The 55,494-nt window shown below is 58.3% G+C and carries 39 protein-coding genes, 5 tRNA genes and 3 riboswitches; of the genes, 32 read left to right on the forward strand and 12 right to left on the reverse strand.

The genetic code is table 11. From position 1 onward, the window contains the following. Positions 1 to 75: 75 nt before the first annotated feature. From hcp1 to AB5Z09_RS06455, 6 genes are all read left to right on the forward strand, one after another. Positions 76 to 594, forward strand: a complete 519-nt coding sequence (hcp1, locus tag AB5Z09_RS06430; RefSeq protein ID WP_005332563.1) for a type VI secretion system effector Hcp1 — start codon at positions 76 to 78, stop codon at positions 592 to 594. 363 nt (positions 595 to 957) lie between these two features. After that, positions 958 to 3,321, forward strand: coding sequence for a type VI secretion system tip protein TssI/VgrG (gene tssI, locus AB5Z09_RS06435; RefSeq protein ID WP_368194886.1), 2,364 nt, complete (start codon positions 958 to 960; stop codon positions 3,319 to 3,321). 3 nt (positions 3,322 to 3,324) lie between these two features. Then, on the forward strand, positions 3,325 to 4,989 hold the full coding sequence (locus AB5Z09_RS06440; protein ID WP_317114750.1) for a TIGR02594 family protein: 1,665 nt from the start codon (positions 3,325 to 3,327) through the stop codon (positions 4,987 to 4,989). Then, complete coding sequence (locus AB5Z09_RS06445; protein ID WP_368194887.1) at positions 4,986 to 5,489, forward strand: M949_RS01915 family surface polysaccharide biosynthesis protein; 504 nt, start codon at positions 4,986 to 4,988, stop codon at positions 5,487 to 5,489. Before AB5Z09_RS06440 ends, AB5Z09_RS06445 begins: the two co-directional genes overlap by 4 nt. Before the next feature lie 383 nt (positions 5,490 to 5,872). Beyond that, complete coding sequence (locus tag AB5Z09_RS06450; RefSeq protein ID WP_368194906.1) at positions 5,873 to 6,727, forward strand: lysozyme inhibitor LprI family protein; 855 nt, start codon at positions 5,873 to 5,875, stop codon at positions 6,725 to 6,727. Between the two features lie 413 nt (positions 6,728 to 7,140). Further along, positions 7,141 to 8,295, forward strand: a complete 1,155-nt coding sequence (locus tag AB5Z09_RS06455; RefSeq protein WP_368194889.1) for a 3-phenylpropionate MFS transporter — start codon at positions 7,141 to 7,143, stop codon at positions 8,293 to 8,295. 77 nt (positions 8,296 to 8,372) lie between these two features. On the opposite strand, the gene AB5Z09_RS06460 is transcribed toward AB5Z09_RS06455, so the two are convergent. Genes AB5Z09_RS06460 through AB5Z09_RS06470 form a run of 3 tightly spaced genes read right to left on the reverse strand, consistent with a single transcriptional unit; the run spans position 8,373 to position 10,360 of the window. Further along, the gene (locus AB5Z09_RS06460) at positions 8,373 to 9,587 is read right to left on the reverse strand and encodes a hypothetical protein (RefSeq protein WP_368194890.1); all 1,215 of its coding nucleotides are present in this window, start codon (positions 9,585 to 9,587) and stop codon (positions 8,373 to 8,375) included. A 7-nt stretch (positions 9,588 to 9,594) separates the two neighbouring features. Continuing rightward, on the reverse strand, positions 9,595 to 9,804 hold the full coding sequence (locus AB5Z09_RS06465; protein WP_005335250.1) for a helix-turn-helix transcriptional regulator: 210 nt from the start codon (positions 9,802 to 9,804) through the stop codon (positions 9,595 to 9,597). 7 nt (positions 9,805 to 9,811) lie between these two features. Next, positions 9,812 to 10,360, reverse strand: coding sequence for a DUF2975 domain-containing protein (locus AB5Z09_RS06470; protein WP_118854663.1), 549 nt, complete (start codon positions 10,358 to 10,360; stop codon positions 9,812 to 9,814). Between the two features lie 215 nt (positions 10,361 to 10,575). Between AB5Z09_RS06470 and AB5Z09_RS06475 the strand changes: the two genes are divergently transcribed. Next, positions 10,576 to 14,031: a NahK/ErcS family hybrid sensor histidine kinase/response regulator gene (locus tag AB5Z09_RS06475; protein ID WP_368194891.1), complete on the forward strand. Its 3,456-nt coding sequence runs from the start codon at positions 10,576 to 10,578 to the stop codon at positions 14,029 to 14,031. Positions 14,032 to 14,265: 234 nt separating this feature from the next. Further along, a riboswitch (cyclic di-GMP riboswitch) is annotated at positions 14,266 to 14,353 on the forward strand. Between the two features lie 102 nt (positions 14,354 to 14,455). Further along, positions 14,456 to 17,050, forward strand: coding sequence for a glycosyl hydrolase family 18 protein (locus AB5Z09_RS06480; RefSeq protein WP_368194892.1), 2,595 nt, complete (start codon positions 14,456 to 14,458; stop codon positions 17,048 to 17,050). 134 nt (positions 17,051 to 17,184) lie between these two features. Here AB5Z09_RS06480 and AB5Z09_RS06485 read toward each other — a convergent pair whose 3' ends face one another. After that, entirely contained in the window at positions 17,185 to 17,352 is a 168-nt protein-coding gene (locus AB5Z09_RS06485; protein WP_234916379.1) for a hypothetical protein, read from the reverse strand. A gap of 315 nt (positions 17,353 to 17,667) precedes the next feature. Beyond that, positions 17,668 to 17,755: riboswitch (cyclic di-GMP riboswitch) on the forward strand. A gap of 99 nt (positions 17,756 to 17,854) precedes the next feature. Here AB5Z09_RS06485 and AB5Z09_RS06490 point away from each other — a divergent pair. The 8 genes from AB5Z09_RS06490 to AB5Z09_RS06525 all read left to right on the forward strand — a co-directional run bounded on the left by AB5Z09_RS06490 (position 17,855) and on the right by AB5Z09_RS06525 (position 26,861). Continuing rightward, complete coding sequence (locus AB5Z09_RS06490; protein ID WP_368194893.1) at positions 17,855 to 20,467, forward strand: glycosyl hydrolase family 18 protein; 2,613 nt, start codon at positions 17,855 to 17,857, stop codon at positions 20,465 to 20,467. Between the two features lie 73 nt (positions 20,468 to 20,540). After that, positions 20,541 to 23,522, forward strand: coding sequence for a M66 family metalloprotease (locus AB5Z09_RS06495; RefSeq protein WP_368194894.1), 2,982 nt, complete (start codon positions 20,541 to 20,543; stop codon positions 23,520 to 23,522). Between the two features lie 79 nt (positions 23,523 to 23,601). Continuing rightward, positions 23,602 to 25,518 carry a glycoside hydrolase family 19 protein gene (locus tag AB5Z09_RS06500; RefSeq protein ID WP_368194895.1) on the forward strand — a complete coding sequence of 639 codons (1,917 nt, stop codon included), beginning with the start codon at positions 23,602 to 23,604 and terminating at the stop codon, positions 25,516 to 25,518. Between the two features lie 790 nt (positions 25,519 to 26,308). Further along, positions 26,309 to 26,384 (forward strand) — tRNA-Ala (locus AB5Z09_RS06505). Positions 26,385 to 26,412: 28 nt separating this feature from the next. Further along, positions 26,413 to 26,488, forward strand: a tRNA-Ala gene (locus AB5Z09_RS06510). Between the two features lie 63 nt (positions 26,489 to 26,551). Further along, positions 26,552 to 26,627: transfer RNA gene (locus AB5Z09_RS06515), tRNA-Ala, on the forward strand. 48 nt (positions 26,628 to 26,675) lie between these two features. Continuing rightward, positions 26,676 to 26,751, forward strand: a tRNA-Ala gene (locus AB5Z09_RS06520). Between the two features lie 34 nt (positions 26,752 to 26,785). Further along, positions 26,786 to 26,861 (forward strand) — tRNA-Ala (locus AB5Z09_RS06525). 171 nt (positions 26,862 to 27,032) lie between these two features. Here the strand turns inward: AB5Z09_RS06525 and AB5Z09_RS06530 are convergent. Continuing rightward, positions 27,033 to 29,222 (reverse strand): ExeM/NucH family extracellular endonuclease, encoded by a 2,190-nt coding sequence (locus AB5Z09_RS06530; protein WP_368171314.1) that lies wholly within the window; start codon positions 29,220 to 29,222, stop codon positions 27,033 to 27,035. Positions 29,223 to 29,515: 293 nt separating this feature from the next. Then, positions 29,516 to 29,598, forward strand: a riboswitch (cyclic di-GMP riboswitch). 149 nt (positions 29,599 to 29,747) lie between these two features. Between AB5Z09_RS06530 and AB5Z09_RS06535 the strand changes: the two genes are divergently transcribed. Together AB5Z09_RS06535 and AB5Z09_RS06540 are read left to right on the forward strand one after the other, a co-directional pair. Continuing rightward, positions 29,748 to 32,744, forward strand: a complete 2,997-nt coding sequence (locus tag AB5Z09_RS06535) for a glycosyl hydrolase family 18 protein (protein WP_368194907.1) — start codon at positions 29,748 to 29,750, stop codon at positions 32,742 to 32,744. Positions 32,745 to 32,883: 139 nt separating this feature from the next. Then, positions 32,884 to 33,828: a chemotaxis protein CheV gene (locus AB5Z09_RS06540; RefSeq protein ID WP_005335238.1), complete on the forward strand. Its 945-nt coding sequence runs from the start codon at positions 32,884 to 32,886 to the stop codon at positions 33,826 to 33,828. A gap of 182 nt (positions 33,829 to 34,010) precedes the next feature. Here AB5Z09_RS06540 and AB5Z09_RS06545 read toward each other — a convergent pair whose 3' ends face one another. After that, the gene (locus AB5Z09_RS06545; RefSeq protein WP_106842862.1) at positions 34,011 to 34,622 is read right to left on the reverse strand and encodes an arylesterase; all 612 of its coding nucleotides are present in this window, start codon (positions 34,620 to 34,622) and stop codon (positions 34,011 to 34,013) included. 56 nt (positions 34,623 to 34,678) lie between these two features. Between AB5Z09_RS06545 and AB5Z09_RS06550 the strand changes: the two genes are divergently transcribed. Together AB5Z09_RS06550 and AB5Z09_RS06555 are read left to right on the forward strand one after the other, a co-directional pair. After that, positions 34,679 to 35,374, forward strand: coding sequence for an ABC transporter ATP-binding protein (locus AB5Z09_RS06550; RefSeq protein WP_368194896.1), 696 nt, complete (start codon positions 34,679 to 34,681; stop codon positions 35,372 to 35,374). 36 nt (positions 35,375 to 35,410) lie between these two features. After that, the gene (locus AB5Z09_RS06555) at positions 35,411 to 37,858 is read left to right on the forward strand and encodes an ABC transporter permease (RefSeq protein ID WP_368194908.1); all 2,448 of its coding nucleotides are present in this window, start codon (positions 35,411 to 35,413) and stop codon (positions 37,856 to 37,858) included. A gap of 127 nt (positions 37,859 to 37,985) precedes the next feature. On the opposite strand, the gene AB5Z09_RS06560 is transcribed toward AB5Z09_RS06555, so the two are convergent. Next, a complete protein-coding gene (locus AB5Z09_RS06560; RefSeq protein ID WP_368194897.1) occupies positions 37,986 to 38,891 on the reverse strand; it encodes a TIGR01777 family oxidoreductase in 906 nt (301 codons plus the stop codon). A 253-nt stretch (positions 38,892 to 39,144) separates the two neighbouring features. Here AB5Z09_RS06560 and AB5Z09_RS06565 point away from each other — a divergent pair, with 253 nt between their 5' ends. Next, entirely contained in the window at positions 39,145 to 40,674 is a 1,530-nt protein-coding gene (locus AB5Z09_RS06565; protein WP_368194898.1) for an EAL domain-containing protein, read from the forward strand. Between the two features lie 75 nt (positions 40,675 to 40,749). On the opposite strand, the gene AB5Z09_RS06570 is transcribed toward AB5Z09_RS06565, so the two are convergent. Continuing rightward, positions 40,750 to 41,931: a PLP-dependent aminotransferase family protein gene (locus AB5Z09_RS06570; protein ID WP_368194899.1), complete on the reverse strand. Its 1,182-nt coding sequence runs from the start codon at positions 41,929 to 41,931 to the stop codon at positions 40,750 to 40,752. A gap of 349 nt (positions 41,932 to 42,280) precedes the next feature. Here AB5Z09_RS06570 and trmB point away from each other — a divergent pair, with 349 nt between their 5' ends. The 6 genes from trmB to AB5Z09_RS06600 all read left to right on the forward strand — a co-directional run bounded on the left by trmB (position 42,281) and on the right by AB5Z09_RS06600 (position 46,725). Further along, positions 42,281 to 42,994 (forward strand): tRNA (guanosine(46)-N7)-methyltransferase TrmB, encoded by a 714-nt coding sequence (gene trmB / locus AB5Z09_RS06575; protein WP_005335228.1) that lies wholly within the window; start codon positions 42,281 to 42,283, stop codon positions 42,992 to 42,994. A gap of 48 nt (positions 42,995 to 43,042) precedes the next feature. Beyond that, positions 43,043 to 43,375, forward strand: a complete 333-nt coding sequence (locus tag AB5Z09_RS06580; protein WP_139409537.1) for a YggL family protein — start codon at positions 43,043 to 43,045, stop codon at positions 43,373 to 43,375. 122 nt (positions 43,376 to 43,497) lie between these two features. Continuing rightward, entirely contained in the window at positions 43,498 to 44,418 is a 921-nt protein-coding gene (gene glsB / locus AB5Z09_RS06585; RefSeq protein WP_005348151.1) for a glutaminase B, read from the forward strand. 29 nt (positions 44,419 to 44,447) lie between these two features. Next, the gene (locus AB5Z09_RS06590) at positions 44,448 to 45,743 is read left to right on the forward strand and encodes a sulfurtransferase (RefSeq protein WP_368194900.1); all 1,296 of its coding nucleotides are present in this window, start codon (positions 44,448 to 44,450) and stop codon (positions 45,741 to 45,743) included. A gap of 203 nt (positions 45,744 to 45,946) precedes the next feature. Further along, positions 45,947 to 46,156 (forward strand): YgdI/YgdR family lipoprotein, encoded by a 210-nt coding sequence (locus tag AB5Z09_RS06595; protein ID WP_005335219.1) that lies wholly within the window; start codon positions 45,947 to 45,949, stop codon positions 46,154 to 46,156. Between the two features lie 167 nt (positions 46,157 to 46,323). Then, positions 46,324 to 46,725, forward strand: coding sequence for a DUF2541 domain-containing protein (locus tag AB5Z09_RS06600; protein ID WP_368194901.1), 402 nt, complete (start codon positions 46,324 to 46,326; stop codon positions 46,723 to 46,725). Between the two features lie 83 nt (positions 46,726 to 46,808). Here the strand turns inward: AB5Z09_RS06600 and mog are convergent, their stop codons facing one another. Further along, positions 46,809 to 47,339, reverse strand: coding sequence for a molybdopterin adenylyltransferase (gene mog, locus AB5Z09_RS06605; protein ID WP_005354170.1), 531 nt, complete (start codon positions 47,337 to 47,339; stop codon positions 46,809 to 46,811). A gap of 393 nt (positions 47,340 to 47,732) precedes the next feature. On the opposite strand from mog, the gene AB5Z09_RS06610 reads away from it, so the two are divergent. From AB5Z09_RS06610 to folA, 4 genes are all read left to right on the forward strand, one after another. Further along, the gene (locus AB5Z09_RS06610; RefSeq protein WP_005354166.1) at positions 47,733 to 48,068 is read left to right on the forward strand and encodes a DUF3135 domain-containing protein; all 336 of its coding nucleotides are present in this window, start codon (positions 47,733 to 47,735) and stop codon (positions 48,066 to 48,068) included. Between the two features lie 235 nt (positions 48,069 to 48,303). Then, the gene (locus AB5Z09_RS06615) at positions 48,304 to 49,101 is read left to right on the forward strand and encodes a threonine/serine exporter family protein (protein WP_005348133.1); all 798 of its coding nucleotides are present in this window, start codon (positions 48,304 to 48,306) and stop codon (positions 49,099 to 49,101) included. After that, positions 49,098 to 49,565: a threonine/serine exporter family protein gene (locus tag AB5Z09_RS06620; protein WP_026035076.1), complete on the forward strand. Its 468-nt coding sequence runs from the start codon at positions 49,098 to 49,100 to the stop codon at positions 49,563 to 49,565. The genes AB5Z09_RS06615 and AB5Z09_RS06620 overlap by 4 nt, the downstream gene beginning before the upstream one ends. An 18-nt stretch (positions 49,566 to 49,583) precedes the next feature. Then, entirely contained in the window at positions 49,584 to 50,075 is a 492-nt protein-coding gene (folA, locus tag AB5Z09_RS06625; protein WP_368194902.1) for a type 3 dihydrofolate reductase, read from the forward strand. A 79-nt stretch (positions 50,076 to 50,154) separates the two neighbouring features. On the opposite strand, the gene AB5Z09_RS06630 is transcribed toward folA, so the two are convergent. The 3 genes from AB5Z09_RS06630 to AB5Z09_RS06640 are packed head-to-tail and all read right to left on the reverse strand — an operon-like array spanning position 50,155 to position 54,456. Further along, the gene (locus AB5Z09_RS06630; RefSeq protein WP_005335204.1) at positions 50,155 to 50,949 is read right to left on the reverse strand and encodes a phosphoadenylyl-sulfate reductase; all 795 of its coding nucleotides are present in this window, start codon (positions 50,947 to 50,949) and stop codon (positions 50,155 to 50,157) included. Further along, complete coding sequence (cysI, locus tag AB5Z09_RS06635; protein ID WP_368194904.1) at positions 50,939 to 52,663, reverse strand: assimilatory sulfite reductase (NADPH) hemoprotein subunit; 1,725 nt, start codon at positions 52,661 to 52,663, stop codon at positions 50,939 to 50,941. Before cysI ends, AB5Z09_RS06630 begins: the two co-directional genes overlap by 11 nt. After that, a complete protein-coding gene (locus tag AB5Z09_RS06640) occupies positions 52,663 to 54,456 on the reverse strand; it encodes an assimilatory sulfite reductase (NADPH) flavoprotein subunit (RefSeq protein ID WP_368194905.1) in 1,794 nt (597 codons plus the stop codon). Before AB5Z09_RS06640 ends, cysI begins: the two co-directional genes overlap by 1 nt. Before the next feature lie 189 nt (positions 54,457 to 54,645). Here AB5Z09_RS06640 and AB5Z09_RS06645 point away from each other — a divergent pair, with 189 nt between their 5' ends. Continuing rightward, entirely contained in the window at positions 54,646 to 55,452 is an 807-nt protein-coding gene (locus AB5Z09_RS06645) for a PhzF family phenazine biosynthesis protein (protein ID WP_111901264.1), read from the forward strand. Positions 55,453 to 55,494 lie beyond the last annotated feature (42 nt).

Below are 55,494 nucleotides of genomic sequence, written 5' to 3' on the forward strand. Positions count from 1 at the left end.
AAAAAAATGGCATGGACGCTGCTAAAGGTTGGTCGAGTGCTATCTCGTTTAACCAACCTATTTAGGAGCATACCCATGCCAACTCCATGTTATATCAGCATCGAAGGTAAAACCCAGGGCAATATCACCGCAGGTGCCTTCACCTCCGATTCCGTCGGCAACATCTTCGTACAAGGTCACGAAGACGAGATGCTGGTACAAGAGTTCCAGCACGTTGTGACTGTCCCGACCGACCCGCAATCCGGTCAGCCGGCTGGTCAGCGTGTCCACAAGCCGTTCAAGTTCACCGTTGCGCTGAACAAAGCCGTGCCGCTGATGTACAACTCCCTGGCTTCCGGCGAGATGCTGCCTAAAGTGACCCTGAAGTGGTACCGCACCTCCGTTGAAGGCAAGCAGGAGCACTTCTTCTCTACCGTGCTGACCGATGCCACCATCGTTGACATCGACTGCCAGATGCCGCACTGCCAGGACCCGGCGAAGTCTGACTTCACCCAGCTTATCCAGGTCTCCATGGCTTACCGCAAGATTGACTGGGAGCACACCGTTGCCGGTACTTCCGGTGCGGACGACTGGCGCGCGCCCATCGAGGCGTAAGCCTTGCTTCGGTACTTTGGTATTCCTTGTAAGTAGTAATGTGTCTTTGAGCCGGTTGTTCAACCGGCTTCTTGTACTGTGCATTTTCTCCAGCCTGGCCAACGGGTTGGCTGGAGCTTTTCTGTTTTGCCATCCCCCTGCCGGGGTTTGATGCCCTGCCGGTGAGTGCGGAGGGATGGCAAAGCACTAAAGGGTGTCCTGTGATGCAGACCCGAACCGCTCGTAACCTGTTAACCCCCTTATCTTTGGTGGCCCTTGCGGCACCGGAGAGGGCGGTAGCGTGGCTGCGCGGCGAGGGAGTGTATGGGCGCGAGAGTTGGCAAGGGCTCAGGCACAGCTTGGCCGTGACAAGAGGGAAAAGCCATGGCTAATCAAACCGGATTGCAATTTACCGTCAAGGTGGGAGCGTTGCCCGAGAGCACCTTCGTGGTGGCCAGTTTTCAGCTGGATGAGGGGCTGAACCGGCCGTTCAACTTGCAGTTGGAGGTGGCAAGTAGCCAGCCTGATGTTGACTTTGGCGCCGTGCTGGACCAGCCCTGCGAGCTGATGGTGTGGTACAACGGCGAGCTGCAACGCCGCGTATGCGGGGTAGTGAGCGAGTTTGCCCAAGGGGACAGCGGCTTTCGCCGCACCCGTTACAGCCTGCAAGTCAAACCGGCCCTGTGGCGGCTGGGCCTGCGCCAGAACTCCCGCATCTTCCAGGCGCAAAAGCCCGACGAAATCCTCAGTATCCTGCTGCAAGAACACGGCATTACTGACTACGCCTTTGCGCTCAAGAACGAGCACGCCCAGCGCGAATACTGCGTGCAGTATCGGGAGACCGACCTCGATTTCGTGAATCGCCTCGCAGCCGAAGAGGGGCTCTTCTACTTCCACGAGTTTGAAGCAGGCAAGCACCGCATCGTCTTTGCTGACGATGCGGCAGCCCTGACCGCCGGCCCCGAGCTATTTTTCAACCTCGGCAACCGCTCGCTGGAACAAGGTCCCTATGTGCGCCAGTTCCACTACCGCGAGGCGGTGCGCCCCTCGGATGTGGAGCTCAAGGACTACAGCTTCAAGACGCCGGCTTATGGCCTCTCCCATAAAAAGCAGGGGGCAGAGCTCGAGCATCAGCGCGATACCTACCAGCACTTCGACTATCCGGGCCGCTACAAGCAGGACCCGAGCGGCAAGGCGTTTGCACAACACCGGCTCGATGCCCTGCGCAATGACGCGGTAGCGGGCAGCGGCAAATCCAACAGCGCAGCCCTCTTGCCGGGACAAAGCTTCGCGTTGACCGAACACCCGAACGGCAGCCTCAACAGCGATTGGCAAATTGTCCATATCCGCCACACCGGTGAGCAGCCGCAAGCCCTGGAAGAAGAGGGGGGCAGCGGCCCCACCGTCTACCACAACGAATTTGGCGTAGTGAAAGCGAGCACTACCTGGCGTGCCCGCATCGGCAGCCCCGAGGCACCCCACAAGCTCATGGTGGACGGCCCGCAAATCGCGATAGTGGTCGGCCCCGAGGGGGAGGAGATTTACTGCGACGAGCATGGCAGGGTGAAGCTGCAGTTCCCGTGGGACCGCTACGGCAGCTCCAACGACCAGAGCTCCTGCTGGGTGCGGGTGAGTCAGGGCTGGGCCGGTGGCCAGTACGGCATGATGGCCATCCCGCGCATCGGCCATGAGGTTATCGTCTCATTCCTCGAAGGTGACCCCGACCAGCCTATCGTGACGGGTCGCACCTACCACGCCACCAACCGGCCGCCGTATGAGCTGCCAGCCAACAAGACTCGCACCGTGCTGCGCACCGAAACCCACAAGGGCGAGGGCTTCAATGAACTGCGTTTCGAAGACCAGGCTGGGCAGGAAGAGATTTATATCCATGGTCAGAAAGACCTGAATGTTCTCATCGAGAACGATGCCGCTTGGCATATCAAGCACGACGAGCATCGGGATATCGACAACGAGCGGGTCACTCGCATCAGAAAAGTGCCGGGCAAGGATGGCGCTCCGCCCAGCCTCGGCAATGACCACCTGACAGTTGAAGGTGAAAAACGCGACCACATCAAGGCGGACTATTCACTGACGGTGGATACCTCCATGCACCAGAAGCTAGGCCAATCTCTCTTGGTGGAAGCGGGTGAAGAGGTGCATATCAAGGTGGGTGACAAGCTGGTGCTGGAGGCGGGCTCCGAGATCACCCTCAAGGGCGGCGGTAGTTTTGTGAAAGTTGACCCGAGTGGTATCAAGCTGGTCGGCCCCGCCATCAAACTCAATGCCGGCGGCAGCCCAGGAGCTGGCTCTGGCTGGGCAGGAAAAAAACCGATTGATCCTAAAATGCTACAGTCGATATCAGTCTCTAGAGAGACTGTATTTCAAAAAAGCGCCTTACGTTTTGCAGCAGAGCATGCAAATTTTTTTATGAGCGAACAGTTTATGGGGGCGCAATATGTCATTAAGGATGCCCAAGAAAATACGGTTTCATCTGGTCGTATCAGTGAGGATGGCAAACTCCCCTCATATATACATGAGGGCTCCCCGCAAGAAATGACTCTCTATCTTGGAGAATTAACATGGACAAGCCAAGAGTTGCCATGGGGTGACGTTATCGAGGAGAATGAAACAGATGATAGTGATGATGAGTGGAGTGAACTTGATGAGCATTATCTGGCAATGCTGGATGATGATAGTGGTAGTTTACTGACTGCTTGGGATCATGATGAAATTTTTAAAGAGGTTTGAGCGATGAGTCAATGGATTGCTTGCCTGTATGATGGAAAAACAAAAACAGCTCAATATCAGGGGCCTAAAGGTACGTGCCTGCTAAGGAAGGGGGGGACTTTGCCCTGGCGAACGAATAATCCTGGTAATCTCAGGCCCAGAATGGTTAATGGAAAGCCACAACCTAAAAAAGTTAAGAGTCATATTGGATTTGCAAAGACAGATAGTAATGGTTTTTTTCTTATTTTTCCTAGTTATGAAGTCGGGTTTGCAGAGTTAAAGAAAAATTTGCTTCGTATGCATGGTGATAAAACCGTAGAAAATGGAATCAGAGCGTATGCTCCGTCTCATGAGAACAATACATCGAAATATATATTTGATCTAGAAAAACTATCAGGTGTTTCTCGTTCAAAAGTCATAAATAGATTAAGTGCTTCCGAACTCGATGATGTTGCCCATGCTATAGAGGTTATTGAGGGTTATCATAATGAAAAGGATACTCGTAAGGAAGTAACTACAAAACTTAGTAATGTTGTTGTGAGTGATGGCTCCAGACCTATTTCCGGTCAAGCTGTAGTCTTGAAAAGTGGGGGTATTCAGAAAGAATTTATTACAGATGAACGTGGTTTGGTACCTCCTATACCCCATATTGTATTTACATGTTCAATAAACGTATGCGTTCCTAATCCTATTGATGGCTCCATGAAGGAAATTGCTGTTATTGAGCCTAGTGGTCCGGCAAAAAATGTTTTAGCTGTTTTTGATGGTATTGTTGCAAAAGCAAAAACTATGCCTTTAGATCCACCAGTAGGGCAATCATTACCTGAACGTAAAAAATTTCAGTACACAATAAAGTCAGGGGACACCCTATGGCATCTTGCCAAGAAATATAAATCTAATGTGGATGCCATAGTTAAAGCTAACAATATAAAGGATCCTGCTAGAGTCTACCCTGGAACCAAGATATGGATATTGCCAAAAGCTAATAATAGCACTGAACTAATTAGCGCTCAGTCTACAGTGCCCAAAAAAATCCAATCTAAACCGACTGTATCTACAAGCACAGGCGCTGGGAAAAAGCCTAACAAAACGGTAGCAACAGTGGCTGTTGAAACTACGAGGGATAGCAAAGGCAAACCCTTAGCTACGATACCAATGAGTGAGGAAGAGGTGCCTTGGATGGGGATTGCTATTAGAGAGGCAAAAAAATGGCATGGCACCAAAGAAAAAAATATTACTGATAATTATCATGCCTTAACTGGCAATGCATGGATTAAGAGTCTGTCTGGTACTAGTAATGCTTGGTGTGCTTCTTTTGTTAGCTATTGTCTACAAGAAGCAGGCTATGCAAAACCAAAAAACTCTCAGAGGGCGAAGTCTTTTCTTGAAGATACTTCGAGGTTTGTGGAGATAAAAGAGCCTATATATGGCTGTATTGCATATGGTCAATCACATGTGACTTTTTATTATAGTGATGGTGGTAATGGGACTATAATAGGTTTAGGTGGTAATCAAGGGGATACTATTAAGTTTTCGAAATTTAAAGGAATGAGATATGTTGTGCCCGTCTCATATTATGAAAAATATAAAAAAACAAAAATTAATGCGGCGAGGGAATTTGATGTAGATGAGTTAAATAAAGTTATTTCGATAAATGAAAAAACTCAAAGAAATGAGAGTAGAAGATGAATAGATTTATTTTTTATTTTCCTTTGTTATTTGTGGTGTTTTCATTATCTGCTTTTGAGGTTAAGCTAGATGATGAATACTCATTCTTATTTGTAGTGAAGAAAAACAATCTAGATGTAAAGATGACAGCGAAATCTATAGGAAATGGAAAGGTAGATTTTGAGGTTAATGATTATATCTATAATTGTGAGTTAGACTCAGAGTTGTCTTTGATTAAAACATCTTTGGAAAGAAAATTTATAGGTGGAGTTCAAACTACCCTTTTCGCCTATCGTATAGGCTGTTTCGGGGGAATTGATCCTACCCCAATAAAATATTTTGCATTTCAACACGGTGTTAAATATGCTCTCAGAGGTGAAGAAACTATACAAACACCAAATGGAAGTTATGGGGGAGAGAGGGGGCCTATACCTGGACTGAATCTTAAAAAGAATACTATTCTTTATAAATACATGCAAGATAGATGGAAGGACATATCACTACGTAAGTATGAGGAGTAATTGGCTTTGATTCCGGAACCTTGCAGGGGTATAAAAATAAAAACTGCTGATGTGTTAAATGCAGGGTTTCGAATTAATCTTAAAAAGAAGTGTACAGTTCCAGTTATCACCTGACTCCGGCTTCAACCGTTTTTCACTCTACTTTAGTGCGCACCTCTGTTGATATTATTTTAAGGTCGCTTTACAGCTAAGTAACCTCCCTCGATGTCTTTCTCTGTAGAAAAAGCTGTGAGGTATTGAAGTGCCAATCATTTTTATTTAGTGCCAAATCAATATTGGAAATATTTTATTTATTGAGTGTTCTCACTTCTTAAATTTTGTTAGTAGATATTTTTATAATGATTGGGTTTTATATGTTAAAAGGAGATGTTCATTATTGATTGATGAGGCTTGATGCTTTTGTAAATATATTTTCAATATTAATGGTTGAGTTGAATATGAATTTTAAATCCCTTGTTTTAGTCTTAATGTTGGGTTTGTCGAGTGCTGTCAACGCTGGTATTTTTGACTCGAAAGAGGAAAAACAGCCTTTCAAATGTGGTCGTGAGGATGCGGTAAACGCATTAACAGAGGCTCTGCGTGATAATGCCTTGTCGAGGATGTCAGTATCACCAGAAAAACTCGATTTCTTTCAAAGTCAAGTCGAAAAAATTCCCGTTAGCATCTCTGATGTTTCGACTACAAGTGATTCATCACAAGAGTTACGATGTGTAGCGACTGTATCAATGACTGTTCCTGTTGAAGTCAGGGAGTTAGCACAGAAAGCCCCGGACGTGTTCTCTGAGTTTATTAGAGAAAGTCATGGGTTGTATAAAAATGGCAATGTTACGTGGAATGGTGTTTCTTATAAAGCAAGGCTGGCTGATAATGAAAAAGACATTTCTGTCGCTTTAGGGGTGACTTATTATGCCCCAATGTCATTAGCCAAGGCATCATACCTGGCGATCACTAAAGATGATATTGTTAAACGAAATGATCCATCTCGAGTTGCCATCGCCAAGCAGGCTTATGAAGCTGAAGATGCCCGCTTGAATAAAATCTGGAAAGCTATTCCAGCATCTTTTAGAGCATCGATGAAAAATGAACAGATTTCTTGGGTGTGGCAGAAGGAGAATGATTGCGGTAATATTGAATCTGTAAATAATCCGAGCTTGTCAATATCCGGTAAAGTGGAACTGTATGAGTGCCAAACCGAGATGACCAAGGCTAGGATAAAATATTTGAGTGGCCAGAAATAAGTTCCTCTATTTATGCATTACTAAAGTTTTTGGCACTATATAGTGAGTTGATATTACCTGACACCGGCTTAACGCCGGTGTTTTTTTATCGCTACAAATAGTTTTGGTGCAGGATAGCTCGAAGATGTGCTCTATCCAGATGATCTTTTGTTGTGAAGATGGATTTAAGTTTGAATGCGAGATGCAGATCCTGGTGATGAAAAAAGTGATTAGGGGACAAAAAGAAACCCGCCATGGGCGGGTGGAAGGATTGCAACACTAACCAGGAGGAGGTGTTATCAAGTAGACCCCGCTTCTTCGGTAATAGTTCAATTTTATTGAAGTTTTTTCGATTTCTTCGCGGGGTTTCCATCGGGATCTGCGGGGGAGGATAGGTTATCATTCTGCTCCCGTCATCCGGTTGCAGAGGATCTATGCCCGCGTTCTCCTGGTTAGCGCTCTTTTTCGGCGCCTTCTATTTTGTCTACGGCGCTTACTTGCCGTTCTGGTCGCTCTGGCTGGAGGGGGTGGGCGTCAGCGCCGAGATGATTGGTCTCCTGCTGGGGGCGGGGATGGCGATCCGCTTTGCCGGCAACCTGATGGTGATGGGGCAGATCAAGGGGGCGGGTCATCTGCTGCCGGTTACCCGATTGTTATCTCTGCTCAGTCTGCTTGCCTTCCTTGGCTTCTATCTCAGCCATCACCTCTGGTGGTTGGTCGGTCTCACCCTGATCGCCAACTTTATCTACCCGACCCTGATGCCGGTGGGGGAGGCGCTGGCGACCCGCATGGTGGTGCAGGCGCATATCGACTATGGCAAGGTGCGGCTTTGCGGTTCGTTTGCTTTTATCGTTGCCTCGACCCTGGTGGGGGCGCTGGTGGGCAACTTCGGCAGCGACTGGATTTTGCACACCATGGTGGCGGGGCTGGTGCTGATGCTGCTGCTCAGCTGGCTGCCACTTAGTCCCGCGCCACAGGATGTGCAGGGGGAGCGTGCCAAGGCATCCCTGCTGGCAACCCTGCGCAGCGCACCGGTGCGCCGTTTCCTGCTGCTGACCGCTCTGCTGCAGGGGAGCCACGCCGCCTATTATGGTTTCAGCGCCATCTACTGGAAGGCGCAAGGGTATAGCGGCACCATCATCGGCTATCTCTGGGCGCTCGGGGTGGTGGCCGAGATCTGCATGTTCGCCGCCGACAAGCGTTTCCTGCAACGCTTTGGCGCCCAGAGTCTCTTTATCGCCGGTGCCATCGGTTGTGTGGTGCGCTGGGTATTGCTGGGTGCTTCGACCGAGTTGTGGGTGCTGGTACTGGGGCAGTTGCTCCACTCGGTGACGTTCGGTATGAGCCATCTGGGGGCGGTGCGTTTCATGACCCGTCAGCTACCGGCCGAGCAGTTGATCCCGACTCAGGCGCTCTATGCGGCCCTTGGCCTCGGCATGACGGTGGCGGCCCTGATGGCACTTTGCGGCGTGCTGTTCGAGCCTCTCGGCGGCGGCATCTTCTTCCTGATGGTGCTGGTGGTCTTGCCGGTCTTCTTCCTGCGGCTACGCCCCTTTGCGCCGTCTGCGCAGGAGAGGGCTCCAGCCTGATATTTGTCTATTTGATTCATCACCTAACAAAAGGGAGAGCCACGGCTCTCCCTTTTTCGTTACTGCGGTTTGTGGCACTACTGCTGCTCGCCAAGATAGAGGCGGCTGAGACGGCGCCAGGTATCCGAGCCGATGGTGCCGGCAAGCAGCTCATTGGATGCAGCATCAAAGCGGCCATCCGGCAGCCAGCCCAGTTGGGGCAGCAGTTGCGCCAGCGTCACGTCATTGTGTTGCAGCTCCCGCTCCAGCGCTTCCCAGAAGGCGCTCCCCTTGACGTAAAAGAGCGGGTAGTAGGAGCGATCGCCCGCCAGCACCTCGCGAGCCGCCCGATAGAGACCACTCTCGCTATGGGGCAGCTGTTTGCCCCGCTCGGCCAGCTCGTTGACCGCCGTGACCTGATGCAGCCGAAAGCGGCGTAGCGCCTTGATGGCGAGGTACTCGGCGAGGCTCTCGTTGACCCAGGTGGGTTGTGGAGCAGAGTGGCGAGCGCTGAGGATATGCACCGCCTCGTGGGCCGAGGTGCGCAGCAGGCGCAAGGGGGCCTGTGGCGTCGGCTTGCCGGCCTCGGTGGGATAGTTGGCGACAAACACCTGATCCCCGGCTGCTCCGCCGAGGGAGCGGGTCGCCACATCCCGCCCCAGCCACACCAGTTGCCATGGATGAGTGGGCGGATCCACATCGAGCTGGAAGGCCAGATAGTCGATGATCTCATTCAGTTGCTGCTGCAAGGCCGGCAGATCGAGCTGGTTGGCGGTCTCGTCATGGCTCAGCACCAGCCGCGGATCTGGCTTGGTGACGGGCACAGTGTCCAGACCAAACGGCAGGATCAGCGGTGGCTGGTTGACATCCGGCAGCGGTTGGCAGCTGCCATCCGGCAGACAAACCTTTCCTTGGCGACTCCCCATCTGGCGCACAAAGTTACCCCACTCGGTCAATAGCCACTGATTGGGAGCAAACAGCAGCGACTGTTGGGCCGAGGCATCAGCACCCTCTGCCGGAGCCGGTGTGAGCGTGATCTGCCAGCCGATCTCCTTGCAGGAGAAGGGCTGGTTGAGGGCAACCGGCTGGTTGTTTGCAAGGCAGACCAGCGCGGGGGAAACCGGCGCGGCACTGCCCGGCAACTGGCGGGCGGGGAGCAGGGTAAAAGGGGGCTTGCCCTGCATGGTGAGGCGCACTTGCAGCACATTGGCGCTGGCGCCCTGTTCGATAAGGTAGCGGGGGCCGCTCGCGTCATTGCCAGCGCAGGCCCACAGCGGCAGCAGCCACAGAAACAGGGTGATATGACGACTCATAAGGGGGTTAGCGCTCCTGCTCGTAGCCCAGCAGATCGCCGGGCTGGCATTTGAGTTCACGGCAGATGGCCTCCAGAGTGGAGAAGCGTACAGCCTTGGCGTGGCCATTCTTGAGGATCGAGAGGTTGGCCTCGGTGATGTCGATGCGCTGGGCCAGCTCGCGGGCGGTCATTTTGCGCTCGGCCAGCAGGGCATCGAGGCGGATGATAATGGGCATAGGATCCTCACACCGTCAGTTGCTGTTCATCGGCCAGCAGTTTGGCCTCGCGCATGACCAGTGCCAGCGCCAGTACGATCAGTCCCGCCAGCAGTACCCGGAAATCGGAGGTACTCAGCGCTATGGTACCGAGTACTTCCGGGCCTCTCATGGTGAGCACCGTATCCAGCAAGGGGGTCAGGATCAATTCGACCAGGAAGGTTGTACAGAGCAGCAGTCCGATCTGCCGATAGCGGCGGATCTGCTCGAAGGTGAAGAGCAGACCGGCGCGGTAGCCGCGAAACAGCTGACGCAGTTGCCAGAGCATCATCATAAAGACCAGATCCGGCAACAGCTGCACCAGGGTGCCGAGCAGCCGGGTGGAGAAGTGAAGGGGATAGTCGGCAGGATTGATGCCGGGACGGCTCAAGATGGTGTTGAGTTTATCCTGCAGAAAATCGGCGCCACCGAAGGGGGTCCACACCTCCAGCAAGGTGATCAAAGGGGTCGCTAGCAGAGCCAGCAGCAGCAGCCATTCGATCAGCATGCTCGAGCGTTCGAGTTTGTTGGAGATCATCTCATTCCTCACTGTGATGGTTTTATCTGAAAGGTAAAGTTTATCGTTTATCAATATTCACATCGGCAATATTTATTGTTTTACGATATGCAGTCAAGATAAAACTTATTGAAAAACGATAATTTCAATCTGTCCGAAGGGGATGACTTTTGGCCGCAGCCTCTCTAGACTGGCGAGGTTGTATACAAAAACTCAACATGGACAAGGAGTTATCGATGCACCAGGGATGGCTGCTGATCGGATTGTCGCTCACCTATCTGGGGCTGCTGTTTCTGATCGCCTTCGTGGCAGACAAGCACAAACGGCACCGTCTCAAGGGGCAACCGCTGCTCTACAGCCTGTCGCTGGCGGTCTACTGCACCTCCTGGACCTTCTTCGGCACCGTGGGGCAGGCGAGTGAATCCCCCTGGTCGCCGGTGCCCATCTACCTTGGCCCCATGCTGGTCTTTCTGTTTGGCTGGCGGCTGCTGGCCCGCCTTATTCTGGTGGCCAAGCGCGAGCACATCACCTCCATCGCCGACTTTATCGCTGCCCGTTACGGCAAATCCCAGCGGCTTGCCATGGTGATCGCCCTCATCGCCATCATGGGGATCCTCCCCTATCTGGTGTTGCAGCTCAAAGCCATCGTCACGGGGCTGGATCTGCTGATGGTCAACAGCGGCGGCATCAGCCCGACCAGCAATACCAGCGAGCTGGCGCTCGGGGTCACCCTGCTGCTGGCGCTGTTCAGCATCCTGTTCGGTACTCGCCATCTCGATGCCACCGAGCACCACAGGGGGATGGTGGTGGCCATCGCTTTCGAGTCGGTGGTCAAATTGCTGGCCTTTATCGCGGTGGGGGGCTTCGCCCTCTGGCTGATCCTGAGCAAACCGGGCGAGGCTCACGAGCAGGTGACCCGCGACTTCTTTGCACAGGTGGTGGCGGTGAGCCCCGGCAATCTGCTGGAGCTTGCCATCTATACGGTGCTGGCGATGTGCGCCGTCATCTGCCTGCCGCGCCAGTTTCATGTGACTGTGGTGGAGAACAATCAGGGGCAGGACCTGCACTGGGCGCGCTGGATCTTCCCGCTCTACCTGTTCGTGATGGGGCTCTTTATCTGGCCGCTGGCGCTGGCGGGCAAGCAGTGGGTGGGTGCCGATATGGCCTCCGACACCTATGTGATCAGTTTGCCGATGGCCCTCGGGTTCGATGGCATGGCGATGCTGGCGTTTCTCGGCGGCACCTCGGCGGCTACCGGCATGGTAATCGTCTGCACCATCGCACTGGCGATCATGGTGAGCAATGATCTGGTGCTGCCGGTGCTGCTGCGCCGCTTCTGGCGGCAGGGGCGTGACGAGCGGCTGGTACGGCTGCTGTTGCAGGTGCGCCGTGGCGCCATCCTGCTGATCTTGCTGGCGGCCTGGGGGCTCTACCTTTGGCTCGGCGATCTCACCAGCTTGTCGCGCATCGGCTATCTCTCTTTTGGCGCGGTGGCCCAGTTTGCGCCGGCCCTGCTGCTCGGTCTCTACTGGCGTCACGGCAATCGCAAGGGGGTCTATCTTGGGTTGAGCCTCGGTGTTAGCCTCTGGTTCGTCACCCTGCTGGTGGAGAGCGGGCTGCTTGCCGGTTCACCGCTGGCCGAGCTGCTGGCGCCGCCGGACTGGCCTGCGTTTCGCGAGCTGAGTCTCGGAGCGTGGTGCATCTTCCTGAGCCTGCTCTTCAATCTGCTCGGCTATGTGGCAGGCTCGCTGCTCTCCCGTCCGGCGGTGAGCGAGCGGCTGCAGGCGGCCAACTTTGTCGGCAAGCCGAGCCGCGATACCGCTGCCCTCTATCAGGCGCGGGTCTCGGTCAAGGAGCTGGAGATGCTGGCGGCCCGCTTCGTCGGTTCAAGCCGGGTCAAACGCGCTTTTGGTCGCTTCGCCGGTGAGCGGGGCGGCACCCTGGCGCCCCAGATGCAGGCCTCGGCCGAGCTGATTGCCCACACCGAGCGGCTGCTGGCGGGGGTGTTTGGTACCTCGTCGGCGCGGTTGGTGCTCGCCTCGGCCCTGCAGGGGCGCAACATGCAGCTCGAGGAGATTGCCACCATAGTGGACGAGGCCTCCGACGTGTTTCGCTTCAACCGTGGCCTGCTGCAGGGGGCGATCGAGCATATCGGGCAGGGGATCTCGGTGGTGGACAGGGAGCTTCGTCTGGTGGCCTGGAACCGCCGCTACATCGAGCTGTTCCACTATCCGCCGGGGCTTATTCAGGCTGGGCGCCCCATTGAAGAGATCATCCGCTACAACGCCCAGCAGGGGCTCTGTGGCCCCGGTGATATCGAGGATCATGTGGCGCGGCGGGTCGCCTTTATGAAGCGCGGCAGCGCCCATATCTCGGCGCGGGAGCGCCCGGACGGGCGGGTGATCGAGATGCAGGGCAACCCCATGCCCGCCGGTGGTTTTGTCATGACCTTTACCGACATCACGCCGTTTCGCGATGCGGAGCGGGTGCTGCGCGAAGCGAACGAACATCTGGAGGCGCGGGTGGCCGAGCGTACCCGTGAGCTCTCCGAACTCAACCGCCAACTGCTGCTGGTGAACCAGCAGGTGGAGCGGGCCAATCAATCCAAGAGCCGTTTTCTGGCGGCGGTCAGCCACGATCTGACCCAGCCCCTCAATGCGGCCAAGCTGTTTACCTCCTCCCTGCTGGAGATGTTGCCTGATGCTGGCGAGCAGGCCCGCATTGCCCGCCATATCGATGATGCGCTGGGGGCGACCGAGGATCTCATCACCGATCTGCTCGATATCTCGCGGCTCGAAGCGGGCAAGTTCAAGGCCAAGAAGCTCGACTTTGCCCTGCGCGATCTGCTCGACAATCTCAAGGCGGAGTTTGGCGTGCTGGCCCAGGCGGGGGGGATCCACTTCTCGGTGGTGGAGAGCAAGCATGCGGTACACAGCGATGTGCGGCTACTGCGCCGGGTGCTGCAGAACTTCCTCACTAATGCGTTTCGCTACAACCCGGGTGGCCGGGTGCTGCTTGGTTGCCGCCGGATGGGTGAGAAGATCCGCATCGAGGTATGGGACAACGGCCCCGGCATCCCGCAGGACAAGCAGGAGGCTATTTTTGACGAGTTCTCCCGCCTCGATCACTCCCGCACCGCCAAGGAGCAGGGGCTGGGTCTGGGGCTCGCCATCGCCCGTGGCATCTCGCAGGTGCTCGGTCATCAGCTCATATTGCAGAGCTGGCCGGGCAAGGGATCGGTCTTTGCGGTGACCCTCAATCTGGCGACCCGGCCGGTCACGGCCCATCAGCTGGCGGCGCCGGTGGCGCGTGACAGCCAGCTGGAAGGTGTAACCGTGCTCTGTATCGACAACGAGCGGGACATTCTGACCGCCATGAGCACCCTGCTCGGCCGTTGGGGCTGCGAGGTGCGCTGCGCCGTCGATCTGGCCGAAGCCGAGGCGCTGGTGGCTGACGGGTTTGTGCCGAGACTGGTGCTCTCCGACTACCACCTCGACGATGGCAAGACCGGGTTGGAGGCGCTCGCTGCCCTGCAACGGGTGTGTGGCGACGAGCTGGGAGGCATCATCATCAGCGCTGATCGCAAGAGCGAGTTGCAGGCGCAGATCCGCGAGCGGGGGTATGGCTACATCAGCAAACCGGTCAAACCGCTCAAACTGCGGGCCCTGATGAACAGCCTGCTGCTGCGCTAGCCGCATCCGGGGCGGCTAGCCGTGAACCAGCTCACAAAACCGTAGAATGATCCTGTGGCCCGTGGTCATGGATGAATGTCGAAAACAGAGATTTATTGGCGAAGATCTCTTCATCTCCCTGCGCAATCGCCGCCAGTTACAGTATTGGCTTGCCACTGTCGGTGAACGCCGACAGTGGCAGACCGGATTGGCTCACTCTATAGTCGGGATGCGATTTTTTGCATCGCAAATGAAGTAACCGAAGGGCAAACCGATCGCAAGATCGGGACGCAAAGCTTCCGGTCCAGGGATGAGCCGTACTTGAGATAGCGGGGCCACCACAGGTTGTTGTGCACCTTTGCCAAGAGGCCGCACTGCCGTCTGCGTTACCTGTCAGGGCGTAGCCCTTTTCGTTGCCAACATAACGAAATAGGGAAATATAAAAATGCTAAGTCCAAAGCCTACCATGCTGGCCCTTGCGGTCGGTCTGTGCTGCGCCTCGTCCGCTTATGCTGCGGCGCCCGGCAAGCCGACCATCGGATGGGGCCCCACCAAGTTTTCCATCGTTGAAGTCGATCAGGCGGCCACTGCCTACAACAATCTGGTCAAGGTAAAGGATGCCGCCGATGTGGAGGTGAACTGGAACCTCTGGAGCGGCGATCTGGGCCAGAGTGCCAAGGTACTGCTCAATGGTCAGGAGGTGTGGTCCGGCCCCTCGGCCGCAGCGGGCAGCGCCAAATTCAAGGTGAAGAAAGGGGGGCGCTACCAGATGCAGGTGGCGCTGTGCAACGCCGATGGCTGTACCCTCTCTGATACCAAGGAGATCGTGGTCGCCGATACCGATGGTAGCCATCTGGCGCCACTCAAGGCGCCGCTGCAGGAGAACAACAAGCCCTACGCCAACAAGTCCGGCAAGGTTGTGGGGACTTACTATGTGGAGTGGGGGGTCTATGGCCGCAAGTTTACGGTGGACAAGATCCCGGCCCAGAACCTGACCCATATCCTCTATGGTTTCACCCCCATCTGCGGCGGGGATGGCCTCAACGACAGCCTCAAGGAGATCGAAGGGAGCTTCCAGGCGTTGCAACGGGCGTGCGCCGGTCGCGCCGACTTCAAGGTGGCGATGCACGATCCCTGGGCCGCCATCCAGATGCCGCAAGGCAACCTCACTGCCCATGACGAGCCCTACAAGGGCAACTTTGGCGCCCTGATGGCGCTCAAGCAGGCCTATCCGAACCTCAAGATCCTCCCCTCGGTCGGCGGTTGGACCCTCTCCGACCCCTTCTACTTCCTCGGTGACAAAACCAAGCGTGACGTGTTTGTCGGCTCGGTGAAAGAGTTCCTGCAGACCTGGAAGTTCTTCGACGGTGTGGATATCGACTGGGAGTACCCGGGCGGACAGGGCGCCAACCCGAAACTGGGCAGCCCGAGTGATGGTGCCACCTATGTGGCCCTGATGAAGGAGCTGCGGGCCATGCTCGACGAGCTGGAGGCCGAGACCGGTCGCCAGTATGAGCTCACTTCCGCCATTGGTGCGGGGGGCGACAAGATCCAGGATGTGGACTACAAAGCGGCCCAGCCCTACATGGACCACATCTTCATGATGACCTACGACTACAACGGCGCATGGAGCAACACCGAGCTGGGCCACCAGACCAACCTCTATGCAGCGAGCTGGGACCCTGCAACCAAGTACACCACCGACAAGGCGGTCAATCAGCTGCTGGCGCAGGGGGTAGACCCTGGCAAGCTGGTGGTCGGGGCCGCCATGTATGGCCGTGGCTGGACCGGGGTGAGCGGTTATCAGGGCAACAATCCCTTCACCGGCAAGGCGACCGGCAAGGTGAAAGGCACCTGGGAGGACGGGGTGGTGGATTACCGCGACATCGTCAACAACCGGATGGGGGCTGGCTGGGAGAAGGGCTATGACGAGGTGGCCGAGGCGCCCTATCTGTTCAAGGCGGCGACCGGCGATCTCATCACCTATGACAACGAGCGCTCGGTCAAGGCCAAGGGGCAGTATGTGCTGGCCAACAAGCTCGGTGGCCTCTTCTCATGGGAGATCGACGCCGACAACGGCGACATCCTCAATGCCATGCATGAAGGGCTGGGCCACGGCGAGGGGACAACTCCACCAGCCAACAAGCCGCCATTGGCCAATGCAGGCAGTGACCTCAAGGTGACCGGCCCGACTGAGGTGACGCTGGATGGGTCGGCCTCCCACGATCCGGAAAACAGCGCCCTCACCTATAGCTGGAAGCAGATCTCCGGGCCGCAGGCTGCCCTGCTTGATACCACTCAGGCCAAGGCCCGTGTTGTACTCGATGCCGTGTCCGCCGACATCAATCTGGTGTTCGAGCTGACGGTGACCGATGATCAGCAGTTGAGTGCCAAGGATCAGGTGGTGGTGACCAACAAGGCGCCGCAGGCCAATCTGGCGCCGGTGGTGAGTCTACCTGCCATGGCCTCTGTGGAGGCGGGCAAGCAGGTGACCATCAAGGCGACCGCCTCCGATCCGAACGGTGATCCACTCACTTATCAGTGGAGTGTGCCGGCAGGCATCACCGCAACGGGTCAGAGCAGCGCCACCCTGGTGGTGACTGGCCCGAGCGTCACCAGCGACACCGGCTATGACCTGAGCGTCACCGTCTCCGACGGCGGACTGGATGCCAGTGCGGCAACCCGTCTGACGGTTAAACCGGTCAGCAACGGTAGTGGTTGCACGGCGACCGATCCGGATGCGGCCAACTGGCCAGTCTGGAAAGCGGCCAGCACCTATAACAGCGGCGACAAGGTGAGCCACAACCAGCTGGTGTGGCAGGCCAAGTACTGGACCCAGGGCAACGAGCCGAGCCGCACCGCGGATCAGTGGCTGTTGGTGAGCAAGGTGCAACTGGGTTGGGATGCCAATGTGGCCTACAACGGTGGCGAGCTCACCACCCATAACGGCCGTCAGTGGAAGGCGCAGTACTGGACCAAGGGCAATGAGCCCGGCAAACACGACGTCTGGCAGGATGTGGGAGCCGCCAGCTGTAAATAAGCATTGAATGGTGGCGGGGCATGCCGGTCATGCCCCATTTTTTCTCCCCGCTTCGCCACATTCTGGCGGGTCTGCCAACCGGTTTCCCCCAGCTTCTCTCGTGTCCCTGCAAAGTGCTCACTCTTGCCTAGTGATTAATGCTCTCCCCGATAGCTGGCATCTGTGCCGCACGCTGCCCTTTGCCAGCCATTGAGGCTGTTGATAAGCCAGATCATCCCGGCCAGTGGCAAGGCATAAATCGTCAAACGAACAAATTTGTCGTATCTGGATAACCGGGTGCGTGAGGGCAGTTCGCTGGGCATGAAGACACCTGCTGGCCATGCAAAGCGGTGATTATAAATTCATTAGTTGCGATACAGATGGGTCTTTTGTCGCATATTGTTCTTACTCATTGATTTTTCTCAATTTGGTGTGATGTAGATCAAAAAAATGGTGTGAGCTATCTGGTTGGAGGTGATGAGATTATGTCTGCATATCCGGCTGTTTTTTAAACATTAATTTCTTGAAAGTGGGTAATTGTCGGGGTTGGTAACCGGTGGGCGAACAATGGTCCGATTTGCTTACTTATCAGAATTACCCTACAGTCAATCGGCGATTATTTATCGCCAGAAATAACGTTGTGACAAGGGCAAACCGATTGAAAAGTCGGGACGCAAAGCTTCCGGTCTAAGGGTCAAGACGACCTAGGATAGCGGGGCCACCACAGTAGAATGCAGGCTGCCTTTGCCAAGGGGTGGCCGTTTTTGTGTCACCTGTCGTGTTGCGTTGCCCTTTCGTTTTTCCAATAACGAAAAGGAAAGCAATATGCTAAGTCCAAAACCCGCACTGCTGGCCATGATGGTCGGCACCCTGCTCGCCTCCTCCGCCGCTTATGCGGCAGCTCCCGGCAAACCCGCCATCGGTTGGGGCCCCACCAAGTTTGCCATCGTCGAAGTCAGCCAGTCAGCGACCGCTTATAACGAGCTGGTCAAGGTGAAGGATGGCGCCGATGTGACCGTCACCTGGAATATCTGGAACGGCGATATCGGCCAGAGTGCCAAGGTGCTGCTGGATGGCAAGGAAGTCTGGTCCGGTCCCTCTTCCGCCGCGGGTACCGCCACCTTCAAGGTGCACAAGGGGGGGCGCTATCAGATGCAGGTCGCGCTGTGCAACGGCGATGACTGCACCCTGTCTGATGCCAAGGAGATCGTGGTCGCCGATACCGATGGCAGCCACCTTGCGCCGCTCAAGCCTGCCCTGCAGGAGAATAACAAACCCTATGTCAACAAGTCCGGCAAGGTGGTCGGCACCTACTATGTGGAGTGGGGGGTCTATGATCGCAACTTCACCGTGGACAAGCTGCCGGCCCAGAACCTGACCCATATCCTCTATGGCTTCACCCCGATCTGTGGCGGTGATGGCCTCAACGACAGCCTCAAAGAGATTTCTGGCAGCTTCCAGGCGCTGCAACGTGCCTGCGCCGGGCGCAAGGATTTCCAGGTCGCCATTCACGATCCCTGGGCCGCGCTGCAAAAAGGGCAGGGGTCACTGGTCGCCTGGGATGAGCCCTACAAGGGCAACTTCGGCAATCTGATGGCTCTCAAGCAGGCTTATCCGGACCTGAAGATCCTCCCCTCCGTCGGTGGCTGGACCCTCTCCGACCCCTTCTTCTTCATGCATGACAAGGCCAAGCGTGACGTGTTCGTTGCCTCGGTCAAAGAGTTCCTGCAGACCTGGAAGTTCTTCGACGGTGTCGATATCGACTATGAGTTCCCGGGCGGCGACGGTGCCAACCCCAATCTGGGGGACAAGACCAAAGATGGTGAAACCTATGTGCTGATCATGAAGGATCTGCGCGCCATGCTCGACGAGCTGGAGGCCGAGACCGGTCGCACCTATCAGCTCACCTCCGCCATCGGTGCCGGTTACGACAAGATTGAGGATGTGGATTACAAGGCTGCCCAGCAGTACATGGACCACCTCTTCGTGATGAGTTACGACTACAACGGTGCCTGGAGCAATACCTCCCTGGGTCATCAGGCCAACCTCTATCAGGCCACCAACGGCTCGGCCAACAAGCGCTACAACACTGATGCAGCGGTGCAGCAACTGCTGGCGCAGGGGGTCGACTCCGGGAAGCTGGTGATCGGTGCCGCCGCCTACGGTCGCGGCTGGAAAGGGGTGAGCGGATATCAGGGCAACGACCCCTTCACCGGCACCGCCACCGGCAAGATAAAGGGCACCTGGGAAGATGGCGTGCTGGATTATCGCCACATCGTCAACAGCCATATGGGCGCAGGCTGGGAGTACAACTACGACGAGACTGCCGAAGCGGCCACCCTGTTCAAGCCCTCCACCGGCGAGCTGATCACCTATGACGACGAGCGCTCGGTCAAGGCGAAAGGCCAATACGTGCTGGCCAACAAGCTGGGCGGGCTCTTCTCCTGGGAGATCGATGCCGACAATGGCGACATCCTCAACGCCATGCATGAAGGTCTCGGTCACGGTGAAGGGGTCACTCCGCCAGCCAACAAGCCGCCGGTCGCCAACGCGGGCAGCGATGTGGCGGTGACCGGCCCGTCTACCCTGACGCTGGATGGCTCCGCTTCTCACGATCCGGAAAAAGGCACCCTCACCTACAGCTGGAAGCAGGTCTCCGGCCCGCAGGCCGCTCTGCTTGATGCCACTCAGGCCAAGGCCCGGGTTGTACTCGATGCCGTGTCTGCCGACATCAATCTGGTGTTCGAGCTGACGGTGACCGATGACCATCAACTGACCGCCAGGGATCAGGTGGTGGTGACCAACAAGGCGCCGCAGCCCAACCTGCCTCCTGTGGTCACTCTGCCCGCCAGCGTCAAGGTGGAAGAGGGCAAGCAGGTGAGCATCACCGCCAAGGCATCCGACCCCAATGGCGACGAGCTGATCTACCAGTGGCAAGTGCCTGCCGGTATCACGGCGACCGGCCAGAACAGCGCCACCCTGGTGGTCACCGGCCCGGCGGTGGATGTCGAAACCGGTTATGACCTCTCTGTGACCGTCTCCGATGGCGCACTCGATGCCAACGCGGCCACCCATCTCACCGTCACGCCAATCAACGAAGGTGGTGAGGGGGGTTCTTGCAACACCACAGATCCGGAAGCAGCCAACGTTCCCGCATGGCAGGCCAGCAAGGTCTATAACGGCGGTGACAAGGTGAGCCACAACCAGCTGGTATGGCGTGCCAAGTACTGGACTCAGGGTAATGAGCCGAGTCGCTCCGCCGATCAGTGGGCGCTGGTGAGTCAGGTTGATCTGGGTTGGAACGCAGCCGTTGCCTATAACGGCGGGGATCTCACCAACCACAACGGCCGTCAGTGGAAGGCCAAGTGGTGGACTCAAGGCAACGAGCCAGGCAAGCACGATGTCTGGCTGGATATCGGGGCAGCAAGCTGTAACTGAGGCCTCCTCACCGATGACGGGGCATGGCGACATGCCCCTCATTCCCGGTAGCAATATGAACGAGAACCCGACAATGACCACAAATGTGACCCGAATCGCTGCCCTCATCATGGCAACCCTGGCGGCTGGCCCCTTGTCTGCCACCACCTCGCCCCTGATATTCAATGACACGACCCCGCAAAGCGATCTGGCGGGTAGCCTGGCTGCCAGCGTGCAGTTTGCCCAGAGCCAGATCCTGCCGTCCCATCCCAAAGAGGGGGATCGCCAACCCATCCTGACCAGCCTGCGCAAGAGCCTGCTACTGGTGAAACCGCTCCAGGCCGATGGGGTGACTCCCATGACGGTGGAGGCTAGTGACGGCAGCGGCAAGCTGCTTGGCACCCTGACCTTGTCGCCGCCATCGGCGCTGCCAGAGACTGTCTACCACCTCGCGGGAGCTCCTGCCGGGGGAGTGAGTTTCATCCCTGAGAGCGGCACCACTGCCGTCATCAGCAGCAGTGCTGATTTGGCCAAACTGAGCGACAAGAGCGGCGCTTTCCTCAAGGATCGGCTGACCGGGCGTGCGCTGGTGGAGATCCAGACCGCTGACGGCCGCTGGGTTCGGGATATCTACCTGCCCGTGAGCCCGGAGCTGGAGGGCAAGATGGTGCGGATCCGCTCCAGTGCCGGTTATAACTCGACTGCCTTTTATGGTGAGCGACAGGTGACCGTCTCCCGTGGCCAGACCCTGCAGTTCAAGTTTGCCAATGGGCAGTGGTTCCGCGAGGGGGAGCTGGAGAACAACCGCATCACCTATGCAGCGGATACCTGGAGCGGCGAGCTGCCTGCCGAGTGGATCCAGCCCGGACTGAACCTCTCCGTTCGTCAGGGCAATCTCAGTGGTGAACTGCGTGACATCAAGGTCGGCGCCCCCGGCGAGCTGCTGTTGCACACCATCGACATCGGCATGCTCACCCCGCCACGGGATCGCTTTGCCTTTGCCAATGACAAGGAGGCCCATCGCGAATACTTCCAGACCATCCCGGCCAGCCGGATGATTGTCAGTCAGTATGCACCGCTCTCCCTGCCTGAGGTGATGTTGCCCAACGGCACCCTGCTGACCGACTTTGACCCCAGCGAAGGGGGCTGGCATGGCGGCACCATGCGTCAGCGCATCGGCAAGGAGCTTATCTCCCACGGTATCGACAATGCCAATTACGGCATCAACAGTAGTGCCGGTGAAGGGGAGGGAAGCCATCCCTTTGTTGCGGCCCAGCTGACGGCGCACAACAGTCGCGGCAAGTATGCCAATGGAGTTCAGGTGCACGGAGGTTCCGGTGGCGGTGGCATCGTCACGCTGGATGATTCGCTGGGCAACGAGTTCAGCCACGAGGTGGGCCATAACTTCGGCCTTGGCCACTATGTGGATGGTTTCCGCGGCTCGGTTCATCGCAGTGCCGATCAGCTCAACTCCAGCTGGGGCTGGGACAGTGACAAACACCGTTTCATCCCCAACTTCTCGCCGACCCGCACCAATGAGGATGCCTGTCTGGATGGCCAGTGCCAGCCACCGTTCGATGGCCGCAAGTTTGGCCACGATGCGATGGCGGGCGGCCGCCCTCTCTCCGGCGCCAACCGTTTCACCCTCTATACCCCCAATTCGGCCGCCATCATCCAGCGCTTTCTGGAGAGCAAGGCGGTGTTCGATGCCAACTCGGCCACCGGCTTTAGCAAGTGGAACAGTGCGACGGTCAGGATGGAGCCCTATCAGCACACAATCGAGGGGATCGAGAAGGTCGATGCCCCCATGGATGCCCTGAGCGAGGCAGGACTGAGTGCCCTGCTGGCGGATTACGGCTTGGTCAGGGTCGCCATGTGGGATGGTCGCTGGACCCGTGATATCCGGGTGCCGATTGCCTCTGCGGACAACCGTGGGCGCAGTCTGACCATCGATCACGGGGCCGGTTACAACAGTCGCCTCTTTATCAACGGCAAGGAAATTGTGGTGAACCGGGGCTTCAAGAAGAGCTTCACCTCGGATGGCCAGAGCTGGGTGGAGGTCTCCCCCATCGATACCAAGGTTGCGCGCAAGCCCGAGCAGTTCGGCGTGCCGGTGACCACCCTGGTGGGCTATTACGATCCGCAAGGAGCCCTGCGCAGCTACATCTATCCGGCTCTGCACGGCGCCTACGGCTTCACCTATCCGGATGACAGCAACACCCTGTCCGGCAATGACTGCCAGTTGCAGGTGGAGACCCGCGATGGTCTGCAGCGCTTCAGGCTGGCCAATCACAGAGCGGCCAGCAGCGTCATGAACAAGTTCCACATCAACCTGCCCACCGCCAGCGAGCCCGGCCGCGCCACCATCCAGTGCCGTGGCCAGACACTGGTACAGCAGAGCTTGCTGCCACCGCAGCAGACTCTCTCCTTTACCGTCAACGGGCGGCCGCTGGAGCAGGGCGTGGTGGAAAACCAGCCTCCGGTGGTGACCGTGCCGGCGCAGCTTGGCGGCATCGGCGGTGAGTGGCTGACCATCACTGCCGAGGCGAGGGATCCCGAGGGCGATGCGCTGAGCTACCGCTGGCACTTCCCGGCGGGCTGGCAGGCGGAAGGCGAGACCAGTGCAAACCTGCGTTTGCTGCCGCCGGCAGTCACCACCAGCGAGCAACATGAGCTGAGTGTGAGCGTCTCGGACGGGGTACATCAGAGCGAAGGGCGCGTCGTGCTGACGCTGGCGCCCGTGGTCGACGGCTCTTGCAACACCACAGATCCGGAAGCGGCGAATGTTCCCGCATGGCAGGCCAGCAAGGTCTACAACGGTGGCGACAAGGTGAGCCACAACCAGCTGGTATGGCGTGCCAAGTACTGGACTCAGGGCAATGAACCGAGCCGCGCCGCCGATCAGTGGGCGCTGGCGAGTCAGGTTGAGCTGAGCTGGATCGCGACCGTTGCCTACAACGGCGGGGATCTCGCCAACCACAACGGCCGTCAGTGGAAGGCCAAGTGGTGGACTCAAGGCAATGAGCCGGGCAAGCACGATGTCTGGCTGGATGTCGGGGCGGCAAGCTGCCCCTAGGTTGAGTCCATGATGAAGATGGCGGAGTCTGTTCAGGCGGGCTCCGCCTTTTGCCACAAAACCATAGAGAGCAACAATAATGAAAAAAAACCGCATCACCCTTCTGCTTGCCAGCATGATGCTGAGCGGCCACCTGTGGGCGGCCGAGGCATATGACATCAACAAATCCTATCCGGGCGGCAGCCAGGTCAATTACAACGGCCAGGTTTTTGAGGCCAAGTGGTGGGTCAACCCGGGTCAGACTCCGGGCATGGCGGCCGCCAATGAGTGGGATACCCCGTGGAAGCTTGTCGGCGAAGGGGAAGTGACCCCGCCGGATACCGGTGGCGATGACAAGCCCAATCCGCCGACGCCAACTCCGCCGGATGGCAGCACTACCCCCGTCTATATGAGTCAGGCCGAGCTGGATGCCAAAGAGAAGGCGCTGACCGACTTCCCGGCGATGGAAGCGGTCAAGGCTTCCATCGCTACCCGGGACAATCTGGTGGTCGAGGCGGTGCAGCCGGGCCGTGCCGACAACCCGGGCAACGTCAAGCGGGTCGAAACCCTGCTGAGCGAGAGCCAGTTCAACTACCTGTTCCCGCTGCGCGCCCCCGAGTACACCTATCGCGGCCTGTTGCAGGCGGCGGCCAAGTTCCCGGCCCTGTGCAGCGACTATAGCGATGGCCGCGATGCCGATGCCATCTGCCGCAAGACCCTGGCGACCATGTTCGCCCACTTCGCCCAAGAGACTGGCGGCCATGAAAACTGGCGCCCGGAAGCCGAGTGGCGTCAGGCGCTGGTCTACGTGCGCGAGATGGGATGGAATGAGACCATGCGCGGCGGTTACAACGCCGAGTGCCGTCCCGATGTGTGGCAGGGTCAGCAGTGGCCGTGCGGTACGTTCGACAATGGCGAGTTCAAGAGCTACTTTGGCCGCGGCGCCAAACAGCTCTCCTACAACTACAACTACGGCCCCTTCTCCGAGGCGATGTTCGGTACGGTGCGCACCCTGCTCGACCGCCCCGATCTGGTGGCCGACACCTGGCTGAACCTCGCTAGCGCGGTGTTCTTCTATACCTATCCGCAGCCGCCCAAGCCCTCCATGCTCCACGTCATCGATGGCACCTGGCAGCCGAATGACCATGACAAGCAGAACGGTCTGGTGCCGGGCTTCGGGGTCACCACCCAGATCATCAACGGTGGGGTGGAGTGCGGCGGCCCGATCGAGCACGCCCAGTCCCAGAATCGCATCAACTACTACCGCGAGTTTGCCAACTACCTCGGGGTAGCGGTGCCATCCGATGAGGTGCTGGGTTGCAAGAACATGAAGGTGTTTGACGACAAGGGCGCCGGTGCCTTGCCCATCTATTGGGAGCAGGACTGGAGCTATGTGGCAGAGAACCCCAACGGCGGCAAGAGTTACGCGTGCAAACTGGTGGGCTACCAGACCCGCTTCAGCGCCTTCAAGGAGGGGGATTACAGCCGCTGCGTTCAGCACTTCTATCCGGAGGTGGTGATCGAGGATAACGGCGGTGGCACCAACCTGCCGCCGGTGGCCAATATCACTGGCCCGGCGCAGGCCGAAGGTGGCAGCAAGGTGACTCTCTCTGGCCAGCACTCCAGCGATCCGGAAGGCAAGCCGCTCTCCTATGCCTGGACTATCCCGGCTGGAGCCTCTGCCCCGGCACTGGATCAGGTCACTCTGGAGTTGACTCTGCCCAAGCCCGCCAGCGATACCAAGCTGGAGATCAAACTGACGGTCACAGACGAAGGTAATCTGAGCCGCAGTACCACCCATAGCCTGCTGGTGAAAGGAGAGGAGGGGGGCGTAACGCCGCCTGACTATCCGGCCTATAAAGAGGGGGCTCCCTACAAGGCAGGCGAGCGGGTCAGCAACGGCGGTGCCAGCTACGAGTGCAAACCGCACCCCTACACCGGCTGGTGTGCCGGTGCCGCCTGGGCCTATGAGCCGGGCAAGGGTACGGCCTGGGCCGATGCCTGGATCACGCTCTGAGCCGTTTCAGGGTTACAAGGCTTACCGATTAGCCAGCGCACTATCTGGTGTAATCACAGTCTGGAGCAATAAAGGATGGGGCCTGCGGGCCCCATTCTTGTTTGGTGGAGTTCAGGTTTGGCCGTGGAACATCTGGCCCGGACAGGACAGCGCCTCGAAAGGGCTGTGTGATGATGTGTGTTGTTTTTTTATTACATTTTCCGTGAAAGGCTTTCAGCAATTACTTGCCGTAGCGGAAGTAGTATTCACGGGTGGAGGGGGCATAGGCATCTTTCTCTACAACGCCGTTCTTGGTGGTTGCACCGCGCAGGTGGAACAGGACTGCCAGATTCTCAAACATGGTTTACCTCATCGCTCTGTCATTTATGGTTATGGTGTGTGACCTGGGTCACGGTTTGATCCTATGGTCATTTGTGAGCCAGATCAACTTTCTGTGTTGTAAATTTACAAAAATCATGGAAAGGGTTTTCAAATGCAATGCCCTTTATGGAAAGGCTTTCCCGAGGTGACGGGGGAGAAGCTGATTACCAGCCAGCATAGAGAGGTCTGAGAGCGGGGGGCGTTGCACGGGGAAAGAGGCTTGCTGCACGGCCTCTCCTTTATAGGTGCTTGAGCCGATTTGTGACATAAAACAGAGAGATAGCACGCGCCTTGCTGGTAAAAACAGCGAACTGCTGCAATTTTGACTAAACGAATCAGTCGCGGTTATTTTAGGGTTGACAGCAAAGCGGGTGATGCCTATCATGCGCCTCCGTTGCCGGAGATAACTTCGTCAGCGCCGAGGTGAGTTGGGGTTATAGCTCAGCTGGGAGAGCGCTTGCATGGCATGCAAGAGGTCCGCGGTTCGATCCCGCGTAGCTCCACCAAATTCTCCTCGAACAATCTGGAATCAAAGGGGTTATAGCTCAGCTGGGAGAGCGCTTGCATGGCATGCAAGAGGTCCGCGGTTCGATCCCGCGTAGCTCCACCAGGTTCCTGATTGACATGAAGTGCCCAGGGCAGTGTGGTGTGTATCACCCAAGCCGACCTTTGTGGGGTTATAGCTCAGCTGGGAGAGCGCTTGCATGGCATGCAAGAGGTCCGCGGTTCGATCCCGCGTAGCTCCACCATTATTTAGGATGAATGGCCGCCAGAACCATTCATTCAGTACCGAATTTGGGGTTATAGCTCAGCTGGGAGAGCGCTTGCATGGCATGCAAGAGGTCCGCGGTTCGATCCCGCGTAGCTCCACCAAATTCAGAGTGACTGCCGGTCATTCACATAAATCGGGGTTATAGCTCAGCTGGGAGAGCGCTTGCATGGCATGCAAGAGGTCCGCGGTTCGATCCCGCGTAGCTCCACCAAATTCTTGTTACAAGAAACAAAAAGGCCACCGCATCGCGGTGGCCTTTTTGTTTTCTCCATCATTTATTTTCTCCATACGTCCGCACCTTTCATTTGTAAATCCAATGACCTGAATGAAAAAGCCCGCGAGACTCGCGGGCTTTGCTTGCACTATTCAGATACGCCAGTGGTTAACGGCGACGTCGCCAGGCCAGTGGCAACAGGGCCAGCAGGCCGAGTCCCAGAGCACCACCGCCTGAGGAGGTGTCCGGTTTGGTGGCATCGCTCTCCAGTCTCAGGTCGACGATGATGGGGTCATGGTCGGAGGCACTGAAGGGGTTGTCAGACTTGAGCAATGTGCCGGTGTACTGGCTGCCGTATTCGAACAGGGAGCTCTCGAAGGAGTTGATGTGCCAGTCGGCGACACCAGCCACCTTGCTGGCCAGCGCCGGGTTGGCGAGGGCATAGTCCAGGGTGCCCAGCTCCCCGTCGTAGCTGTAGGAGATGGCTTTCTCCTTGTTGAATTTGACGTTGAGATCGATCAGGCCGTAGCTGCGAGTCACTTCGCGACCGAGCTGTTCATAGGACTGCTCACCGATAAAGGTGTGAGAGGCCGATACGATCTTCCGCTCGCTGGTGGCCGGGTTGTAGTCGGTCAGCACCCGGATCGGATCTTCCTTGGCGTAGGAGTTGAAGTCGCCAACCAGCAGCACCTGGCCCGGCAGTTTGCTGACCGCCTCACCCAGCACCTTGGCGGCAGAGACCCGGAACTCGGTGCACTTGCCCTGCAGGTCGGCCGGTTCTGTCTTGCCATCGCCATTTTCGTAGCAGCCTGACCCCTTGGATTTGAGGTGGTTGACCACCAGCGTCAGCGGCTCCTTGCTCTTGGCGAGGGTGAAGGTCTGAACCAGCGAGTCGCGCTGACCGGCTGTCTTGGCCACACCACCAGTGGTGTAGCGCTGCTCCGGCAGCTTGATGACGCTGGCATCTCCGCTGGGGGTGAGCATGGCAGGACGGTAGATCATCGCCACCATGATGGCGTCGCCGCCGAAGAACTTGCCATCGGTAAGGGCAGTGACCGGCAGACGTACATAGGCGTAGTGTTTGCTCGCATCCTTCTGCTGTTCGTTGAGGCGGGTCACCAGATTGTGGAGGGCCGAGTTATCCTCGAAGCCGTTGTTCTCCATCTCCATCAGGCCAAGCAGATCGGCATCCATTGCGGTAATGGCATTGACGATCTTGGTGCGCTGCTTCTCGAACTCGGGCTGGCTCTTGGCACCCCGGTTGCAACCTTTGGCGTTGTCGGCATCCGCCTGATCCTTGCACAGGATATTGAGTGCGCCGCCGATGCTGGAGTGACTGGTGAAGTAGTTGAGCACGTTGAAGCTGCCGATCCGAAGATCGCTGCCAGCGAGGCGAGCCGGCGCGTCTTGACGATCCTCTTCAGGGCTACGCAGCAGGGCGCCGGCAGTCAGGGTGATATCGCTCGGTACTACCAGACGGAACGCATCCTTGTTATAGACGATTACCCCCTCCAGCCCGGTCAGTTGATCACCGATGCGCAGATATCCCTGATCGGCATCCCAGCTCGGGAACCAGGGCAGTACGCCATCCGGTGCTTTGTAATCAGACTCAACTACCAGACGGTTGCTGCCATTTTTGGTGGCCAGTGCGACAGCGTCCGCACTGCTGGCAACATGAAGTTGGGTCGGTTTGATCAGCGGGGTTTTGTGGGCCAACTCTACGTTGTTGCGATAGACCTTGTAGTCGAAGCCGTAGTTGCGGGTCAGGTGCAGGTCACTGCTGCTGTCGAGACGTACCCGCATCCCTTCGTGGCGATTGAGCGCTTGCGCCAGCGTCTCCCCTTCATTGACCTGCAGTACGCTGGTCGGCACATTCAGCCCTTGTGCGGTGACTTGCAAGTGGGCTTTTTTGGTGGCCTTGTCGACTAACGGGGTCAGCTGGGTGCCGCCGTAAAACTCTTGCACTTGTGCTTCCAGACAGACTTCGCTCCCCGGTTTGATGTCTTTATATTTGGTCGCGAAGTCCTTGTCGTTCAGATAGACAAAGATGCCATCAGAGGTGGCCGGATTGCCATCGCCCACCGGGTCGGTCAGATAGAAACCCTTGGTCAGGCTTTGGCCCAGCGTCGTCACGATACCGCGAACGTTGAAGGTGCCCGTGCTGATTTTACCGGTCACATTGCCGTTCTTGTCGGTCACGGTCTGGGTGGCCAGCGCGCTGGCGGAGCCTGTGCCCTGAATGGTCGGGATGGGAGTGAGTTGAGCCGGATCGGACGGGCAGACAAATGCCGCATGGGCGCCTGAGGATGCAAGTGCCAGCCCCACGGCCAGCGACAGCAGGGTACGAGTACCTTTCATAGGTGTTCCTTTTTTATTTTTGCCAGTGATTCCATAGCCTTGGCTCGTTGACCAAGGGCGCGCATTGTCACATTTCTGGCATGTCATACCAGTGAGCCAACGCACATTAAACGAATCTGGGAAGGTGTGGGAAAGCGTTTTTATGATCCCAATAACGATATGATTTTTTTGATAATTCAATCAATTTTAACCCTGTGATCATGACGCTTTCGTGGCAGGGGATAATTCTCTTTGAGAATAAAGATTGAGGGGATCTTGTCGCCTTCCTATACTGGGTTCGTTCCTCACGGAACCCAGGTAAAGGGCAAACCGGCAGTGATGCCGGGGCGCAATGCTTCCGGTCTCGATCGTGGATCCAGATAGCGGGGTTTCCCTGGGTGAGGGGTGGTTTTTGTGGCAGGTCCATTGCCAGTTGTCTGCGCCCATCATGCAGGTTGCGATTGTTCTTTGCCTTGGTGACCAATGCCAAGACAAAACAAGGAAGATAACAATATGCAACAGCTCTTCAGACCCAGCAGGCTTGCCATGCTGGTCGCCCTTGCGGCTGCGCCCGCCTGGGCTCAGGCCGCTTATCCTGCCTATAAATCCGGTACTGCCTACAAGGCTGGCGATATCGTCAGCAACGTCGGTGCCCTCTACGAGTGCAAAGAATTTCCCTATTCAGGCTGGTGCGGGGCATCCCCCTATCACTATGAGCCGGGTGTCGGTGTGGTCTGGGCAGATGCCTGGAAGCCCTATGGTGGCGAGGTGCCTCCTCCTGCACTCGGCGTAGCCGTCAGCTCACCGGCTACCGGTTCCAGTTTTAATGAAGGAGCCAGCGTGGCGCTGGTAGTGACCCTGAGTGGCCCGGTGACGGCGTTGGCCCGGGTGGAATATCTTGTCGACGGCAAGCTGGTTGCCACGGCGAGCGCCTCGCCCTGGAGTGCCAGCTGGAGCGCCGCCGGAGTGGGAGGCCATACCCTCAAGGCTCGCGCGCTGGATAAAGATGGCAAAGTGCTGAGCGAAGCGGATTCGAGCTTCAACGTCGCCGCCGTGGTCGCGCCAGAGGCGCCCAAGGCGAGCATCAGCAGCCCGGCCAATGGAGCCAAGGTGACCCTGGGTCGCAGTGTGGCGGTGAGCGGTAACGTCACCGATGCCAACAACGATGTGGCCAAAGTCGAGCTCTATGTCGACGGCAAGAAGGTGGGCGAAGATACCACTGCCCCCTGGCAGGTGAACTGGACACCGGATGCCAAAGGCAGTGCCGCCCTCAAGCTGGTGGCCACTGACAAGAGCAATCTGAGCGGTGAGTCGGCGGCGGTGACCGTCAATGTCGAGGAGGCCGCGCTGCCGCCTACCGGTGGCAACCTCTCTTGTGACATTCGCCAGATCTATCGCCCGGATGGTTACGAGTGCATGGGGGATGACCATGCCCGCCGGGTCATCGGCTACTTCACCTCCTGGCGCACCGGCAAGAACGGCCTGCCCGCCTATCTGGTGAGCGATATTCCATGGAACAAGATCACCCACATCAACTACGCCTTCGCGGCGGTGGATGAGCAGAGCCACACCATCAAGGTGGACGATGCAGCCACCAAGATGACCTGGGATGGCGTGCCGGGTGCCGAGATGGATCCTGAATTTGCCTACAAGGGCCACTTCAACCTGCTGTCGAAGTACAAGAAGCAGTATCCGGACGTGAAGACCCTCATCTCGGTCGGGGGCTGGGCCGATACGCGTGGTTTCTACACTGCCACTACCAAGGGTGACTGCTCGGTCAATACTGCAGGTATCAACACCCTGGCTGACTCGGCGGTGAGCTTTATCCGCCAGTACGGTTTTGACGGAGTCGATATCGATTACGAATACCCCACCTCGATGAAGGATGCGGGCAACCCCAACGATTTCCCGCTCTCCAACCAGTGCCGGGCCAAGCTGTTTGCCAATTACGAGGTGCTGATGAAGACCTTGCGGGCGCGGCTCGACCACGCCGGTAACGAAGATGGCCGCAAGTATATGCTGACCATCGCCTCACCGGCTTCTGCCTATCTGCTGCGCGGGATGGAGAACTTCCAGGTCACCCAGTACCTCGATTACGTCAACCTGATGACCTATGACTTCCACGGTGCCTGGAACCACTTTGTCGGTCACAACGCTGCCCTGTTCGACAACAATGCCGACCCCGAGCTCTCCCATTGGGGCGTCTATACCCAGACCCAGTTTGGCGGTATCGGTTACCTCAACGCGGCCTGGTCTGCCCACTACTTCCGCGGTGCGCTGGCGGCTGGCAAGATCAACGTTGGCGTGCCCTATTACACCCGCGGTTGGCAGGGGGTGAGCGGTGGCAGTCACGGGCTGGGTGGCAAGGCAGCCCTGCCGAGCCAGAACGAGTGCCAGCCGGGCACAGGTGGCAGCACCATTCCGTGTGGCAACGGGGCGGTCGGCATCGACAACATCTGGCATGATCTCGACAAGAACGGCAAAGAGATCGGCGGTGGCGCCGTGCCCATGTGGCATGCCAAGAACCTGGAGCATGCAGCCAGCCTCGGCATCACCACATTGCCAAGTTATGGCACTGCCTGGGGTCTGGATCCCAACAATCCGGCCGACGTGATGCAGGGCAAGTATGTGCGTTACTACGATGAGAAGGCCCACGCGCCCTGGCTGTGGAATGAAGAGAAGAAGGTGTTCCTCTCAACCGAAGATGAAGAGTCCATGGGCCACAAGCTGGACTACATCATCAAGCGCGGTCTGGGTGGCGTGATGTTCTGGGAGATGGCGGGTGACTACGCGTTCGATCCGGCCAAGAACGAGTACGGCATGGGCAGCACCCTGACTACTCTGGCTTACGAGAAGTTTGCCAAGGCAACTCCGTACAACACCAAGCAAAACGATCTGGCCGCGCCGAGTGCCCAGCTCGATATCCAGGTCAGCCTCTCCGGCTTCAAGGAAGGGGACTCCAACTACCCGATCAACCCGAAACTCAAGCTGGTCAACAAGTCGACCCAGACCATTCCGGGCGGCGCTCGCATCGAGTTTCTGGTGCCCACTTCCACCTCTGACACCATCACGGATCAGAGTGGCATGGGGCTGAAAGTGGTGGAGAGCGGTGGCAACGACAATTCGGAAGGCATTGCGGGCGAGAAGGACTTCCACAAGGTCGCCATGAACCTGCCGGGCTGGCAGACTCTGGCACCGGGGGCCGAGATTGAAGTCGCCATGACCTACTACCTGCCCGCTGCTGGCGTGCCAAGCGGCATGCGCATCATCAGCGGCAGCCAGACCATTGGTCTCAAGGCCGAGTTCCCGACCCTGCCGGAGGCCGTGCTGGGCTCGGGTGGCGGCGAGAATCCGGGTACCAGCTGCAGCAGCCAGAACGTCAATCCGGCGGCCTACAAGGCCTATCCGAGCTGGCCGCAGGGGGATCATGCCAATGGCGGCGACCGCATCACCCATAACAAGGTAGTGTGGCAGGCGAACTGGTGGACCAGCAGCGAGCCCAAGGCAACCGATGGCAGCTGGAAGTCTGTCTGTAGCTATTGATTTTAAAATCAATGAGATAAGTGAGGCTTCGGCCTCACTTTTTTTGTCTGGTTGGTCGCTCTGGTTGAAAATGCGCCTGCCTTTCCTGGCGGGCAGCCTCTATAATAGAGTCGATTAATAATCAGATGGATATCAGCGTATGGCGAGTATATTGGATTCCGTTGATCAACGAACTCAACTGGTGGGGGAAAACCGCCTCGAGTTGTTGATGTTTCGTCTCGGCACCCGTCAGATGTTCGCCATCAACGTCTTCAAGGTACGGGAAGTGGTCAAGTTGCCCCATCTGAGCAAGATGCCGGGCTCCCATCACAATATCAGCGGGGTGGCCAATATCCGCGGTACCTCGATCCCGGTGATCAACCTGCGCAGCGCTATCGGTATGCGCCCCATGCCCATCGACAGTGAATCCAACCTCATCATCACCGAGTACAACCGCACCATTCAGGGCTTTCTGGTGGGGCAGGTGGCCAATATCGTCAACATGACCTGGAAGGATATACTGCCGCCGCCGCGATCTGCCGGGCGTGCCAACTACCTCACTGCCATCACCCGTATTCCCGAAGATGGAGTGGATCAGATCGTCGAGATCATCGATGTGGAGAAGGTGCTGGCGGAGATCATCACCTATGACATCCGCATCTCCGAGGAGGTGCTGGACCGGGAGATCCTGCCCGAGATGCATGGCCGCAAAGTGCTTATCGTCGATGACTCCAGCACCGCCCGCAATCTGGTGCGCGAGACCCTGGGCCAGCTTGGGCTTGAGGTGATCGAGTGTCAGGATGGTTTGCAGGCGCTGACCCTGCTCAAGGGGTGGTGCGATGCTGGCAAGAAGGTGACCGACGAGATCCTGCTGATGATCACCGATGCCGAAATGCCGGAGATGGACGGCTACCGCCTGACCCACGAGGTACGCAGCGATCCGCGTATGTCCGATCTCTTTATCACCCTCAACACCTCCCTGAGCGGCAACTTCAACGAAGCCATGGTCAAGAAGGTGGGGTGCGACCGCTTTATCTCCAAATTCCAGCCCGACTTGCTGGTCGGCGTGGCCCAGGAGCGGCTGCGCCAGGTGCTGGAAAGCTGAGACGCTGCATGCCGGTTATACTAAATCAGTAACAAAACATCCCGCTTCGGCGGGATGTTTTGTTACTGGGTATTGGCGATGGATTGGTTGAATCAAGGTGCCACGCAGAGATCGTCGACCATTCAAAACATCCGATTTTGGCGGGATATTTTGTTATGGGATATTGGTGATAGACGGCGGGCTTATTGGCTGAGCAGCGGCTCCATAAAGCGGGCGACTTTATCGCGGATTTGGGGCTGGGCCGCCGGGGTGGGATGAATACCATCGTTCATCATAAGTTCAGGGCGCAGCGCAATATCATCCATAAAGAAGGGCAGCAGCGGCAGATCGTTAGCCTGGGCCAACTCGGGAAAGATCTGTTCGAACTGGCGCAAATAGCGGGCACCGTAGTTGCGGGGCAGCTGGATTTGGGTCAGCACCACACGGGTCTGCTGCTCCTTGGCGAGCGCGATCATGCTGGCCAGATTTTGGCGGGTAATGGTCGGTGCGAAGCCGCGCAGGCCATCGTTGCCCCCCAGTTCGATCAGCAGCCAGTCCGGCTTGTGCTCCTTCAGCAGAGCGGGCAGACGGGCCAGCGCCCCTTGGGTCGTTTCACCGCTGATGCTGGCATTGAGCAGGGTGTGTTTTCCCCCCTCCTCCTGCCATTTCTGGTTGAGCAGGGCAGGCCAGCTCTGCTCAACCTGCATTTGATAGCCAGCGCTCAGGCTGTCTCCCAGCACCAGCAGGGTCTGGGCCTGAGCCGACGAGAGCAGGCTGCCGAGGCCAACGAACAAGACAAACAGAATACGCACCATCAATTCAACTCCCGCTATGGATTGTCATCAAGGGATTGGAACAAAGGATACAGAGCATGAGTTCAACCCCCATTATTGTCGTCAAGGGCCTCGGCAAATCGGTTCGCCTCGGCCAGGAAAGCCTCACCATCCTTGAAGGGATCGATCTGCAAGTCAATAGTGGCGAGACGGTGGCTCTGGTCGGTGCCTCCGGCTCCGGCAAGTCCACCCTGCTGGGATTGCTGGCCGGGCTCGATCTGCCGAGTCAGGGGGAGATCGAGATCCTCGGCAAATCCCTTGGCGAGCTGGATGAGGAGGGGCGGGCCCGATTGCGCGCCGAGCAGATCGGCTTTGTGTTCCAGTCGTTCCTGCTGCTCCCGACCATGACGGCGCTGGAGAATGTGATGCTGCCCGCCGAGCTGCGCGGCGAGCGTGATTGCGAACCAAGAGCTCGCGAGCTGCTGGCCGCGGTCGGGCTTGGCGAGCGGTTGCACCATCTGCCGCCACGGCTTTCCGGCGGTGAGCAGCAGCGGGTGGCCATCGCCCGCGCCTTTATGACCCGTCCAAGCCTGCTGCTGGCGGACGAGCCGACCGGCAACCTCGACAGCAAGACCGGCGAGAAGGTGATCGAGCTGCTGTTTGAACTCAATCGCAAGCACGGCACCACGCTAGTGGTAGTGACCCATGACCATCAGCTGGCCGAACGCTGCCAGCGGCAACTGGTCATGGCGGCGGGTAGGCTGGATCGCGAGGTGGCCCATGATGTGGTGTAACGGGGTGAGCTGCGAGTCAAGTGGGAGATGCAAGGGATGATGCAGTGGCGATTGGGATGGCGACTGCTTCGCCGGGAAGGTTTCAGCGGCGAGCTGCGCTGGTTTGTGCTGGCGCTGGCCCTGAGCGTGGCGTGCGTCTTGAGTGTGGCATTGGTGGCGGATCGGCTCGATGCCGGACTCAAGGCGTCGGGCCGCGACTTTATCGGAGCGGATCGGGTGCTGCGCACCGCCGCTGCTCTGCCGGATGGCTGGCTGGCCCGAGCGAAACAGGATAGCTTGGCGGTGCAGACCACCGTCAGCTTCAACAGCATGCTGTTTCACGGCGACGCGCTGCAGCTTGCCTCCATTCGGGCGGTGCCCGATGGTTTTCCCTTCTATGGCAAGCTCACTCTGGAACCTGCCCGTGCCCCGGCTCCCGGCGAGATCTGGCTCTCCGCCCGGGTGATGCAGCTGCTCAAGGCCAAAACGGGGGATGAGCTGGAGGTAGGCAATACGGTGCTCAAGGTGGCAGGCCTGCTTGGCGAGGAGCCGGATCAGGGCTTCAGCCCCTTCCTGCTGGCGCCGCGGGCGCTGATCCACAGTGCCGATATCGAGGCGACCGGTGCCCTGCTACCCGGTAGCCGCCAGCAGTGGCGCTATCTGTTCAAGGGGCCGCGGGAATCGCTGGCCCGTTACGAGCAATGGTTGTTGCCGCAATTGCAGGCCGGACAGAAGTGGATCAAACCGGATGACAGCGAATCCCAAGTGGGCCGAGCGCTGGCCAATGCCGAGCGTTTCTTCCGGCTTGCCTCGCTAAGCGGGGTGTTGCTGGGGGCGTTGGCGATGGGGATTGCGGTGCGCCACTTTGCCGAGCGCCAGACCAATATGGTGGCGCTGCTCAAGACCCTGGGGGCATCACGTCGCTCGCTCTGGCAACTGATGGGAACCCTGCTGCTTTCGCTGACGCTGATCGGTGCGCTGCTGGGTCTGGTAGCGGGCACCGTCATGCAGTGGATCACCTTGCAACTGCTGGGGGACCTGCTGCCGCCGGATCTGCCGCCCCCCTCCTGGCGCCCCTTTGCGCTGGGGGTGGCGGTGGCGCTCTTTATCACCCTGCTGCTCGCTTTTGTGCCCTTCTTGCGTCTGCTGAAGGTGCCGCCGCTGCGGGTATTGCGCCGGGAGCTGGAGGCGGGTATTCCCCCCTGGCTGGCCCTGCCGGTCGGCCTGTTCGGGCTGTTTGCGCTGGTCTGGGGCTTTACCGCCGATGTGCGGCTGGCGCTGGGTCTGGTGGGGGGCATGGGTTTGCTGATGGGGCTGTTGGCCCTGCTGGCAGCCCTGATGTTGCGGCTGGGGACGAAAGTGAGCGGGCCTCATGCCTTGCGGCTGGCGCTGGCCCACCTGTCGCGCGAGCGCAGCAGCGGTCTGTTCCAGCTGGCGGGCTTTGCGCTGGCATTGATGCTGTTTGGCTTGCTCTGGGCGGCCAGGGTCGATCTGCTGGATGAGTTTTCGGCCCGTCTTCCCGTCGATGCACCCAACCGTTTTCTGGTCAATGTGGCCGAGAACGAGCGGGAGGAGATCCTGAGCGAGCTGGCGGCAGCCGGGGCCACCACCTCCGACTTCTACCCCATGGTGCGCGGCAGGCTGACCCATATCGCCGGTGAGGCGGTGGGCGAGGGGGCCAGCAGTGGTCGTGAAGGGGTCGATCGGGAGCTTAACTTCACTACCACGGCGACCCTGCCAATCGACAACAAGCTGGTGGCCGGTAAATGGCTTGCCGGGCCCGGCGAGGTGTCGGTGGATAGCGAGCTGGCCAAGCGGCTCGATATCAAGCTGGGGGACATGCTCGCCTTTACCATCGAGGGGCGCAGCTTTGGCGCCAGGGTCACCAGTCTGCGCAGCATCAAGTGGGACAACATGCGCCCCAACTTCTACATGATCTTCTCCGAGGATCTGCTGGCACCCTTCTCCCGAACCTGGCTTGGCAGCTACCGGCTGCCCGAGGCGGGGCGCACTGCCGAGGTGGAGTTGATCCGCCGTCACCCCACGGTGAGTCTTATCGATGTGGATGACCTGATTGCGCGGCTCACTCAGGTCTCGGAGCAGGTGAGTCGGGCGCTGGCGCTGATGCTGGGGCTGGTGACGGTGGCGGCGCTGCTGGTGCTGCTGACCCAGACCCAGGCCAGCATGGCTCAGCGTCGGCGCGAGCTGTTGCTGATGCGCACTCTGGGTGCCAGCAGCGACCTGCTGAAAAAGATGCTGCGTTGGGAGCTGGTGGCCAGTGGTGCGCTGGCGGGGCTCTGTGCCGCCATGGTGGTGGAGCTCTGCTCCTTTGGCCTGCAGTGGTGGTGGTTCGAGGGGCAGTGGCAGTTCCACTGGGCTATCTGGCTCGGCCTGCCGACGCTGGGGGCACTGCTGGTGACGCTGGCGGGGCAGGGGATGCAGCGCCAGCTGCTGGCTGGCACCCTGAGCGATCGGCTGCGGGGTCTGGGGCAGGGGTTGTTGTAATCCCGCCAGCGCGAGCCGATGCACACAAGGCGCAATAGCGCAGCCACAATAAACAAGCAGCCCGGCCATTGGCCGGGCTGCTTGCTATGTGGGGCGCTGACGAGCGGACGCCGCGAGCGGGGGTGAGTTAGCGGGGCTCACGCAGCAGATTGGCGAGGGCGCTCGGCAGATCGGGATAGCTGAAGTGAAAACCGGCCTGTTGCAGCCGTGCTGGTATCACCTTTTGTCCGGTCAGCAGCAGATCTGCCGCCTCCCCCATCACCAGTTGCAACAGCGGCGCCGGGACGAAGAAAAGGTGTGGACGGTGCAGCGTGGTGGCAAGGGTTTGGCTGAACTCCCGGTTGCTGACCGGATGGGGCGCAGTGCCGTTGAAGATGCCGCTGCACTCTTCGTGTTCCAGCAGGAACAGCATGGCGCGTACCAGATCCTGCACATGGATCCAGCTCATCATCTGGCTGCCTGACCCCATGGGGCCGCCGAGTCCGAGTCGGTAGGGAGGGAGCATTTTGGGCAGGGCGCCGCCATCCATGCCGAGTACCAGTCCGATCCGCACGATACAGACCCGTGTCTGGCGGCTCTGGGCCTCCTGCGCCAGGGTCTCCCATTGTTGGCAGAGCTGGTGGGTGAATTCGTCGTTGGGAGAGCGGCACTGCTCGTCGAGGGTTTCGGTGCCCTGTCTGCCATACCAGCCGATGGCGGAGGCGTTGATCAGCACCTTGGGCGGTGTGCTGGATAGCTTGATGAGATCGACCAGCTGCTCGGTCAACAGCCAGCGGCTATCGCAGAGCAGCTGTTTGCGCGACTCGCTCCAGCGTCCGGCGGCGATAGGTTCACCGGCCAGATTGATCACCGCATCCACGTCATTGAGGTCATCGAGCCGGTCGAGGTTATCCAATACCTTGATATCGTGGCCCAGCAGGGAGTAAGCGCGGCTCCCCTGCCTGCTCAATACCACGACCTCGTGATTGACCTTGAGATGGGCAACCAGCTTGCGGCCGATAAAGCCGGTCCCTCCGGTAATAAGAATCTTCATCGCTGCATGCTCCTGCTGCCGTTTGCTCTACTCTAATGGCGTCGTCCTCCTGCAACAAGTGGACGAGCTTGGCATGTGTTGTTCACTAGACTGGTTTTAACTCTATCTTTTTCTTACCAGATATTGTTCAACAATAGTTTGAATTGATTGATTTTTGTTGGGTGGAGATTTGTTGAACAATCGCTATTATGGCGACCCTTTTCGCCTGTCCAACGAGGCTGTCACCCATCATCCGAGCATCAAAGAGGCCGCTATGCCATTTCGTCGTTTGAAACTTCGCCAGCTTTACTCGAGGATTCTGTTGGCGCTGCTGATGGGGGGCGGGATCCTGCTGCTGGGGGTTGTTGCCGTTATCTGGCAGACGGTGACGGAGATAGAGCGTGATGCCGATTCACGGTTGCAGCATGCCCGTATGATGTTTGATCGCTCCATCGGCCATGCCCGGCAGGCGGCCATCAATGTGGAGGGGATGCTTGGTCACTCCTGCAAGGAGGCGGCACAACTGCTGCGCGAACAGGTGGCCACGGTGCCCGATGTCCGTTCCGCCAATCTGGCTGTCGGCAGCCACATCTACTGCACCTCGCTCTATGGTGACTACGATGGCCCCTTCAATCCTGACAGTTATGTGGATGGCAGGCTGCAACTGCTGCCAGGCAATGAGGTCACACCGGATCGCCCCTTGATCGTGCTGCGTCATGAAACGGACAAGGGGAGTGTGCTGATCGGTGTAGATGGCTACTACCTGCGCAATACCCTGGAGATCTCCAGCAAGAACTCCCCGATGGCTCTGGTGGTGGGGCAGAGGGCTCTGTTTGGATCAGGTCAGGTCGGGGCGGCGCCCTCTCCGACAGAAGAGGGCTATATTGCCCTCGCTTCGGCCGATTTCCCCTATCAGGTCGTCACCCGGGTCACGGTGCATGACTACTGGAGTCACGCATGGCGCTACTCCAGATATACCTTGTTCCTCTCTCCGTTGCTGGCGCTGCTGATTGGATTCGGCACCTTCAGGCTGATGGGGCGTAGCAGCTCACCAGCGGAGGAGCTCAAGCGGGCATTGATCGAAGAGGAGTTTATCCCCTACCTGCAGCCAGTGGTCTCAGGTGAGGATGAGCAGTGGCGTGGCTGTGAGGTGCTGATGCGCTGGCAGCATCCCAAGCAAGGGATGATCTCGCCGGATCGCTTTATTCCGCTGGCGGAAGATAGCGGGCTGATCGTGCCCATGACCAGCCTGTTGATGGCGCAGGTGCGCGACCACTTCTCCCCTTATGCCCGCAAGTTGCCGGCCAAGTTCCATTTTTGCTTCAATATCAGCGCCAAACACTTTCAGGATCTCGACCTGTTGACTGACTGCAAGGCCTTTCTCGACGCGTTTAAGGACAATCCCGTTGATTTGGGGCTGGAGCTGACCGAGCGGGAGCTGCTGGTGGCCGATGAGACAACCGCCCGGATGTTTGCCGAATTGCGCAAACTGGGCGTGTTGATCTCTATCGATGATTTTGGCACCGGTCACTCCAGTCTCACCTATCTGCAACAGTTTCAGGTCGATGCACTCAAGATTGACCGGAGCTTTGTGGAGATGATCGGCACGGATGCACTCTCCAGCCATATCGTTGAAAACGTGATTGATCTGGCGAAGCGACTTGAATTGATCCTGATCGCGGAGGGGGTCGAGAAGCAGTCGCAGGCGGACTACCTGCGGGCGCGCCACGTTGACTATCTGCAAGGGTATCGTTATAGCCGCCCCATCCCGATGAAGCAGTTTTGCAAGACCCTGTTTGGCTGAACGGTTGAATGGGGAGCATAAAAAAAACCAGCGATCGCTCGCTGGTTTTTTGTTAATACGGTTTGGCTTGGGCGTTCAGAGCATGCGCTGGAGGGCGCGGGCCAAGCGTTTGACCCCCTCCTCGATGGTCGCTTCATCGACGCAGGAGAAGCTCAGGCGCAGGGTGTTCTTGATCTCGGGGCGCACGTAGAAGGGGGCACCGGGTACGAAGGCCACCTTCTCCTTGATCGCCTCGTCAAACAGCGCCATGGCACTGATGTGGGCTGGCAGGGTCAGCCAGAGGAACATGCCCCCTTCCGGTCGGGTGTAGCTGACGCCGGGCGGGCAGTGACGGGCCAGCGCGGCCTCCATGGCGGCGCGCTGGCGACCATAGACCTCCTTGATCTTCTCCAAGTGAGCGTCGAGGGAGTTGTCGGTCAGGAAGCGGTGCAGCACCTGCTGGCTGAAGGCGTTGCTGTGCAGATCGGTCGCCTGCTTGGCGATGGTCACCTTCTTGCGCAGCCAGTCCGGCATCACCATCCAGCCCAGACGGAAGGCAGGCACCACGGTTTTCGAGAAAGAGCCGAGCAGCACGGTATTGTTTGGCGCCAGCTTGGCAATCGGGGGGAGATGCTCCCCTTCGAAACGCAGCTCGCCGTAGGGATCATCTTCCACCATCAACAGCTCGTGGCGCACCAGTCGCTCGGCCAGTGCCTCGCGGTTAGCACGGCTATAAGAGACACCGCTCGGGTTCTGGAAGTTGGGTACGCCGTAGAGCAGCTTGGCATTGGATCCGCTTGCCAGCAGCGCATCCAGCGCCGCCAGATCCAGACCCTCTTCTTCAAGGGTGATCGGCTTGAAGGTGGGCTGGTAGACAGAAAAAGCCTGAATGGCGCCAAGGTAACCCGGCTCTTCGATGATGAGATCCTGACCCTCGTCGATCAGCACCTTGCCCAGCAGATCCAGCGCTTGCTGGGAGCCGCTGGTGATGAGGATGTTGTCCGGATTGACCTGCATGCCGTGGCGGGCCAGATAGCGGTCGGCAATGTACTGGCGCAGCGGCGCATACCCTTCGGTCGCCGCATATTGCAGGGCGGCAGCCCCTTGCTCGCGCAGTACATCCTGACAGGCCTGATCGATCGCCTTGACCGGAAACAGGTGGGGATTGGGCAGGCCACCAGCGAAGGAGATGATCTCCGGATTGGCGGCAACTTTGAGGATTTCACGGATAAAGGAAGGTTCAACCTTCTCGAAGCGCTGGGCAAAAAACGGCTGCATAGACAATTCTCTCGGCATGTGGGCGGTCGCTCCATTCGACCGCCAGGTTATCCGTTTGTATCAGATTTCAGAAATGAGGCAATGATTGTCACAAAAATCGCCAAAAAAGGGCTGGAACGACTCTGCTGAGGATTATATTGGACGGTTAGTCGGTGTGGCGATGCCAGTGAGGGAGCTGGGAAGTGGATGGCCGGAATATTTGTTGCGCGAAACACTTGCGCCTTGGGCCTATCTTGGGATAATTCGCTCCCCTGTTTTCGCGGGTCGATGAAATGCCGAGCCGCGAGCGGTCCCGCTCGGGATCGGACACAAGATGTATTACCCGGATTGATGAAATAACGAGACCATTATGCCTGTGACCCAAGATGTATTTAACGAAGACGGCAAGTTCATGCGCAAGATCCGCAGCTTTGTCCGTCGCGAAGGCCGCCTGACCAAAGGGCAGGAGAAGGCCCTGGAAGAGCTCTGGCCGGTCATGGGCATCGATTTCGAGCCAAAGCAGCTCGATCTGGTCGCACTGTTTGGCCGTGAAGCACCCGTGGTGCTGGAGATCGGCTTTGGCATGGGCGCCTCTTTGGTAGAGATGGCCAAGAATGCCCCCGAGAAGAACTTCATCGGCATCGAAGTGCACTCCCCGGGCGTGGGTGCCTGTCTGGGTACTGCTCAGGAAGCGGGGGTCACCAATCTGAAAGTGATCTGCCACGATGCGGTCGAGGTGCTGGAGCACATGATCCCGAACGGTTCACTCTCCTGCCTGCAGCTGTTCTTCCCGGATCCCTGGCACAAGAGCCGTCACCACAAGCGCCGCATCGTACAGCCTGCGTTTGCCCAGGATATTCGCCAGAAGCTGGCCATCGGTGGCGTGTTCCACATGGCGACCGACTGGGAAAACTATGCCGAGCACATGCTGGAAGTGATGAGCGCCGCCGAGGGTTACGAGAACACCTCTGCCACCGGTAACTGGGTGCCCCGTCCGGACTGGCGTCCGCTGACCAAATTTGAACAACGTGGCCACCGTCTTGGCCACGGGGTTTGGGATCTGATTTTCAAGCGTGTCAGCTAAGCTGGCACGTCAACACACCTAGCGTATCAACTAACTTGAGGAGCTATCATGGCCAATCGTAGCCGCCGCCTGCGCAAGAAACTGCGCGTCGATGAATTCCAGGAAATGGGTTTCGACATCAGTTTCAACTTCCCGGTCGGCACTGCCGAAGAGACCATCGATGCCGTAGTCGATGCGATGATCGATGAAGTGATCGAGCCCCGCAAACTGGCTTTCGCCGGTTCCGGCCACCTGGCCTGGGAAGGGATGATCTGCACCCAGCAACTGGGCAAGTGTACCGAAGAAGACCGCGCTGCCGTCAAATCCTGGCTGGAAGGCAAGGGGATGGAAGCCGTGGTCGTTACCGAGCTGTTCGACCTCTGGTATGGTGAACCGGCCTGATACAAGGCTGCCGCATCTGGCGCCTTGTTGTGGGTAACTGAAAAATCCCGCCGCTGGCGGGATTTTTGTCAGTGGGGATGGGATCTCCACCGCTGTTTTAGTCATGGAATCGCTTATTGCTTATGGTGTTGTCATCCGAATTACTGGCCAGCATCCTTGAAGAGGTGCGCCCGTTGCTGGGACAAGGCAAGGTGGCCGACTACATTCCGGCACTGGCTCAGGTGCCGGCCGATCGGCTCGGTATCGCAGTCTGTACCGTCGAGGGGGAGCTGTTCACCGCCGGCGACGCTTTTGAACCCTTCTCCATCCAGAGTATCTCCAAGGCCCTGAGCTTGACCCTGGCACTCACTCTCTATCAGGAGGAGGAGATCTGGGCGCGTGTCGGCAAGGAGCCCTCCGGCCAGCCCTTCAACTCGCTGGTACAGCTCGAGTTCGAGCAGGGGATCCCCCGCAACCCCTTTATCAATGCCGGGGCGCTGGTGGTGAGCGATCTGCTGGAGACCCGCCTCACTGCGCCCCGTCAGCGTACCCTCGAGCTGGTGCGCCGTCTTTCCGGCAATCCGGCCATCATGGCGGATCAGGTCGTCGCCCGCTCCGAATATCAGCACTCTGCCCGCAACGCCGCCATCGCCTATCTGATGAAGGCCTATGGCAACTTCGAAAACGAAGTGGACAAGGTGCTGCAAAGCTACTTCAATGCCTGTGCCATTCGCATGAGCTGCGTCGATCTGGCGCGGGCATTCATCTATCTGGCTAACCGTGGTGTGCCACTGGGTGAGAGCGTGCCGCTGCTGCCCGCCCGCACCACCAAGCAGGTCAACGCCCTGCTCGCCACCTGCGGCCTCTATGACGAGGCGGGCGATTTTGCCTATCGTGTCGGCATGCCGGGCAAATCGGGGGTCGGCGGCGGTATCATCGCCCTGATCCCGGGTGAGCTTTGCGTCTGTGTCTGGTCGCCCGAGCTCAACAAAGCCGGTAACTCGCTGGCGGGCACGGCGGCGCTGGAGCTGCTGGCCGAGCGGCTGGGTCGCTCCATTTTTTAACCTTGTTCACTATGAATCGAGAAATCACCATGAAACGACATCTTCGCTTCTTGCAGGCCGCGCTGGCGACCTTACTGCTCTGGTGTGCCCTGCCCGCCGTGGCAGGGGAGTTGCCACCGCTCTCGCTGGCCGATGCCAAGGCCAAACAGGCTGTCATCCTGGATACCCGCGCCAGCTACTTCTATCAGGGGTGGCCGATGGAAGGGGAGAAGCAGGGCGGCCATGTGGCGGGCGCCGAGAACCTCTCTGCCGAGTGGAAATACAGCGATGAAGAGTGGCCAAAGGCGCTCGAGATAAAGGGGCTGAAGGCCGATCGTCCGGTTGCCCTCTACGGTGCGTCCCGCGAAGTGGCCGAGGTGGCCCGTCTGCTGCGCAAGCAGGGGATCAAGCAGCTGTTCGAGCTGCAAGGGTGGCAAGCCGCACCGCGCGAGTCGCTGGCACGCTGGCAGCAGCTGGTCTATCCGCGCTGGTTGGCGGATCTGCAAGAGGGCAAGCCGGTTGCCGCGGCGCCCAAGGGTGACTGGAAGCTGTTTGAAGTGGATTGGGGCTCACCCAAGGCCTACCTCATCAGCCACATCCCGGGGGCCGGTTATATCGATACCAACAGCCTCGAAGAGGAGCCGCTGTGGAACAAGGTCTCTGACGAAGCGCTCAAGAAGCTGCTGCTGGATAACGGCATCCGTCACGACACCACCGTCATCCTCTATGGTCGCAACACCATGGCTGCTGCCCGTGCCGCGCACCTGATGATGTATGCGGGGGTGGAAGATGTGCGCCTGCTGGACGGTGGTCTGGATGCCTGGTTTATCCAGCACCTGCGCACCGAAACGGGTCTGCCCAACAAATATGAGCCGGTGAAGGAGTTTGGCGTGACTATTCCCGCTCACCCCGAGTACTACACCACGCTAAGTCAGGCGAAAGAGCTGCTCAAGCAGCCCGATAGCGCACTGGTCAGCGTGCGCACCTGGGACGAGTTTGTCGGCAACACCTCAGGTTATAGCTACATCAAGCCGAAGGGCGATATCCCGGGGGCCAAGTGGGGTCATGGTGGGGTGGATGCCAACAGCATGAGCGACTTCCACAACCCGGACGGCACCATGAAGCCGGCCCGCGAGATCCTCGCCATGTGGGACCAGTGGAACATCGAGCCGACCCAGCAGGCTGCGTTCTACTGCGGTACCGGCTGGCGCGCCTCCGAGGCCTTCTTCTACGCCTGGCTGATGGACTGGAAACGGATCAGCGTCTACGACGGCGGTTGGTACGAGTGGAGCATGGATCCCAAGAACCCGACCGTGACCGGTGAGCGTCAGCCTGCCAAGTCATGATTGCGCTCTTGCGCTGAAAAGAAGAGGCCGGACAGAGATGTCCGGCCTTTTTCATTGCGCTCGCCACCCGGCCAGACAGCGAGGCTAAGTCGCTGATTATTGACGGCGATCCCGCTTTGCTCATCGCGCCATCTCGTGCCGTGCGATTGAACTAGGCTTCAAGAAACATCCTCGTGGTGAGGATGATCGCAGAAGAGGCCGCAATGAAAAAACTGATGATGATCCTGGTGTGCGCCCTGGGGCTGGTGGCATGCAGCTCCCAATACATCATGAGCACCAAGGATGGCAAGATGATCACCACAGAGAGCAAACCCAAGCTGGACGAGAGCACCGGCATGTATCGCTATTACGATCATGAAGGGCGCGAGGTGATGATCAAGAAAGATGACGTGACCCAAATCATGGAGCGCTAAGCGCTCTCTTGCCGCAAGGGCCGCTATCTGCGGCTCTTCTCATTTTCGCCGAAAATTCGCGCTGTTCCTCTGTTTATCCCCGCACATTCGCAGCAAATTCAGTCGTGATACAGCTTCCGTTATGGTTTAACCCTTATCATCACACTCCATTTTTTATTGGAGGTGTTATGTCCTTGATGTCTATCTGGAATTCCCGTTTTTCCGCGCACAGCTTGCTGGGTGGTGCCTTGCTGGTGGTGGCGTCAGCCAGCCATGCCGGTGACGATCAGTTCACGCTGGGGCGGACTATTTTACTGGGAGCCGGTGATCATGGTGCGACAATTCCTTTGGTGATTTGCCGTCAGACCAAATATATCAAGGTGAAGGCGGAGCGTGATTTGACCCTGGATCGGGTGGTGGTGACCTATGGTGGTGATCGTACCAAGACCATTCGTTTCGATCGGGAAATGAGCAGTGATAAAGAGACCGAGTGGAAATCACTGGGCTCGCGCCGTTGTGTGAAAAAAATCGAAGTGTACGGTAATTCAGAGCGCAGCAAAGCGGGCGTAAAAGTATTCGGCCGCAAATAATTGATGCAGTTTTTCTGCGCAAACAGATGAGTTAAAAATAATGGCGAGCCGTGGCTCGCCATTATTTTTTATGGTCGGGTTCGCTATTTTTTCGGCCGAAACGGCTTGATGACAGTTTCATCGCACTCAAGATACGGCCCTTCCATCAAATCGATGCAGTAGGGGATGGCGGGGAAAACTGCATCCAGACATTCGCGGATTGATTTGGGCTTGCCCGGCAGATTGACGATCAGGGTATCGTCGCGCAGTCCGGCTGTCTGGCGCGACAGAATGGCTGTCGGCACAAACTTGAGGGATTCGGCCCGCATCAGCTCGCCAAAGCCCGGCATCATGCGATCACATACCGCCTCGGTCGCTTCCGGCGTGACATCCCGCTTGGCCGGGCCGGTGCCGCCTGTGGTGACGATGAGACAGCACTGCTCCTCATCCGCCAGCCGGATCAGGGTCGCTTCAATCTGATCTTGTTCATCGGGGATCACCTGATAGACAGGTTCCCACTCCGAGGTCAGATAGGCGTTCAGGGTGTCGATGATGGCCTTGCCGGAGAGGTCTTCATAGATGCCCGCGCTGGCGCGATCGCTGACGGTGACGATACCGATTTTTGCCTTGCTCATGGTCTGCTCTTGAATGTCCGATAAAAGTGGCAATTAAAATAACATAATCAGTGAGATATGTTAAACCGTCAGGAGATGACGCGGGTCGGTGAGGGACGAATAAAGTGTCGAATGAAGCAAAATAAGGCCACCCGGATTTTTATTTGCAATAAAAAACAGAAAATCACAACCTAAAATGTATAAGTGTTTTATCTCGCCTGAATTAAAAACAATCGCTTGTTTCCAAACACAATTAAAATAGATAGACACCCTCGTAGTGACCATTGTCCGGTTTGGTCCCCAGTGGATGGATTGAACCCTTTTTAGCCGCGTCGTATATACAGATTTATATGGCTGGGACGTGATGGTGTGGTACCGCAGTGTGTTGCCAGCAATAGTCGCCAAGGAGGGCATATGGAGTTGCCTGATTTTGACACCCTGAAGGAGTTGGCTGCGAGTGAGCCCTCCCGGCTGGATGCGATTCTGGAGCAGCAGATCGACCAGTTGATGGCCCGTGCGAGCCCCGATCAGCAGCGCCGTCTGCGCGGGTTGCAGTTCAAGATTGATGGTCAGCGCCGTCTGGCGAAAAACAATCTTGATAGCTGTATCCGGATTACCAACATGATGCGGGAATCCTTTTATGTGATGCGCAGCGAAATGAGCCAGTTCAGGGAACAGGGGGACCCTCCGCCTGAAAGCGATGGCAGTGGTAAAATAATCCGTCTGGCGGACTATCGACGTCGTAAATAATCTGTAATAACCCTATTGGTTAATATTTCAGCCAAATCAGTGAGGCCATAATAAAGGGAATTGCTGGCGCCCTGATTGTTATGGTTTTTAATGTTAGTCGTAATGTGTTTGTGATGTAATTTCTTTTCTCCTTCTTGTAATAACTAATTAGTCAGGTTGTGATAGGGGTGGATGAATAACAGTAAAAGTTAGGCTAATATGGCCGAAATTTTTATTGCTACGACTCGAAGGGATTATGAGAAGTATCACACCAAGACGGGTGTTGTCGCGGGAGCAACAGACAGAGATCACCCGCATTATCGTCAAGGTGGGTCAGATGTTGGCCCAGTTCGGGGCGGAGAGCCGGATCATCGAGCAGACCACGGTGCGGCTGGGGATGGCGCTGGGGCTGGAGAGTGTTGAGATGGCCATCTCTTCCAGTGCCATCGTGCTCACCAGCCTCTATCAGGGGGGTTGCGTCACCACTACCCGGCGGGTGCGCGAACATGGCATCAACATGCAGGTGGTGTGCGAGATCCAGCGGATCTGCATCATGGCGGAGAAAGAGCTGATCGGTGCCCGTGAAGTGCGCCAGCGGCTCGAGGCCATCGTCCCCTTCCACTATCACCCCTGGTTGGTGGTCCCCATGGTGGGGCTCTCCTGCGGCGCCTTTAGCCTGCTGTTTGGCGGTGACTGGCCCATCTTCCTGGTGACCTGCTTCTCGTCTGCCGTGGCGATGCGGGTGCGCCAGCTGATGGCCCGCCATCACCATAGCCCGCTCATCAATTTTGCCGCCACCGGCTTTATCGCTACTTTGCTCTCCTCCAGCGCCACCTTCTTTAACTGGGGTGACCAGCCTTATCTCGCCATGGCGGCCAGCGTGCTGCTGCTGGTGCCGGGCTTTCCGCTGATTAATGCGGTCTCAGACATGGTGAAGGGCTACTTCAACATGGGGCTGGCCCGCTGGGGGACTGCGACCCTGCTGACCATCAGCGCCGCCATAGGTATCATTTTGGCCATGTCGGTCACCGGGATCTGGGGGTGGAAAGTATGATGGATTTGCTCTGGCTACTGGCCAAGGATGCCTTCTGGTCCTCCATTCCGGCGGTGGGGTTTGCCATGCTGTTCAACGTGCCGCCACGGATGCTGAAATATTGCGCCATGGGCGGCGCGCTGGCCCACAGCCTGCGTACCCTGCTGATCCACTATGGTATGCCCATCGAGTGGGCGACGTTGGCGGCGGCGACCACGGTCGGCTTTGTCTGCGTCTACTGGTCGCGCCGTCTGCTGGCGCCGCGTCCGGTGTTCAGCGTTGCCTCCATCATTCCGATGATCCCGGGCAGCTATGCGTTCAAGACCATGATTGCGGTGGTGGAGCTCAACATCAACGGCGTGACCATGGAGTTGATCCAGAGTGCGGTGGAGAACGGCCTCAAGGCGCTCTTTATCGTCGGTGCCCTCAGTTTCGGTTTGGCGATCCCCTCTCTGGTCGTGTACCGTAACCGCCCCATAATCTGACAGACGGTGAGAGGCCCCATGAAGATTTCCATGATTGCCGCCATGGCCCACGACAGGGTGATCGGCAAGGACAACCAGATGCCCTGGCATCTGCCTGCCGATCTGGCTCACTTCAAGCGTGTCACCCTCGGCAAACCGGTATTGATGGGGCGCAAGACCTTCGAATCCATCGGTCGACCGCTGCCCGGACGGCGCAATCTGGTGATCAGCCGCAATCCCAATTATCAGGCCGAGGGCATTGAGGTGGTGGGCTCCGTCGAGGCGGCGTTGGCGCTGTTGGCAGGCAGCTCGGTGGAGGAGTTGATGGTGATCGGTGGTGGTCACCTCTACGGCCAGCTGCTGCCACGGGCCGACAGACTCTATCTGACCCGCATCGATCTGGCGGTGGAGGGGGATACCCGTTTCCCTGCTTTTGACGATGGCCAGTGGCAACGGATTGAGTGCGAGAGCCACCCTGCTGATGAGAAGAACCCGCACCCCTATAGCTTTGAGACCTGGCAGCGCCGCTGACGGACGAATGCTAATGGGCAAATAACAACAAGGGCATCTTCGGATGCCCTTGTTGTTCTGTTGGGTTTTCAAGACGGGATTAGATGCCTGAACCGTCGTTCTCGCCATTTTCCTCGTGCAAACCGCACTCGCGCTTGAGGCCGAAGAAGCGGGTCTGCTCCTCGCTCATGCCGGGCTCCCACTTGGCGGTGGTGTGGACATCGCCCACCGAGAGATAACCCTGCTCCCACAGCGGGTGGTAGGGGAGGTCGAACTCTTTGAAGTAGTAGAAGACATCCTTGTTGCTCCAGTCGATCACCGGCAGGAACTTGAAGCGGCCGCGCTGGATGCCCAGCACCGGCAGCTTGCCACGGCTGCCAGACTGCTCCCGGCGCAGGCCGGAGAACCAGGTCTGGGCCCCCAGCTCACGCAGGGCGCGGTCCATCGGCTCCACCTTGTTGAGCTGGTTGTAGCGGGTGATCCCCTCCACCCCCTGCTCCCACAGGAGACCGAAGCGCGCCTCCTGCCAGGCAGGGCTGAGCTCGGCCCGGTAGATCTTCAAGTTGAGCGCGAGGCGCTCGGTCAGCTCGTCGATAAAGCGGTAAGTCTCGGGGAAGAGATAACCGGTATCGGTCAGCACCACGGGCACGTCGGCCCGTTCGCGACTTACCAGATGGAGCATCAGCGCCGCCTGAATGCCGAAGCTGGATGAGAGCACATGCTCCCCCGGCAGATTGGCCAGGGCCCAGCGCACCCGCTCGGGGGCACTCATGGTATCCAGCTCCCGGTTGAGGGGGGCCAGTGCCTCGACTTGCTCCTCACGGCCGAGGGCTAGCAGCGCCTGCAGGTCAAGGCGGCCATCTTCAGTGACATTAAGCGGCAGATTAAGCGGCATAGAAGTCCCTCGCAGAGTCGATAACGGGGGCAATTACCCCAACCCGGATCACGAAGTCGCCGAAGCACTCACCCTGATTGCGCTCGGTGGCCCAGCGGCCGATCAACGCGTCGAGTTCGGCCAAAATCTGCGGCTCGGTGATGTTCTCGAGGTGCAGGCGCGGAATGCGGGTCCCCTCTAGATTGCCCCCCAGATGCAGGTTGTAGCGGCCCGGCGCCTTGCCCACCAGACCTACTTCCGCCAGCATGGCGCGGCCGCAGCCGTTGGGGCAACCGGTGACCCGGAAGATGATGGCGTCATCCGCCAGCCCATGTTTGGTGAGCAAGCCCTCGATGTCGGTGACAAACGCCGGCAGCATGCGCTCCGCCTCGGCCATCGCCAGCGGGCAGGTAGGCAGGGCCACACAAGCCATGGACTGCTTGCGCTGCTCGCTCACGCCGTCATCCAGCAGGCCGTACTGGCGCGCCAGGGCTTCGATGCGGGCCTTCTCGCTGGCAGGTACCCCGGCGATGATCAGGTTCTGGTTGGCGGTCAGGCGAAAATCCCCCTGATGCACCTTGGCGATCTCCAGCATGCCGGTTTTGAGCGGCTTGCCCGGGAAGTCAAGCAGGCGGCCATTCTCGATAAACAGGGTGAGGTGGTGCTTGCCGTCGATCCCCTCGACCCAACCGAAGCGATCGCCACGGCTGGTGAACTCATAGGGGCGAACCGGCCCGAACTGGATGCCGGCACGGCTCTCCACCTCGGCCTTGAAGGCTTCGACGCCGACGCGCTCGAGGGTGTACTTGGTCTTGGCATTCTTGCGGTTGACCCGGTTGCCCCAGTCGCGCTGGGTGCTGACCACGGCGGCCGCCACCTCCAGCACGTGGGAGAGCGGAATAAAGCCAAAGTCGCTCGCCTTGCGCGGGTAGGTGCTGGTGTCGCCGTGGGTCATGGCCAGCCCGCCGCCCACCAGCACGTTGAAGCCTACCAGCTTGCCGTGTTCGGCAATCGCCACGAAGTTGAGATCGTTGGCGTGGATATCCACGTCGTTGTGAGGCGGGATCACCACAGTGGTCTTGAATTTGCGCGGCAGGTAGTTGGAGCCCAGGATCGGTTCCTCGTCCTGCCCCAGTTTTTCACCGTCCAGCCAGATCTCCACGTAAGCGCGGGTCTTGGGCAGCAGGTGCTCGGATATCTTCTTGGCCCACTCGTAGGCCTCCTGATGCAGCTCGGACTCCACCGGGTTGCTGGTGCAGAGCACGTTGCGGTTCACGTCGCCGGCGGTGGCGATGGAATCGATGCCGGTGCTGTTGAGGGTCTGGTGCATCAGCTTGATGTCGCGCTTCAATACCCCGTGGAACTGGAAGGTCTGACGGGTGGTCAGACGGATGCTGCCGTAGAGGCTGTGCTCTTCGGCGAACTTGTCGATGATCTGCCACTGGGCCGGGGTGATGATCCCACCCGGCAGGCGCGCACGCAGCATGACGTTGTGCAGCGGCTCCAGCTTCTGGGCAGCGCGCTCCGGGCGGATGTCGCGGTCATCCTGCTGATACATGCCGTGAAAGCGGATCAGCTGGAAGTTGTCGCCGTTGAAGCCGCCGGTGAGCGGATCCTGCAGATCCTGCTCTATGGTGCCACGCAGGAAGTTGCTCTCGCGCTTGAGGCGCTCGTTGTCGGCCAGCGGCCCTTCGACCGGTCCCGCTTTTGGGTGAGAAAGAGGTTGTTTGCTCATCAATAGACATCCCTTTGATAACGTTTGGCACGACGCAATTCGCTCAAATACTCTTCTGCTTCCTCACGGCTCTTGTGACCGTGTTCGGCAATTACATCCAGCAGGGCCTCCTGTACATCCTTGGCCATCTTGTTGGCGTCGCCACACACATAGAAGTGAGCGCCTGCTTCCAGCCACTGGTAGAGCTCCTGGCCAGCTTCGCGCAGGCGGTCCTGCACATAAATCTTGTTGGCCTGATCCCGGCTGAAGGCCAGGGAGATCTTCGACAGCAGCCCCGATTTCACATAACGCTGCCACTCCACCTGATAGAGGAAATCCTGGGTAAAGTGGGGGTTGCCGAAGAAGAGCCAGTTCTTGCCTTCCGCGCCCTGAGCTTCCCGCTCCTGCATAAAGGCGCGGAACGGGGCGATGCCGGTGCCCGGGCCCACCATGATGACGGGGGTGTCGGGGTTTTGCGGCAGGCGGAAGTTGTCGTTGTGCTCCACGAATACCCGCACCTCGCCATCCTCAATCAGCCGATCCGCCAGATAGGAGGAGGCGGCGCCGCTGCGCACTGTGCCATCTTCCTGTGGATAGCGCACCACGCCGACGGTCAGGTGCACCTCCTCTTCCACCTCGCTCTGGGCGGAGGCGATGGAGTAGAGGCGCGGGGTGAGGGGGCGCAGCAGGCTGACCAGCAGCTCGGCAGTGAGCGCGGTCGGGAAGCGTTTCAGTACATCCACCACCTGGGCAGAGGCGACCAGTGCATTGACCTGGGCCTTGTCGCCAGCCAGATCTTTCAGCGCTGCGTTGTCCGATATATCAGCGAGTCCTGTGATAAAGCCGCCGTGCAGCCGGGTCAGTTCGAAGTGACTGGTCAGGGCAGCGCGCAAGGTGCCGTGGGCCGTGGCTTCATCGCCAGAGAGGCCGGTCAGGGCCAGCACTTCGCCCACCAGTTCGGCGTCATTGTCGAACCAGACACCGAGGGCATCCCCCGGCTGGTAGGTGAGGCCGGAGTCGGCCAGATTGATCTCGATATGGCGGATATCCTTGGTGGAATCCCGGCCGGTGATCTTCTGATTGACCGACAGGCGGGCAGGGAAGGGGTTCTCCTTGCTGTACTGGTTGTGGCCAACCGCCTGCTGCACCGCGCTGGTCACGCTGCTGCTGGCCACACCGGTAGAGAGGGTCGCGGCAATGGCGTTGAGTGCCTGCTCGCCCCAACTCTTGGCCGCATCCTGATAATCCACATCGAGGCTCGCGAGCTCATAAATGCGTTCGGCCCCTGCTTTGGTGAGGAAGTCGTCAAAATCTTTGCCGGTCTGGCAGAAAAATTCGTAGGAGCTGTCACCCAGCCCCAGTACCGCGAACTTGAGGCCGTCCAGCTTGCCAATCTTGCCTTTTTTAAGTTGCTCGAACAGATCGACGGCGCTTTCAGGTGGTTCACCCTCCCCGTAAGTGCTCACTACCACCAGCAGGTGGCTCTCTTTCTTCAGCTGCTTGGGTTTGTAGTCGGCCATCGACGCAAGGGTGACCGGTAGACCGCGGGCCTCTGCCTGCGCCTTGATGGCACTGGCGACACCTTTGGCGTTGCCGGTCTGGGAGCCGTAGAGAATGGTCAGGCTGCCGCTGGGAGCGACGACTGCTGCGCCTGCGGTCGCAACGGGCTGGACGCCCGCCTGGGAGAGGCCGTAGAGATATCCGCTCACCCAGGCCAGTTGCTGGGTATTGAGGGTCGAGAGTACCTGACCCAGCTGACGTTGCTGCTCGTCAGAGAGGGGGGAGAGGTTGAATGGGGAATCCTTCAATTGCATCACACGCGTCTTCCATGGTCTGATTTTTGGCCAGATTAAAGGGCGTGTTGGATAACAACAAAGAATAAAAATGTCTTCTTTATTCTATTAATGCATTAAAGGGGCAGAGGTACGCCTGTTCCCGCAGCAAAAGAGGGGCGTGGTATAAAGAGCGTTAAATGAGAGCCACTTGATAACACAGGAAGTGCCATGTCGAATATCCGATTGTTTCATGTCAATGCGTTCAGTCAGCAGCCCCTTGGTGGCAATCCCACGGTGGTCGTATTGGGAGCAGCCCTGCCTGATGCCAGCCAGTTGGCGATGGCAGCCGAGTTCAATCTCTCCGAGACAGCCTTTCTGGTACAACTTGGCAGAGCCCATTATCAGTTGCGCTGGTTCACGCCGAAAGTCGAGGTTGATCTCTGCGGTCATGGCACCTTGGCGGCTGCTCATGTGTTGTGGCAGACAGGGGCGGTAGCTGCATACGAGACTATCCGCTTCGAGACCCGCAGTGGTGAGCTGCTGGCCCGGCGCGAAGGGGAGTGGATTTGGCTCGATTTTCCGCGTATCGAAGTGACGCCACTGATGCTGGATCCCGCCTATGCAGCCGCGCTTGGTTGCCAGCCACGACAGACTCTGGCGGCCGGGGCCAAGTTCTTGCTGGAGCTGGCAAGTGAAGAGGAGATCCTCGCGCTTTCGCCTGATTTCCATGCACTGCGCGCTCTGCCGGGACGGGGGGTGATAGTGACGGCGCCCTCAAACGACTCTAACCATGATTTTGTCTCCCGATATTTCGCCCCTTGGGTGGGCGTCGATGAGGATCCGGTTACTGGTTCCAACCACTGCGCTCTGGTGCCCTTTTGGGCCGAACGGTTTGGTAAACGGCAACTGCGGGCCCGTCAGATTTCGGCCCGTGGTGGTGAGTTGCGGCTTGAACTGCAGGAGGATCGGGTACTGATTGCCGGTCAGGCCGTCACATTGTGGCAGGGGGAGTGGCTGCTACCGCCAGCCTCATAAGAGGTAAGCATTCGTCAATTGTTGTGAGCATTATAAAAAAAC

This window comes from Aeromonas sp. R2-2 (assembly GCF_040908355.1).
In the GTDB taxonomy this organism is placed as follows: Bacteria; Pseudomonadota; Gammaproteobacteria; order Enterobacterales; family Aeromonadaceae; genus Aeromonas; species Aeromonas veronii.

What these genes read in the sequence shown, in the direction of transcription:
- hcp1 (WP_005332563.1), top strand. Translation starts at nt 76, where the DNA reads ATGCCAACTCCATGTTATATCAGCATCGAAGGTAAAACCCAGGGCAAT.
- tssI (WP_368194886.1), top strand. Translation starts at nt 958, where the DNA reads ATGGCTAATCAAACCGGATTGCAATTTACCGTCAAGGTGGGAGCGTTG.
- AB5Z09_RS06440 (WP_317114750.1), top strand. Translation starts at nt 3,325, where the DNA reads ATGAGTCAATGGATTGCTTGCCTGTATGATGGAAAAACAAAAACAGCT.
- AB5Z09_RS06445 (WP_368194887.1), top strand. Translation starts at nt 4,986, where the DNA reads ATGAATAGATTTATTTTTTATTTTCCTTTGTTATTTGTGGTGTTTTCA.
- AB5Z09_RS06450 (WP_368194906.1), top strand. Translation starts at nt 5,873, where the DNA reads ATGAGGCTTGATGCTTTTGTAAATATATTTTCAATATTAATGGTTGAG.
- AB5Z09_RS06455 (WP_368194889.1), top strand. Translation starts at nt 7,141, where the DNA reads ATGCCCGCGTTCTCCTGGTTAGCGCTCTTTTTCGGCGCCTTCTATTTT.
- AB5Z09_RS06460 (WP_368194890.1), bottom strand. Translation starts at nt 9,587, where the DNA reads ATGAGTCGTCATATCACCCTGTTTCTGTGGCTGCTGCCGCTGTGGGCC.
- AB5Z09_RS06465 (WP_005335250.1), bottom strand. Translation starts at nt 9,804, where the DNA reads ATGCCCATTATCATCCGCCTCGATGCCCTGCTGGCCGAGCGCAAAATG.
- AB5Z09_RS06470 (WP_118854663.1), bottom strand. Translation starts at nt 10,360, where the DNA reads ATGATCTCCAACAAACTCGAACGCTCGAGCATGCTGATCGAATGGCTG.
- AB5Z09_RS06475 (WP_368194891.1), top strand. Translation starts at nt 10,576, where the DNA reads ATGCACCAGGGATGGCTGCTGATCGGATTGTCGCTCACCTATCTGGGG.
- AB5Z09_RS06480 (WP_368194892.1), top strand. Translation starts at nt 14,456, where the DNA reads ATGCTAAGTCCAAAGCCTACCATGCTGGCCCTTGCGGTCGGTCTGTGC.
- AB5Z09_RS06485 (WP_234916379.1), bottom strand. Translation starts at nt 17,352, where the DNA reads ATGCCCAGCGAACTGCCCTCACGCACCCGGTTATCCAGATACGACAAA.
- AB5Z09_RS06490 (WP_368194893.1), top strand. Translation starts at nt 17,855, where the DNA reads ATGCTAAGTCCAAAACCCGCACTGCTGGCCATGATGGTCGGCACCCTG.
- AB5Z09_RS06495 (WP_368194894.1), top strand. Translation starts at nt 20,541, where the DNA reads ATGACCACAAATGTGACCCGAATCGCTGCCCTCATCATGGCAACCCTG.
- AB5Z09_RS06500 (WP_368194895.1), top strand. Translation starts at nt 23,602, where the DNA reads ATGAAAAAAAACCGCATCACCCTTCTGCTTGCCAGCATGATGCTGAGC.
- AB5Z09_RS06530 (WP_368171314.1), bottom strand. Translation starts at nt 29,222, where the DNA reads ATGAAAGGTACTCGTACCCTGCTGTCGCTGGCCGTGGGGCTGGCACTT.
- AB5Z09_RS06535 (WP_368194907.1), top strand. Translation starts at nt 29,748, where the DNA reads ATGCTGGTCGCCCTTGCGGCTGCGCCCGCCTGGGCTCAGGCCGCTTAT.
- AB5Z09_RS06540 (WP_005335238.1), top strand. Translation starts at nt 32,884, where the DNA reads ATGGCGAGTATATTGGATTCCGTTGATCAACGAACTCAACTGGTGGGG.
- AB5Z09_RS06545 (WP_106842862.1), bottom strand. Translation starts at nt 34,622, where the DNA reads ATGGTGCGTATTCTGTTTGTCTTGTTCGTTGGCCTCGGCAGCCTGCTC.
- AB5Z09_RS06550 (WP_368194896.1), top strand. Translation starts at nt 34,679, where the DNA reads ATGAGTTCAACCCCCATTATTGTCGTCAAGGGCCTCGGCAAATCGGTT.
- AB5Z09_RS06555 (WP_368194908.1), top strand. Translation starts at nt 35,411, where the DNA reads ATGATGCAGTGGCGATTGGGATGGCGACTGCTTCGCCGGGAAGGTTTC.
- AB5Z09_RS06560 (WP_368194897.1), bottom strand. Translation starts at nt 38,891, where the DNA reads ATGAAGATTCTTATTACCGGAGGGACCGGCTTTATCGGCCGCAAGCTG.
- AB5Z09_RS06565 (WP_368194898.1), top strand. Translation starts at nt 39,145, where the DNA reads ATGCCATTTCGTCGTTTGAAACTTCGCCAGCTTTACTCGAGGATTCTG.
- AB5Z09_RS06570 (WP_368194899.1), bottom strand. Translation starts at nt 41,931, where the DNA reads ATGCAGCCGTTTTTTGCCCAGCGCTTCGAGAAGGTTGAACCTTCCTTT.
- trmB (WP_005335228.1), top strand. Translation starts at nt 42,281, where the DNA reads ATGCCTGTGACCCAAGATGTATTTAACGAAGACGGCAAGTTCATGCGC.
- AB5Z09_RS06580 (WP_139409537.1), top strand. Translation starts at nt 43,043, where the DNA reads ATGGCCAATCGTAGCCGCCGCCTGCGCAAGAAACTGCGCGTCGATGAA.
- glsB (WP_005348151.1), top strand. Translation starts at nt 43,498, where the DNA reads ATGGTGTTGTCATCCGAATTACTGGCCAGCATCCTTGAAGAGGTGCGC.
- AB5Z09_RS06590 (WP_368194900.1), top strand. Translation starts at nt 44,448, where the DNA reads ATGAAACGACATCTTCGCTTCTTGCAGGCCGCGCTGGCGACCTTACTG.
- AB5Z09_RS06595 (WP_005335219.1), top strand. Translation starts at nt 45,947, where the DNA reads ATGAAAAAACTGATGATGATCCTGGTGTGCGCCCTGGGGCTGGTGGCA.
- AB5Z09_RS06600 (WP_368194901.1), top strand. Translation starts at nt 46,324, where the DNA reads ATGTCCTTGATGTCTATCTGGAATTCCCGTTTTTCCGCGCACAGCTTG.
- mog (WP_005354170.1), bottom strand. Translation starts at nt 47,339, where the DNA reads ATGAGCAAGGCAAAAATCGGTATCGTCACCGTCAGCGATCGCGCCAGC.
- AB5Z09_RS06610 (WP_005354166.1), top strand. Translation starts at nt 47,733, where the DNA reads ATGGAGTTGCCTGATTTTGACACCCTGAAGGAGTTGGCTGCGAGTGAG.
- AB5Z09_RS06615 (WP_005348133.1), top strand. Translation starts at nt 48,304, where the DNA reads ATGAGAAGTATCACACCAAGACGGGTGTTGTCGCGGGAGCAACAGACA.
- AB5Z09_RS06620 (WP_026035076.1), top strand. Translation starts at nt 49,098, where the DNA reads ATGATGGATTTGCTCTGGCTACTGGCCAAGGATGCCTTCTGGTCCTCC.
- folA (WP_368194902.1), top strand. Translation starts at nt 49,584, where the DNA reads ATGAAGATTTCCATGATTGCCGCCATGGCCCACGACAGGGTGATCGGC.
- AB5Z09_RS06630 (WP_005335204.1), bottom strand. Translation starts at nt 50,949, where the DNA reads ATGCCGCTTAATCTGCCGCTTAATGTCACTGAAGATGGCCGCCTTGAC.
- cysI (WP_368194904.1), bottom strand. Translation starts at nt 52,663, where the DNA reads ATGAGCAAACAACCTCTTTCTCACCCAAAAGCGGGACCGGTCGAAGGG.
- AB5Z09_RS06640 (WP_368194905.1), bottom strand. Translation starts at nt 54,456, where the DNA reads ATGCAATTGAAGGATTCCCCATTCAACCTCTCCCCCCTCTCTGACGAG.
- AB5Z09_RS06645 (WP_111901264.1), top strand. Translation starts at nt 54,646, where the DNA reads ATGTCGAATATCCGATTGTTTCATGTCAATGCGTTCAGTCAGCAGCCC.